Genomic DNA, 57,671 nt, shown 5'->3' with positions numbered 1-57,671 from the left:
TCTTTAAGCAGAATCAGAGCACAGAAGCTTTAAGGGAATGGATGAGGGAAGTTATTGAAGACCGAATAGATATCATCTGCCTAATAGTAACTTCCAGCCTCCAGCTTCAAAAATCTTTCCTTATAAAATTTATCATTTGTAAAAAAAATCAGAAAAATACAGCTATACATTTGTCACATAATTAATCAAAAAAACAAATATTATGTCACAAAGAATCAATGCATTTGCAATCGGAAACAAGGCCGTAAATTCACTTCACAACATGGGATTTCAGGTACAGAATTCATCACTGGACAATTCATTTCTTGAACTGATGTATTTCAGGGTTTCACAAATGAACGGATGTGCTTTCTGCCTGGATATGCATTCCAAAGAATTAAGAGCAAAAGGTGAAACTGAACAGAGAATATTTCTGGTAAGCGCCTGGAGAGAATGTTCGTTTTATACGGATAAAGAAAAGGCAGGGCTACTATGGGCTGAAACTTTAACAGCCTTAAATGGTAAAGAAGTGAATGATGAAATTTATGCTAAGGTAAGTCATTACTTTTCTGAAACTGAAATAGTAGATTTAACAATGGCTGTTATTGCTATCAACAGCTACAACAGAATTAATATTGCTTTCGGAGCAGATGTAGGTACTTATCAGGTTCCTGAAAAAGCGCATTAAACAATTATTATGAAGATAAAAAACTCAGCCGTCCGCTGAGTTTTTTTATTTAATTTTCTTTAAAAGTATTCACTAGTTTATCGAGATTCAGACTGCGGGCTGATGCGTCAAAGATCTCCCGGTAAGTGCCCTCTTTATTATAAAGTTCATCATGAGTTCCATTTTCTACTACTCTTCCTTTTTTCATCACATAGATGATATCAGAATCCAGAATCTGCGACAGGGAATGGGAAATGATGACAACCGTCCTTCCTTCTTTTATGGCATCCAGAGAATTCTTGATCTGTTCTGTGGCAATGGCATCAAGACTGGCTGTAGGTTCATCCAAAAAGATGATCGGAGGGTTTTTCAGAAACAGTCTGGCAATGGCAATTCTCTGCTGCTGTCCTCCGGAGAGCTGAGTGGCATCATGCTGATATTGATCCGGAAGATCTATAATCTGTTCATGCAGATAAGCTTTTTTGGCGGCTTCCTGAATTTTTTCAAAACTTGCATTCATATCTCCATAGCGGATATTATCTTCAATACTTCCCTGAAAGATATGGTTTCTCTGAAGCACCAGTCCAAGATCACTTCTCAGAAAAGTATTGTCAAATTCATTAAGATTTACTCCATCCAGAAGAATCTCTCCGGAATCCGGAAAATAAAATTTACACAAGAGATTAATAACCGTTGACTTTCCTGCACCGCTCAGCCCTACCAAAGCCGTAGTTTTTCCGTTTTCAATTTTCATGGAAACATCATGTAAAGCCTTTGTACCGTTGGGATAAGTAAAATCAACATTTTTCAATTCAAAATTTCCTTTGATTTCCTTTTCCACAAAACTTCCGTTCGACTCGGTTTCGTTATCTGCATTCAGAATATCAAAATAGCCTTCAGCATAGATCATGGCATCGTTCATATCATCATAGATTCTGTGTAGTTGGCGGATAGGTGCAGAGACATTGTTGAAAAGCATAATATGAAGCATAATTGCACCGATGGTCATTTGCTGGTCAAGAACGAGATAAACGGTTAAAAGAATGATCAGAACAACTCCGAACTGTTCAATAAACGTTTTTAAACCATCATAAATAAAGTTGGTTCTTCTTGTGATCATCTGGCTTTCCATCAGTTCCATCTGAAGATCGTACTGTTTTTTTCCTTCAAATTTTTCGCGGACAAAACTTTTAATCACCATAATGGAATTGATCAGATTCAAAAGTCCGGAGGTCTTTTTTTCTCTCTGATTTCTAAGCTGACGGCGCACTCCCCCGAGTTTTTTGGCCTGCAGAGAACTGATGTAAAAATAAATCGGAACAATGATTGTTGAAACAAGCCCTACATACACATTCTGCATATACATAATGATCAATGCAATAATAGCGTTGGAAAAAAGCGGCAGAATATCAATAAAAAAATTCTGCACCAGTCTGGTTAAGCTTTCTATCCCACGGTCTATTCTGATCTGTAATTTCCCGGATTCATGGTTTTCATCATTAAAATAAGCAACTCTATAGGTCAGAATTTTATCAATCGCGGATTGTGCCAATACAGAACTTACATTAATCCTGATTTTTTCTCCATAAAATTTCTGTCCAAAGTTGATAAAGATATTCAGAAGTTCTTTTCCAAGTAAAATAATGGAAATAATGATGAGAATATGTATTCCTTCTGACATTGGATGCGGAAGATGGGTAAGCTTGGTAACCTCATCTACGGTGTATTTTAAAACAATCGGGTTTACCTGTGCTGCGAGGGCTCCCAGAAAAGTAAGAAACAATGTTCCGTAAATCATTAGCCGGTAAGGTCTGATAAAGGGGACAAGCTGTTTATAAATTCCGAACAAGGTGACTGTTCTGTTAAAAGGTTTGGCCATAGAAATCATTTTTAAATGAAAAACGTACCGCTTTCAAAAGAAAAAGGTACGAATTATTATTAAACTGGTCATCTAAGATATATTTAAGAATCTTTCAATGTACCATCGTCATTGATGTATTTGAATTGATAGTTTGGATCAATTATCTTTCCGCCCATTTGTACAAAAGAGCCCCACATTCCTGACCAATCTTCAAAATCATTTTCAACCGATGTATCCCAACGGACTACTGTTGAACTTTTATGAAACTTTAAATTCACTATAATACCGTATTCATCATCCAAAAAAATTTTGGTTCCTACTTGAAAATCTTCATATTTATAGGGATCATCCATTTATCCTTCAAACAGATAAGTCGTAAGGTAATGCAGTTCTTTTCTGCTGGCTTCTTTAGACTCTGCTTCTGCCTGCTCCATAGAGTATTGTGAATTGATTTCCTTTTTCTGGAAAACAAATGAGTTGTTTGCATTTTTATCTACCACATCATTAAAGATATGTTCAATTTCAGAGTTTGCTAATGAAGCAAAGCTGATATCTTCAAAACCATACATCAGTCTCAGATCATCAAACTGCTTGAAGTTTTCATCTGCAAAACCTTGAAGCTGCGCTTTTGAATCAAAATTACCCGCCCAGATATTGTAAGCGTATTTTTTCTTTTTAGGTTTGTCTAAAATGCTCTGATAGACAAAGTTTTCACCAAGATAGGCTTCTCTTACCTGCGGATCATTCGCAAGGTCTTCCGGAAGTCCTTCTTTCAGGATCTTTCCTTCAAACATAATATAAGTTTTGTTGGTAATCGCCAACGTCTGTTGTACGTTGTGGTCGGTAATCAGAATTCCGATATTTTTATCAACAAGGCTTCGTACAATTTTCTGAATATCTTCTACAGCAATTGGGTCAACCCCTGCGAAAGGTTCATCCAAAAGAATAAAATTCGGGCTTGTAGCAAGGCAGCGTGCAATTTCGGTTCTACGTCTCTCTCCTCCGGAAAGAAGATCTCCTCTGTTTTTACGGACGTGCTGTAAAGAAAATTCTTCAATCAGTTCATCACATTTGATCTGCTGCTCACGCTTTGAAAGCTTGGTCAGCTGCAATACTCCCATAATGTTTTCTTCCACGGAAAGTTTTCTGAAAACGGAAGCTTCCTGAGCCAGGTATCCGATTCCTTTTTGGGCTCTTCGGTACATTGCATCAGTAGTAATCTCCTGTTTATCCAGGAAAATTTTTCCTGAAGTGGGCTTAACCAACCCTACGATCATATAAAACGATGTGGTTTTTCCTGCTCCGTTCGGACCCAGCAAACCAACAATTTCTCCCTGTTGAACCTGTACAGAAACGCCTTTTACAACTTTTTTAGGACCGTATTCCTTGATTAAGTTTTCTCCTCGTAAAATCATAGGGCAAATATATCAAAAATATAAACTTCACTTATATGTTAATATCAACTTGTTGATTTAATTGTAAACTTATTCACTTCCAAATCATTGTAACTTTTTATCATTTTAAACTACTTATCGTAAAACATCTCAATCAATTACAATCATTAAGAAATGGAAAATTACGGTTACACAAAAACAGAAAATGCAGAAAACCAGCAAAGCAACGTTCCTTACCGTTCGGAAAAGAAAATTCCTGCAGCTTTATTGGGAATTCTTGTAGGCTGGCTCGCGTTAAATAAATTTTATCTGGGATATACGAAAGAGGGAATCATCCAGCTGGTTCTGAATGTTGTTACTTTAGGAGCAGCTTCTGTTATCCCTTTTATTGAAGGTATTTTATATCTTTTCATGAGTGATAAGCAGTTTGATGATACTTACGTTTACGGTAAAAAAGGTTGGTTATAAAATAATAAACCACCTGTCCGTTTGAAAATAAAACAGGCTGTTCGGTGAGAACAGCCTGTTTATTTTATACTGAAATGATTAGTCCGGTGGACAAGCTAAATGATTAATTGTACATGGATGCCAGATTCCTTTGCACCATGTTCCGCAATTCGGATCATCAATAATCACTTCTCCTCCTTTGATTTCCTTCAATTGATTTCTTTCAATCTTTTTAAGATTTCTCATAAATAAATTCTTTTGATGTTTTAATTATTTTCGTTTCTCGAAATTAGCTTTACTCAAAAGTAACTTTTTTATTTACTCGGAAGTCATCCATTCAGACCATTAACATAACATTAACGTTGGTGTCCGGATCAAGATTGTTTACCTTTATTTATTTAAAAGGATAGCAGCTTCTTTTGCAAAATAAGTAAAGATCATGTCTGCTCCCGCTCTTTTGAAGCAAGTAAGGCTTTCAATTATCGTTTTGTCATTATCCAGCCAACCGTTCTGAGCCGCCGCTTTTACCATAGCATATTCTCCACTTACGTTGTATACTGCAATCGGAAGGTCAATGGCTTCACGTACTTTAGAAACGATATCCAGATAAGGAAGTCCCGGTTTGATCATGATAACATCGGCCCCTTCGTCAATATCTTTAAATACTTCATTCAATGCTTCACGGGTGTTGTGGAAGTCCATCTGATATGTTTTTTTATCTTTCGGAATTTCCATATTATCTTTCGGAGCGCTGTCTAAAGCACTTCTGAAAGGTCCGTAGAAAGAACTCGCATATTTAGCAGCATAACTTACAATTCCTACGTCTGTAAAACCGCTTTCTTCCAACGCTTCACGAATGACTTGTACCCTTCCGTCCATCATATCACTTGGTGCCACAAGATCTGCTCCTGCTTCAGCATGAGATACTGACATTCTTGCCAGAGCATCGTTGGTAGCATCATTTATCACTTTTCCGTTCTCAATGATCCCGTCATGTCCGTAAATTGAATAAGGATCTAAAGCTACATCAGGCATAACAATCATTCCCGGAACGGCATCTTTAATTGCTTTGATTGTACGCTGCATCAGTCCGTCTTTATTCCAGGCTTCTTTTCCTGTATTGTCTTTCAGATCTTCTGACACTTTCATGTACAAATTGACAGCTTTTACTCCCAAAGAAAATAATTCCTTACATTCCTTCACGGTTAAATCTATACTCCGCCTAAAAATTCCCGGCATAGATGGGATTGCCTCCTGCTTGTTTTCGCCCTCCATTACGAAGATCGGCATTACAAAATCATCAGTTGTAAGCACATTTTCTCTTACCAAACTTCTGATAGATTCATTAACTCTAAGTCTTCTATTTCTTGAATGTATCATTTTGGAATACTTTTTGAATAAGTTTCTACAAATTTAATATAAGTTCTACAAAAAACTATTGTATGAAATTGTAGAATGTATTACATTTGTTATATATATTCGAGAAATTATAAATTTGATGAAAAAACTTTTACTTTTATTTCTATTTGTAGGCACTTTTGTTGGATTTTCCAACAATTTAAAAGCTCAGCTTAGAGAGCCGAGTTCCATCACTCAGAAAGCAGATGATGGGGTATTGCTTGCTTATCCAAATCCTGCAAAGGATTTCCTTATCATTAAGGCAAAAGATTCTTCTTTAAGAATCAAAAGTGTGACTTTTTATTCTATTTTGGGTATGCAGGTCGCTAATTATACAGTAAATATGAATTCCGGTGAGATTAATATTGAAAAATTGAAACCCGGAAAGTATATGATCCGTTATATTTTAAGTGACAACACGCAGAAAGTTACTCAAATCGTGAAACAATAAATTACAATCCTGATAATCATCAGGATTTTTTCTTTTACATTAATTCTGTTTTAATATTTCCGTAACTTTCGGGATCTTTTTATACTAATTGTAAAAAGAATAATTTTAATGCTAAAAGCCGAACATATTAAAAAGACCTACAATGCCGGAAAAAAGGTCGCCCTGGATGATTTCAGCATCCATGTTCCCAAAGGTAGTATTTACGGCCTTTTAGGACCCAACGGAGCCGGAAAAACTTCTTTTATCCGCATCATTAATCAAATTACTCAGGCAGATTCCGGAGATATCTTTATCAACGGACAAAAACTGAACCCGGATCATATTAAAGACATTGGCTACATGCCCGAAGAAAGAGGATTGTACAAAAACATGAGTGTTGGCGATCAGATTTTATATTTCGGGGAACTAAAGGGAATGAGTAAAAGCGATGCCCTGAATGAAGCCAAAAAATGGTTTGAAAAACTGAATATCGACCAATGGTGGAAGAAAAAACTCTCTGAACTATCTAAAGGGATGGCACAAAAGATCCAGTTTGTAGTAACGGTTCTTCACAGACCTCATCTTTTGATTCTTGATGAACCTTTTTCGGGTTTTGACCCTGTAAATGCCAACTTAATCAAAGATCAGATCATTGATCTTAAAAATAACGGAACAACCATCATCCTTTCTACCCACAGAATGGAAAGTGTGGAAGAAATGTGTGATTATGTTGCTTTGATCAACAATTCTAAAAAAATCATTGACGGAAGGGTTTTTGATGTAAGGGAAAAATTTAAGAAAAATATTTTTGGAGTTACACTTTCTGATGTCAGCAGCGATCAGTTTGATTATTTCAAGAATAAGTATGACATCTTCAATTTATCGAATGAAAATAATCTTGTTTCTTTTGACCTGAAAAATGAAGAGAGTCAGAATAATGTTCTTCTAGATCTTGTACAAGTGGGTAAAGTGAGATCATTCGATGAAAGAATTCCTAGCATGAATGAAGTATTTATTAATGCTGTAAGTAACCATCCTTAAATTTTATGAATAATATTTTTTTAATTACCAAGAGAGAATTTCTTACACAGGTTAAGAAAAAATCCTTTATCATATTAACACTGCTGGCGCCCATAATGATTATTGCTTTTGGGGCTGTGGTTGGATTAATGTTTAAGGCGAATGAGTCACACAGTATTATAGAAGTGGTTGATAAAAGCGGATTGTTTATGAATCAGCTGAAATCTAATGATAAATTAAATTACGTTTTTGTTTCGGCTGCAGATGAAAAATCCAAGATCAACAATTTAAAAGGAAATGAATCCCTGGATGGTATTTTGATTCTTCCGGAATTGAAAAATCAGAATTTCGATGCGCTTGAAAAAGAGGCAAGGCTGGTGATCAACAGCAAAATAGGATTCGATACAAAGCAGCAAATTGTTTCTGACATCAGCAATGTTGTTAAAAAAGAAAAAATTAAACAACTGGGCATTCAGGAGACTCAGTTAATTGATCTTGATAAAAGCTTTACATTAAAGACCATTAATGTTACGGATAATAATAAAGAGGATTCTGATCTTGCTTTTGGGGTTAAATCAGGGCTGAGTATGATCCTGATGTATGTCACCTTTATGTTTATCATTATATATGGTGTAAGGGTAATGCGAAGTGTACTTGAGGAAAAGAACAACCGTGTTGTGGAGATCATTATTTCTTCTGTAAAACCTTTTGAACTGATGATGGGTAAGATTCTGGGGGTAACTATGGTTGCACTGACACAGTTTCTGATCTGGATCACGATGTCTGTCATCGGAGCATTAGTTCTGAATACAGGCTTCTCACCTCTTCAGAAAAATATTCCGGGTGGAAATGATGAGATTGCAAGTAAACTGGATGTGGGACAGCTCGCTACCCAGATCTCTCACAGTTTGCTGGAATTGAATTTTCCACTGATCATTTTTGTATTCATCGTTTTCTTCCTTTTAGGATATATTTTTTACAGTTCTATTTATGCAGCAATTGGTTCTGCAGTAGATAACGAAACAGAAACCCAACAATTTACTTTATTTGCCATTTTGCCATTGACATTGGGGATGTATGGAAGTTTTACCCTGATGAACAATCCGGACGGGCCATTAGGCTTCTGGCTGTCCATCATTCCGTTTACTTCACCGGTTGCGATGATTGCAAGAATCCCATTTGGAGTTCCTGCCTGGCAGATTGCACTGTCTATTGCATTATTGCTGGCGACAACTATTTTTATGATCTTCCTGGCCGGAAAAATCTATCGTGTAGGTATCTTGATGTACGGTAATAAAGCTACTTTAAAAGAGCTTTGGAAGTGGATTAAAGGATAATAAACGAAAGGGCTGAAGAGTATAAAGCTCTTTTACAATTAAAAATAAAAAATCCCGGAAACTTAGTTTCCGAGATTTTTTATATTGAGAGCTATTCTATTTGAATATATAGCTTAAGGTAAGTGCAATTACCTGTTCTGATTTTTTCTTATCACTACCGCCTTTTTCTTTTGCAAGACCAGGGTAAGTATCAGAAAGTCCTAAATCATATTTTAAAGCTACTTCAAGTTGTCTCTTATAGCTATATCCTACGCCTAGTCCAAGTCCCCAGTTAAAGCTTTTTGCTTTTCCGTCTACTCCTGGTTGTGTAGGATCAGTAACGTCCGGATCATAATAAGGTCTGCTTATAGGAGCATTCTTTACGTCCTGACTTACTAAAAAGTTAAATCTAGGTCCAATCAATCCAAAGAATTCCGATTCAGCTTCTGAAAAGTATCCTTTGAAATAAAGTGGTACACTCAGATAGTTGTTTGCATATACTGCATCATAACCATCTTTTCCTTTAGCGTCTTTATCTTTCCCGGTTTCTCCTGCACCATAGTACAAAACTTCGGGTTGTATAAAGAATTGGTTTGCCTTCCCTACGGGGATCAAAGCCAAAGCTCCACCTTGGAAGGTAAATCTTGGGCCAGAGGGATTGTGGGCATTTGCTACTCTTGAGTAGTTTAAACCTGCTGTAAGACCAAATCTTGTATTATTCCATTGCACCTGTGCAAAAGATAATGCAGAAAGCGTCAAAGCTGAGGCTAATAAAAGTTTTTTCATATGATGTGGTTTTATATTATCCTAGAATTTTTGCTACAGTAGCACCAATATCAGCAGGAGAGTCTACAACGTTGATACCGTTTTCTCTCATGATTTCCATTTTTGCCTGAGCTGTATCTTCAGCACCACCTACGATAGCACCTGCGTGTCCCATTGTTCTTCCTTTTGGAGCTGTTTGCCCAGCGATGAACCCTACAACTGGTTTATTAGAACCACTTGCTTTGTACCATCTTGCAGCTTCAGCTTCAAGACCTCCACCAATTTCACCGATCATTACAACAGCTTCAGTTTCAGGGTCATTGATAAATAATTCTAATGCTTCTCTTGTAGTTGTTCCAATGATTGGGTCACCACCAATACCGATAGCGGTAGAAATACCGTAACCTGCTCTTACTACCTGGTCAGCAGCTTCGTAAGTAAGGGTACCTGATTTTGAAACGATACCTACTTTACCTTTTTTGAAAACGAAACCTGGCATAATACCAATTTTAGCTTCTTCAGAAGTAATGATTCCAGGGCAGTTTGGTCCGATTAATCTGCAGTCTCTGTCAGCAATATAAGATTTTACTTTTACCATATCAGCTACAGGAATACCTTCCGTAATACATACAATCACTTTGATACCTGCTTCAGCAGCTTCCATGATAGCGTCTGCTGCAAATGCCGGTGGTACGAAAATGATACTTACGTTTGCTCCTGCTTTTTCAACAGCATCAGCCACTGTATTAAATACCGGTTTTCCTAAGTGCTCGCTACCTCCTTTTCCTGGAGTAACACCACCTACTACATTTGTTCCGTATTCAATCATCTGACCAGCGTGGAAAGTTCCTTCGTTCCCTGTAAATCCTTGTACAATTACTTTAGAATCTTTGTTTACTAAAATTGACATTTTATTGTTGTTTTAATTTATTTATTATTTTATTAATGCTCACAAATTTACTTAAATTTCTTTGATTTTAGATAAAACCTTTGGAATAGTTTATTTGAGATTTCTCAGCTTTACTTCTTTTTTGAGATAAGTTTTGAAATCTTCGGCAAACATCCCGATATAGATACCTTTTTCCAGATCTCTGTTTACTCCTGTTTTTCCCAAAATTACAGATCCTGCCTCAATTTTATTACCGGAAGCGATTCCTACCTGTCCCCATAATGTCACCTCATCTCCAATGATGCAGCATCCTGCAATTCCTACCTGAGAAGCAATAAGACATTTTTTCCCGATAACGGTATCATGTCCCACCTGAATCTGGTTATCCAAAACAGAACCTTCTCCAATGATGGTAGAATCTGTAACACCTCTGTCTATGGTGCAGCCATTTCCGATCTCCACATTGTTTTCAATAACAACATTTCCTACAGAAATCAGGCGGTCAAAGTTTCCATTTAATTTTCTGTAATAAAATGCGTCACCTCCTAAAACGGTGTTGGATTGAATAATAACATTATCTCCGATTTCCGTACGATCACCGATCACTACATTAGGGAAGATAAGGGTATTTTTTCCGATTTTCACATTGTTTCCGATTACTGCTGAAGAGTGAATCCTTGTACCCTCTCCTATTTCAACATCGTGAAGTTCTTCTGTGAAATTATATATTCTGGTAAAATGAGTATTGATTTTATTAAAGTCTCTGAAAGGATCATCAGAAACTAAAAGCGCTTTGCCTTCCGGGCACTCTACTTCTTTATCAATTAAAATAATAGTCGCTGCAGAGTTTAATGCTTTGTCATAATATTTAGGGTGGTTCACAAAAACGATATCACCTGGCTTTACCATATGAATTTCATTAGTTCCCAATACTTCAAAGTCTTCCGGACCAACAAATGCTGAGCCTATTAAATCTGCAATCGTTTTAAGCTTTTGCGGAGAATGGAATCTCATAACAATAGATTTTCTTATAAAACAAAATTCGGACTGCTAATGCAAACCGAATTTATGTAAATTTTATTTATTATTTCACTCTTTCTAAGTAGCTGCCGTCTTCAGTGCTTACTTTAATTCTGTCTCCCGGTTCAATGAACAAAGGAACCATTACTCTTGCTCCTGTTTCAACGATTGCGTTTTTAAGAGCGTTAGTTGCCGTGTTTCCTTTTACACCCGGATCAGCTTCGATAACATCCAGATATACTGACTGTGGAAGTTCAGCAGAAAGCGGAGTCTCATCAGCTTCTTTCAGAATGATTGTTACTTCTTCACCAGCTTTCATGAACTGAGCGTTTTCAATCATTTCTTTATTGATGTATAATTGAGAGAAGTCATCATTGTTCATGAAGTGGAATCCGTTCTCATCATCATACAGATACTGGAACTTTCTAGTGATTACTTTTACTTCATCAATTTTGTGTCCTGCAGAGAAAGTATTATCAATTACTTTACCGTTAGTCACTGATTTTAATTTTGTTCTTACGAAAGCAGGTCCTTTTCCTGGTTTTACGTGAAGGAACTCGATTACTTTAAAAATATCATTGCTATATTCGATGCAAAGACCTTTTCTGATATCGTTACTTGTTGCCATTAATTTTGTAAATATTTATTTTCTTTTATTAAACTGTATTCCTTGCCCTTGCGGCATCATTCTGTTAAATGTATTATTATTGAACGTATTCACATTATTATTCAATCTGTTTACATTCATCTGAAGATCAGTTTTATATTGATCGGTTGTTCCTAAAATTGAACTTCCGGTATTTTTCTGTTTCAGAATACTATTTACGTTATTCTTTGCAATACTATCATTAGATACTTCGGAAAGTTTTCTTTCTATGGTAAAGGGGTTTTCCTTTTTTCCAGTTTCAGGCTTTTCCGTCTGCTGTGCAAACAAAAAAGAAGTTGCAGAAAGCGCCGTAAGTACAATTAAACTTTTCATTGTCTGATAGTATTTATCATTAATTACTCTCTTTCCTTTCCGGTACCATATCCTTTTACGATACCTCTAGGTGAGTTTTGAATAAACTGTAAGATTTCATCTCTTTCAGCCGTTGGAAGCATTTCTTTTTCAATATGGGAAATAGCCTGAGAAACGTTCATTTTCATCTGGAATATTGCTCTGTAGATTTTCTGGATTTCAAAGATTTTCTCATTGGTAAATCCTCTTCTTCTTAATCCAACAGAATTGATACCTGCATAAGACATAGGCTCTCTTGCAACCTTTACGTAAGGTGGAATATCTTTTCTTACCAAAGTACCTCCGGAAATCATGACATGTTTTCCGATTTTACCAAATTGGTGAACAGCAGATAAGCCTCCCATTACCGTATAATCTCCAATCTCCACATGTCCTGCAATACCACAACCGTTTACAATGATAACGTGATCTCCGATAACGCAATCATGGGCAATATGTGAAGTAGCCATAATAAGGCAGTTCGCTCCTATTTTAGTATATCCTAGAGCTTTTGTACCTCTGTTTACTGTAACACATTCTCTGATTGTTGTATCATCACCGATAATTACCTGAGTATCTTCACCATCAAATTTCAGATCCTGGGGAATTGCAGAGATTACAGTCCCAGGAAAAATCCTACAGTTTTTTCCTATTCTTGCACCATCCATAATGGTAACGTTAGGACCAATCCAGGTTCCTTCTCCAATTTCTACGTCCCCTGCAATAGTAGTAAATGGTTCTACGATTACATTTTTGCTGATTTTCGCGCGTTTATCTACGGCTGCTAATTGATGAATCATTTAATCAACTTTATTTTTTGCAACTTGAGCCATAAGCTCTGCTTCTACTGCTACTGTATCTCCTACGTATCCATACCCCTGCATATGAACAATTCCTCTTCTGATAGGCTCTATCAATTCAATTTTGAATATTAGCGTATCTCCAGGAATTACTTTTCTCTTGAATTTCACCTTATCAATTTTGATGAAATAAGTAGAATAGTTCTCAGGATCCGGAACGCTAGCCAGTACCAGGATACCTCCTGTCTGTGCTAATGCTTCTACCTGAAGTACTCCAGGCATTACAGGTTCTTTAGGGAAGTGTCCAACGAAGAATGGTTCGTTCATCGTCACGTTTTTCAAACCTACTACATGAGAGTCTGAAAGCTCAAGAACTTTATCAATCAATAAGAACGGGGGTCTGTGAGGCATAAGCTTCATTATTCCGTTGATATCGAATACTGGTTCTTTTGTCAGGTCAAAATCCGGAACGTTTTTCTTTTTCTGCAATTTCCACTGGCGGTTTAGTTTTTTCGCAAACTGAGTATTCACAAAGTGTCCCGGTTTGTTGGCAATAACTTTACCTTTTATTTTTACACCTGCCAAAGCCAGGTCACCGATTACATCCAGTAATTTGTGTCTTGCGGCTTCGTTAGGATAGTTTAAATTAAGATTATCAAGAATACCGTTTGGTCTGATGGATACATTATCTTTACCAAAAGCTTTCTTTAATTTTTCTGTAGTTTCAGGAGTAAGATCTTTATCTACATATACAATGGCATTGGAAATATCTCCACCTTTGATCAAACCGTGATCTAAAAGCATTTCCAATTCATGCAGGAAGCTAAATGTTCTTGCTGATGAGATTTCGTCTTTAAATTCTGAAATATTTTTAAGAGTGGCATTCTGAGTACCTAATACTTTAGTCCCAAAATCTACCATTGTTGTTACTTCGTAAGTATCTGAAGGAATAATTGTGATTTCCGAACCTGTTGCCGGATCACTGTAAGTAAGAACTTCTTTTACAACCAGATATTCTCTCGCTACCCCCTGTTCTGCAACACCAACGCTTTCAATAGCTTCAACAAAATATTTTGAAGATCCATCCAGAATAGGTGGCTCAGAGGCATCCATTTCTAAGACCGCGTTATCAATATCACAACCCACAAGAGCTGCCAAAAGGTGTTCGCAAGTGGTAATTTTTACCCCTAATTTTTCTAATGTAGTTCCTCTTTCTGTTGCTACAACATAATTTACATCTGCTTCTACCTGAGGATGTCCCTCCAAGTCTGTTCTTACAAATACAAAACCTGTATTTTCTTTAGCAGGTTTAATGGTAAGTTTTACTTCTTTACCCGTATGAAGGCCAATTCCAGAAAGAGTTACCTCTTGCTGAAGTGTTTTTTGCATATCACTCATTAGTATTATCTTTTGAGTTATTCTCAAGATTATTTATTCTATTTACGATTCCAGGCAGATTCCTGAAATGAACATAACTCCTCAAATAGTCATTATAGCTGATGGCTGGTGAGCCATACAATGTTTCTCTATCATTAACGCTGGAATTCACACCACTCTGAGCCTGAATTTTCACCTGATTTCCTATTTTGATATGTCCTACGACGCCTACCTGGCCTCCAATCTGATTCCAGTCTCCAATTGTAGTAGAACCTGCAATTCCCGCTTGTGCTGCAATTACGTTGTTCTGACCTATTTTCACATTATGGGCAATCTGAATCAGGTTATCAATTTTGGTTCCCTTTCCTATAATGGTAGAGCCTATTGTTGCTCTGTCAATACTACAGTTTGAGCCGATCTCAACATCGTCTTCAATAATTACATTTCCAAGCTGCGGTATCTTTTTGAAACCTTCGGCTGTTGGCTGGAAACCAAAACCGTCACCTCCAATTACCGTATTGGAATGAATCACACAGTTATCCCCAATAATACAATAGTCGTAAATTCTGGCTCCACTGTCTATCTTACAGTTTTTACCAATTTTCACTCCTTTTCCTATATATACATGCGGATAGATCTGTGACCCTTCCCCAATTTTAGCTTTCTCAGAAACATAAGTAAATGCTCCGATATAGGCTTTATCTCCTATGACAGCCGTATCATGAATGGAAGAACCATTTTCTATACCTTCTTTTCTTCCCTGCATTTCCTGATATAAATTCATCAGAATCTGAAAAGAAAGATAGGCATCTTTTACAACGATTAAGGTAGGGTTATAATTATTTTTCTCCAGAAGTTTTTCCGAAATGATGATAACAGAGCATCGTGAGGTATCCAAGAAATGAGAAAATCTATCTTGTGCTATAAAAGAAAGATGTCCTGATTCCCCATTTTCAATTGGTGAAACCCCTGTAATAAGTGCATTCTCGTCACCTATTATTTTTCCGTCAATAAAACTTGCAATTTGCGAAGCTGTAAATTCCATATTCTGCAAAGATAAGAAATTCTAGAATTTGCAAACATTTTTTGGTTTCAGATCGTAAATTTTAATATTATTTAAGAGTCTAGCCCGGAGATATCTCTTGGAAACATAAGGATATAGCGGGTTGTCTTATTTACAATTAACCCCGATAAAAGCTGATCTTCTGACTCATGAAGCCTCGTTCTTTTACCATTTTTATGCAATAAATAGATTGGCTGCTTCTCCGCATGATAGGGTAAAAGTTTTCTTTTTATTTCATGAACCAATTCTTTTCCATTGTTGATTTTGAAAAATTCATTGGTGTTTTTTATTTTTTCATCAATTATTTCCTTTCCAAATTGATGCGATGAAATAATTGTTTTAGGTAAATTTCTCTGAATTACACATTTACACCAATATGACAACACAAAATCATCCGTATTCTGCCACTCTTTCATCGCCTGGATCACATCATTATCATCAAGGCTTGTAAATCTCTCTATATCTTCATCCGTTGCTGCACTCTTTTCGCGGTATAAAAAATATTTCAGATTCTCGGCTGCAGGAAGCTCTGTTCCCTGGGAAATCAGATATTTTGCTCTTTCAAGGATCTTAACCAAAAGAAATTCTGCCAATGCTGAAGTTTTATGGTAATACACCTGCCAGTACATGAACATTCTGGCTGTCAGAAAATTTTCAATAGAATAAATTCCTTTTGCATCAATTACCAGTTCACCTTCTTCACAGACATTCATCATGGAAATAATTCTCTGGGTATTAATATTTCCTTCCGATACACCGGTAAAAAAGCTGTCTCTTTTCAGATAATCCAGACGGTCAACATCCAGCTGGGAAGAGATCAATTGGTTGAAAAATTTTCTATGATATTTCCCCTGAAACATTTCAATAGCCATAGATAACTGCCCATCAAACTCCTCATTTAGCTTATTCATAAGAAGTAAAGAAAGGTTTTCATGATGCCAGTCATCCATCAGCATACTTTCAAGCGCATGAGAAAACGGACCATGACCAATATCATGCATCAGAATAGCCAGCATCGCTCCTTTTTCCTCTTCTTCAGAAATTTTTACTCCTTTCTGCTTTAATGTTTCCAATGCAGTAAACATCAGATGCATTGCTCCCAAAGCATGATGAAATCTTGTATGAGTAGCTCCTGGAAATATCAGGTTCAGAAGTCCGGTCTGCCCGATTCTTCTTAATCTCTGAAAGTAAGGATGCTCAATGATATCAAATAAAATTTCGTGGGGAATTTTGATGAATCCATGAACAGGATCGTTGATGATTTTTAGCTTATTCTGCATTGAAACGTCAATATTAGCAAACAAAGTTAGGCATTTTAAAGTTTAGGCTTTTATTAAATTACTATTAAAATATACGGCTTAAAAACGGATAACACTCATGTTTTTAACAAATAATACCTTTTTAATACTATTGAAAATCTCTCTGACTCATTTTTATTTTTAATTCATATTTTTTTGAAAACCTTTTGCAGTTGTTGCAGCAAAGGACTACCTTTGAGAGAAAACACGATAACCCTTAATGAGAAAATATTCTCTTTTCCTCTTATTACTTTTAAGTTTAAATTTTTCTGCACAAATTCTATCCGAGACCCAAAAACTGGAATCTCTCTGTCGGATTTGGGGATTCTTAAAATATTACCATCCTCATGTAGCAAAAGGAAATCTGAACTGGGACAAACAGCTTTTTCAGAAGATTGATGAACTTGACTCTATTAATGATATACAGGCGTTAAATAATTTTTATTCTGACTGGATCGGGAGTCTCGGAGAAGTTACCCCTTGCAAAGAATGTTCAGTAAAGGAAGATAAAGTATATTTTCTTAAGAATTTTGATCTGAGCTGGATAGACAATCGTCAAATTTTCACCAGAGATCTGTCTCAAGAACTTCATTATATTGAAAATAACCGGAATCTTGGAGATAATCATTATTTCGGAAAAGGCGGAAGAAAAATATATTTCAGAAATGAAAGGTCCTACGGTTCAAAATTCACATCAAAAACCGTCAGTTTATTGGAGCTATTCAGATATTGGAATTATGTAGAGTACTTTTTTCCTTATAAATATGAAACTGATCAGAACTGGAATGATGTTCTTACAGAAATGATTCCCAAGTTCCTTATGATTGATCGTGATGAAAGTTATCATTTAGCATTGGCAGAACTGGTTGCCAAAACGGATGATTCCCATGCCTATCTTTCATCAAAGGAAATCCTGTTTCATCAATACGGAAACCGAAGAGTGCCTGCGGAGTATTCCTATGCGGAAGGAAAACTTGTGGTTACAAAGATCAATGCTACAAGATTCAGGGATAAAAGCCCGCTTCATGTAGGGGATGTTATTTATGATATTGAAGGTAAAACGATTCCGCAAATAGTGAACAGCTTTGGAAAATATATTCCAGCTTCTAATTCCTGGGGTAAATTCAACAAAGCAAAAAGCAAACTTCTTTTCAGCAACAGTGATTCTATTACTGTAAAAATTGAAAGAGAAGGCCAAAATCTGGAAATAAAAACCAAAACTTATTTTGCGAAAGATATTATTCAGGAAAAAATGACGCCTCCCAAGAAATGGAAATTCATTGATCATGAAAAGAAAACCGGCTATGTCAATATGGGAATTATAGAGAAGGAAGATCTGAATGAAATGTACAGCAGCTTACAATCTGCCAAGTCAATTATCTTTGATCTTAGAAATTATCCTAAGCAGACTATCAGACCTTTAAGTTATCTTCTTCTTCCGGAGTCTTCAGTTTATTATCAGTTTACTTTTCCGGACACCAGCTATCCCGGAAAATTTTACAGCAGGAAAAATAGTATAGGCAGGAAGAATCCCGGATACTATAAAGGGAATGTAATCGTTTTAGTAGATGAGAATACACAAAGCCAGGCCGAGACAACCACAATAATGTTCAGGCAGCATCCTAAGTCTAAAATCATTGGAAGCAATACTTCGGGAGCCAACGGAGATGTCATTATGTTTAAAATTGCAGATCTTGACACCCGGTTTTCAGGTCTGGGTGCTTATTATCCGGACGGAAGGGAGACACAGAGAATCGGCATCACTCCAGACATTCTTGTGAAACCGACTGTGGAAGGCCTTAAAAACAGAAAAGATGAAGTTCTGGAAAAAGCTTTAGAATATATAAAAACCACTGATTAAAGTAAACAAAAATGTGAAATATCAAGCGGTATTTTCATTTAACTAATATTTAACTTTTAATATTTCTATTTTGTGAGATTTTAAAAGGATTTGGTCAACATTTTGATAGAATAACCGTGTAAAAAATAAATTATGTCAGAAAAGATATTATGGATAGATGATGAAATAGATTTACTTAAACCTCATATCGTATTTTTAGAAAAGAAGGGTTATCAGGTAACCCCTGTAAATAATGTGAACGAGGCTTTGGAACTTATGGATTCAGAGAAATTTGCTTTAACGTTAATTGACGAAAACATGCCGGGTATCTCCGGACTGGAAGCCATCCCAATGATTAAGGAAAAAGATAATTCCCTAAAAATTGTAATGGTTACCAAAAGCGAAGAAGAACACATTATGGAAGAGGCTATCGGATCTCAGATTGCCGATTATATATTAAAGCCCGTAAATCCTAATCAGATATTACTTTCCCTCAAAAAAAACCTTCAGGAAGATAACCTGGTGGAACAAAAAACCATTCTACAGTACCAACAGGAATTCAGAAACCTTTCTATGGAACTTTCATACCTGAGAACGTATCAGGAATGGGCGGAATATTATAAAAAAATTCTTAGTTGGGAGATCAAATTTGATAAGGTTGCAGATAATGAATTTGCAGACCTTCTGCAGTCTCAGAAAGAAGAAGCCAACATTCAGTTTGCCAAGTTTATTGAAAAAAATTACACAGACTGGCTGGTTGATTCTGACAAACCTTTAATGAGCCATACACTTTTCAAAGAAAAAGTAAAACCTGAAGTTGAAAAAGAAAAAGTTCTTTTACTGATGGTAGATAACCTTCGTTATGACCAATGGAAAGTGATTGAACCTTTATTTACAAAATACTACAACAAGATTTCAGAAGACTATTACTACAGTATCCTTCCTACCGCTACTCAGTATGCGAGAAATTCTTTCTTTGCGGGATTAATGCCGTCTGAAATTGAAAAACGTTTTCCGGATAAATGGTTTAATGATAATGAAGAAGGAAACAAAAATGAATTTGAGCGTGACTTCCTGGAAGACCAAATGAAGAGAATAGGTTTGGGCTCAAAATCTATGAAGTATCTTAAAGTACTGAATGCCGATTTTGAAAGAAAGATCTATGATGATTTCAATCAGCATAAAAATAATGATCTGCTGGTTATCGTATACAACTTCATTGATATTCTTTCCCACGCAAAAACAGACAACCACATCGTAGATCAGCTGATCCGTGATGATAAAACCTTCCGCTCTCTTACCTTCAACTGGTTTGAAAACTCTTCTTTGCTGAAGATTATAAAAACAGCGGCAGAAAACGGCTATAAACTGGTCATCACTACGGACCACGGAACGGTATATGTGAAAAAGCCAAGCAAAGTGGTAGGAGACAGAGAAACTTCTACTAATATCCGATATAAAACAGGTAAAAGTTTAACGTATGACGACAGTGATGTATGGGCGATTACGAATCCTGAAAAACTTTTCCTTCCAAAAGGAAACTTAAGCTCGAAATATATTTTTGCTAAAAACAATATATTCCTGGCTTATCCTAAAAATTACAATCATTTCGTTAATTACTATAAAGAAACCTACCAGCATGGAGGAATTTCACTGGAAGAGTGTATCATTCCTATCAGCATTTTAGAACCCAAGTAGTTTTTTTCATAGTTTATTTAATTTTGGGTTTAAAGCGGAAAAAATCGAATGATTTTTTCCGCTTCTTTTTTATAGTTCATATCTTCGTAAAAAAATAAATCATGTTTATTATTTCGCTTACCTATAAGAGTTCTTTTGAAAATGTAGAACGTCTTATTCCCCAGCATAATATTTTCCTTAATAAGCATTATGAATCCGGGAAGTTTATTGCTTCGGGAAGAAAAGAACCCAGAACGGGAGGTATCATCATAGCTAATGCAGAATCTAAACATGAAATTGAGCAGATCATTTCTGAAGATCCTTTTTATATTCATCAAATCGCAGATTATGACATCACGGAGTTTATCCCTTCGAAATACAATGAAAATTTTAAACTTTTTATAGAAGACTAATGAAATTAATCACATACAACGTCAATGGAATCAGAGCCGCTTTTACAAAAGATTTCCTGGGTTGGCTAAAAACTGCTGATCCGGATATCATCTGTATTCAGGAGAGTAAAGCCGGAAACGATCAGATAGACATCGAAAGCCTTGAAAAATTAGGTTATCACAGTTACTGGCACTCAGCAGTAAGAAAAGGATACAGCGGGGTCGGAATTGCCTCAAAAATCAAACCCAATCATGTAGAGTATGGATGTGGCATTGAAAGCTATGATAATGAGGGGAGAATCATTCGTGCAGATTTTGATGGCTTTTCAGCTATTTCTGTATATGTTCCTTCTGCATCTAATATTGAGAGACTGGATTTTAAAATGCAGTTCTGTCATGACTTCCTGGAGTATATCAAAAATTTAAAGAAAGAAATTCCTAACCTGATTATATCCGGTGACTTTAATATTTGCCACGAAGCGATCGATATTCACAATCCTGAAGGTTTAAAGAATGTTTCAGGGTTTCTTCCTATGGAAAGGGAATGGATGACCAATTTCATCAATGAATGTGAACTGATAGATAGTTTCAGGTTTTTCAATAATGATCCGGACAATTATACATGGTGGAGCTACAGACAAAATTCCAGAGCCAGAAACAAAGGATGGAGACTGGATTACAACTTCACCTCTTACAGTTTAAAGGACAAGCTCTCCAGAGCCGTTATTTTAAAAGAAGCAGTGCATTCTGACCATTGTCCTGCTTTATTGGAATTGGATGTATAGACGTTTGATATGTATCCATACAAAAAGCCAGCTGAATCAGCTGGCTTTTTTTTAATTTAAATCATAAAATTAATCGACAATTTCATATTCGACCGGAATTGTACCATGACTGATATCTCCAATCTCATCGAACGCAGCTTTAGACATATCTAAAGATCTTGATGAATGGTAAGGCCCTCTGTCATTAATTCTCACTATTACCTCTTTACCATTTTTAAGGTTAGTAACCTTAACGTTTGTTCCAAATGGAAGCGTTCTGTTTGCCGCAGTAAACTTTGAGTTATCAAAGATTTCTCCGCTAGCAGTTTTTCTACCGTTAAATTTATCGTGGTAGTACGATGCATAACTTGTTTTTTTCGCATCTAAGGCATTACTCGTAAAAGAATAAACACCTAAGGTTGAAATCATCATTATGATTACGAGAATGAATCTTTTCATCATTTTGAACTTTTATTGGTTTTGACGGGACAAAAGTATCAGGAATCTTTATAAAACCCTATCCCATATGTTAAAAACAGTTAACAAAACCTTAAATAAATCTTAATCAACCTTGCAACACCCTATGAATAGGGGTTTTAAACCACACTGTTAAAAAGTGTTAAAAAAAAGCTTTAAAAGTTAACATAATTAACTAATTTATGCATAATTTTAAAAAAACAATTTTAAAAATAACTGATAATCAATCAATTAAGTTTCACACAATGTTAAGATCTGAATTAATAATTGATCTTTAAAAATTAAAAATCTTAAAATCAGATTCTGGAAAAAACTGCTTATAGAAGGTCCTTCCCCTTATAATATCATCTTCCCTGATCAGATTTTAACAGCTTTATATTCTGTTAAAATTTATAACTTGATTCCTTATTCATTAAATATCAACACCAATTGCTTAAAATATTGTTTTTAATATCTAATAAATTCATAAATCTCTTCTCTTTTAAAAGTAAAAAAACCAATGATCTCTCATTGGTTTTTATTTATGTAATTAAATTAATTCTCTATTTTAAATATTCTAATACATAATCGTATGTACCGTTAGGATAAACTACAGACATGCTAGGAGAACCTGTAATTGCATTTCCTGGAGTTGTAACCGGATTATAAGAATATAAACTTCTATCATAAACAGTGTTTGTACCTGCTTTATAGATTGTAATACCATACATAGTAGTCATTCCTGTAGGAGCTGGGATATTAACTGCTGTAGAAGTACCATTTGCAGTGAAAGTTCCTTTGATAGCATAAAGCTGCTTATCAACACCCGGGCTTACATTGATAATAGTATTTGTAGTTGTTTCTGCTGTTCCTACAGTTACTTTTGGTGAAGTAGAAAGTGAAACCCATGTACCTGTAGCCGTAGCGAATCCATTTGCAGTTCCTCCGGTAGGATTTGAGAAATAGTAATATCCAGGAGTAACATTGGTAGCAACACCAGAAACTGTAGTTCCTGAAGCGGTGTTGTAAACTATCATCCCATCATAAGCCGTTGGGAAGTTATCTTCGTCAGTAACAGGAGTAGCAAATGTAAAGGTTGTTAGATTTGTTCTTGGGAAAACAAGTCCTTTTCCGTCATTAGCACTGTCTGTAAAACCTCCGGCACTTCCTGATGCATCTAAGAATGCACCTTGCCCGTTTATATTTCCACTGGCGAAACCGTTTGTTCTAACCTGTGCATTTGTATATTGAAACATTGCCAAAGAAGAGGCAAGAACTAATAATATTTTTTTATTCATGACTAAATCTGTGTAAAAAATTAATAATTATTGAGCTGAATAAGATTGCCAAGCAGTTCCATCATAGATAAATCCAAGACCTCTACCATTAAGAGACATTGAATTAACTGAAGCTGCACTTGCTCCATTTACAGTAAGTGTACCTCCACCTACTTTAACAAGGGTAATACTTTTTCCTTTTGTTGCTGCACTTACTGGGATTGTAGATAAATCAGCGTTGGTTGTAAGAAATACATAGCCATTTAAATCTGCTGCAGATAAATCTGTACCAGTAGCTGAAGTTCTTACAGTAGGAGCTACAGGAGCAACTACACCACCTCCACCTACAGTAATCCACGTATTCGTAGTTTGGCCATCATAGTAATAAAAGCCTACTGCTGTAACGTTTGTAGTTTTAGGAGTTGCTGTACCGTCAATCGTCGTAACGAAAGCAAGCGCGCCATTTTGAGCTGCGGTATAAGCTGCATCTTTAGCTAATAATTGTGCTCTTGTCATACGAGGGACTAATAAGGCATCAGGTCTAGCGTTGTCAGTAGTATTTGCTACTACATCTAGTGTTGCGGCAGGTGTGGTTGTGTTAATCCCCACTCGCCCCTGCTGAGCCTTAGAAAGGGCCGAAAGGCCAACAAGCATAATTGCTGTTAATAAAAATTTTTTCATAAGTTTTTAAAGATTTTTAATTACATTTTTTTTCATCAATATTCCCAAAATGGAAGATGCATCTCAACTTGTGAATATCATAGTGAAGCCATCTTATTAAAATACCATTTTAATTGCATTTTAGCTTCATTTAAACGATTTAACTCATTGAAAGCATATTATTTAAAAATATTGCTTATTGCGCAAATTTAAGACATAATTTTTGAATTTATATACTTTATAAAAGAAATTTGATAAATCTTAATTATGTAAAATATTAACAAATTGATTATCAATAAAATAAAAACAAACCACCGAGAAAATTCTATGTTAATTTTCGTTAATAGCTTAATTTTATAAATCTTATTTTAAACTGATTAGTAAGCATTTAGCTAGACTAATTCTCCGTATAAATCAAACTCTTCAGCCGAAGTAATTTTAACATCTGCAAACTCGCCTATAGAGATATAGGTATCTTCTGCAGAAACCAAAACTGTATTGTCCACATCTGGTGAATCATACTCTGTTCTTCCGATAAAATAATTCCCTTCTTTACGGTCAAAAATACATCTGAATATTTTCCCTACTTTTTCCTGATTCTTTTCCCACGAAATCTGAGACTGCAATTCCATGATTTCTTCTACTCTTGCCTCTTTTACCTCCTGTGGAATATCATCTTCCAATACATAAGCTGTAGTATTCTCTTCATGAGAATAAGTAAAGCATCCTAATCTGTCAAACTTCTGTTCTCTCACCCAGTCTTTAAGCTCTTGAAATCTTTCTTCTGTTTCACCAGGATATCCAACAATAAGCGTTGTTCTGATCGCCATATCCGGAACTTTTTCTCTGAACTTGCCTAAAAGAGCATCTGTTTTTTCATGGGTAGTTCCTCTCTTCATTGATTTCAACAAATCGGAATTGATATGCTGAAGAGGGATATCTATATAGTTACATACTTTAGGTTCTTCACGGATAATATCGAGAACATCTTCCGGGAAACCGCTTGGGAAAGCATAATGAAGACGAATCCATTCTACACCTTCTACCTTCACCAATTCTTTTAAAAGATCTCCTAACGCTCTTTTCTTATAAAGATCAAGACCATAGTAAGTAAGATCCTGTGCAATAAGGATTAATTCTTTTGTCCCTTTTTTTGCCAGTTTCTGAGCTTCTAAAACCAGTTTTTCAATAGGAGTTGATAGGTGACCTCCTCTCATCAATGGGATCGCACAGAAAGAACATGGTCTGTCACAACCTTCAGAGATTTTAAGGTAGGCATAATGTTTTGGAGTAGTTGTAAGTCTCTCTCCTACCAGTTCGTGTTTATAATCTGCCCCAAGATGTTTTAAAAGCATCGGCAGGTCTCTTGTTCCGAAATATTGGTCTACATCCGGAATTTCTTTTATCAAATCCGGCTTGTATCTTTCTGATAAACATCCTGTAACGAATACTTTTTCAACCTCTCCTCTATTCTTAGCCTCAACATAATCAAGGATGGTATTAATAGATTCTTCTTTAGCATTATCAATAAATCCGCAGGTATTGATAACAACAATGTCGCCACGGTCTTCATGAACCACTTCTTTGCCATTAGCTTTCAGCTGGCTCATTAATACTTCAGAATCATATACATTCTTGGAACATCCAAGAGTGACTACATTGATTTTCTTCTTCCCTACAGATTTTGTACGCATCGTTTTGATTTTGAGTCTGCAAAGATACAAAATATTGAAGAGTTAAGAATTAAAAAAATGAAAACCACTTTTATAAAGTGGTTTTCAGGGATATAATTTAAAAGTTTTTGTCTTTAAATCCAGGGGCGTTCTGGTCTTTTTCCGAAAGTATGGCGTCTTTTTCATCAAGTTTCCAATCAATATCAAGATCCGGATCATTGAACTTTACGCTGCCTTCTGATTCTTTGTTATAAAAGTTGTCACATTTATAGGAAAATACAGCATGGGTACTTAATACGGCAAATCCGTGTCCAAAACCTCTTGGTACATAAAGCTGTAGTTTATTTTCTGCGGTAAGCTCTATTCCGAACCATTCTCCAAAAGTAGGAGAATCTTCTCTAAGATCTACAGCAACATCCCACACACTGCCTTCAAGGCATGAAACGAGTTTTGCCTGTGCATGCTCTCCTTTCTGAAGGTGCAGTCCTCTTAATACTCCATAAGATGATCTGGAAACATTATCCTGTACAAAGTGGCCGTTCATCCCTGTCAATTCTTCGAATTTTTTTTCGTTGAACTTTTCAAAGAAGTAGCCTCTCTCATCTTCAAATATGGTAGGCTCTATGATATAGCAATCTTTAAGCGGGGTTTCTTTAATTTTCATAATAGTAAAAAAACTCTATTTCAATATGGTTATTATTGTTTTAAATAAAATCTTTGTATCATTTTTGAAAGACATATTTTCAAAATAGTCAAGATTCATTTTTACTTTATTCGGAAATAATATTTCATCATTATATACCAAAGGATTCTCCTGGCTGTTCAGAAGATTTTCTTCGTCTCTGTATTTTATACTTGCTTCAGAGGTTAACCCTGGCTTTAATTCCAGAACTTTTCTATCTGCTCCGGCCAATTTATCGTAATATCCTTCGATATCAGGTCTGGGACCCACAAAACTCATATCACCTTTTAAAATATTAAACAATTGGGGAAATTCATCAAATTTAAATTTCCTGAGGGTCTGCCCGATTTTGGAGCATACTCTTTTGTTATCGTGAATTGTTTTAAATTTAAATATGGTAAATGGCTTTCCATACTGGCCTATCCGGGTCTGAAAAAAAATCCCGTTAGAAGATGTGTCGAGACTTGCAATCAAAAATAAAATAATCAGTACCGGCATAAGAAAGAGGATCAGTATTACCGCTAAGATAAAGTCAAAAACCACTTTCCAATATTTGTACTGATTCATTAAATTCAATGATATTAAACTCCGAAATAGTTACGGATTACGTTTGCTATTCTTTCTCTGTCATCATCTGACAAGTTGGACCCTGACGGAAGACACAGTCCGTTATCAAAAAGATTTTCGGAAATTTTTCCTCCGTAATAAGGAGAAGATTCAAAAACCGGCTGTAGGTGCATAGGCTTCCAAAGTGGTCTTGATTCAATATTATCTTCTAAAAATGCAAGTCTTAAGTCTTCTCTGTTTTTCCCTGTAACCTGTGGATCAACAATGATAGCTGATAGCCAGTGATTGGAATAAAAATCATTTCCAGGCTCTGAAAATACAGTTACTCCTTCAATATTTTTGAAGATCTCAAAATAGAAATCATGCATTGCTCTGCGGGCTGCCACTCTGTCTTTAAGGACTTCCATCTGTCCTCTTCCTATTCCTGCAACAATATTGCTCATTCTGTAGTTGAAACCAATATGTGAATGCTGATAGTGAGGTGCATTATCTCTTGCCTGAGTAGAAAGGAAAACAGTTTTGTTTTTATCTTCCTGAGTATGGCAAACCAAAGCTCCACCTCCTGATGTGGTAATAATTTTGTTACCGTTAAAACTTAATACTCCAAAACGTCCGAATGTTCCGCACGCCTGTCCTTTGTAAGTAGAACCAAGAGCTTCTGCAGCATCTTCTATAACAGGAATCTGGAATTCCTGAGCGATAGCTGTAATTTCGTCCATCTTTGCCGGCATCCCATACAGATGAACAACAATAATTGCTTTAGGCTTCGTTCCTTTTTGAATTCTGTCTTCAACGGCTTCTCTTAAAGCTTTTGGACACATATTCCAGGTGTCCGGCTCGCTGTCTACAAAAACAGGAATTCCTCCACAGTAAGCAATAGGATTGGCTGATGCTGAGAAAGTCATTGACTGGCAAATAACCTCATCACCATGTTCTACTCCACATTCAATAAGTGCAAGATGTAATGCTGCAGTACCCGCAGAAAGGACGGCAACTTTTGCATTTTCACCTAAAAACAGCTCCAGATCATTTTCAAGTCCATCAACGTTAGGCCCCAATGGTGCGACCCAGTTTTCTTCAAATGCTTCGTTGATATATTTTTGTTCATTACCTCCCATATGGGGTGAGGACAACCAGATTTTAGTATTCATATTATTCATGGAATTTTATTGGTTTGGCTGGTATTCCGACTGCTGTACAATTTGCAGGAAGACTTTTATAGACTACTGCTCCTGCTCCAACAATAGTATTTTCACCGATTTCTAAAAGATTTATAATTTTTGCACCTGTACCTACGTACACAGCTTCATTTACAACTACTTCTCCTGAAATATTAACTGTCGGCATGAATGAACAATAATTTTTTATCACAGTATCGTGCCCTACAGTGCAAGAAAGATTAAGGATCACAAAATCTTCGATTTGAATATCAACAGTAATAATAACTCCTGCACAGATAATATTTCCCTTTCCTATTTTGGTATTATCCAGGCCAATAATTACCGATGGATGTATTAATGTTGGAAATTCAATATTAGGATTACTTATTCCCTGTATAATCTTTTTCTTTGTTTTAGGGTCTCCTATTGCTACGGCAATACACAAAGGATGATCTACTTCATTTATTTTTTCAATCTTTCCTAAGTAAGGAACTCCATTAATATTATGATCATAATGTTTATCATCATAAAAACCTAAAATTTCAAATTGTTCATCTTTCTGGTTGATATGATCGATCAGCATCTTCACCTCACGTCCAAATCCTCCTGCTCCAATAATTGCTATTTTTTTCATATTTTAAATATTTCCTTTAAAAGGTTCCATTGTTGCTTGTCCTTCTTGTGAAATTCCTTCTCTTATAAAAACTTTTTTGGCTGTTAAAAAGAAAATTTTCACGTCTAAGGTAAATGATATATTTTCTACATACCATACATCATAATCAAATTTTTGATTCCATGATATTGCATTTCTACCATTTACTTGTGCCCACCCTGTAATTCCTGGTCTTACCTCATGTCTGCGCGCCTGATTTTCATTATACAGCGGCAGATACTGAACCAAAAGAGGTCTAGGCCCAATAAGAGACATATCCCCTTTAAGTACATTAAGTAATTGTGGAATTTCGTCCAGAGATGTTTTACGGACAAATGCTCCCAGAGCTGTTAATCTTTCTGCATCTGATAAAAGGTTTCCTGTAGAATCCTTTTTATCATTCATTGTTTTAAACTTTATAATTTTAAATACCTTACCGTTTTTACCAGGTCTCCGTTGAAAGAAAAAGGGTTTACCATTGTTGGAAAGAAATAATCCAACCATCACGATAAGAAAAATTGGAAGTAGAAAAGTAATTCCAATGAGAGCAACTACAAAGTCGAAAATCCTCTTTAAATAATTTTTGTACATTTTTAGAAATTAGGTGTATCAATCATCATATGCTTTTATCAATATCTTTTTTAAACTTCCTGTGTTTTGCTGTATAACCAATACCTATAATCATTGAGCTAAAGTACAAAAATTCCGGTATATTGAAAAGATTGCAGGAAGTCTGTACCAAAGTAAAGTATTGCAAAAATAACGCAAAAATCAGTTTATAGTATATATTTCCCTTTTGAATATTCCAAAATAAGGCAGCATTTTTTACTACGGGGACAAACTTTAAGAAATAAATAAATAATCCTAAAATTCCGGTTCCCATTAAAAGCTCTAAAAAAATGTTATGTGGATGAGCACCGTCCTCAAACAATATCCTTCCTCCCAATAACCGATTTGAATTAAATATTTCGATAGCTCTACTGAATAATGGCCCTCTGCTTGAGGTATCGCCATGTGCTATCCACTTATACATCCTGTTAAAGCTTGTTATTGCTCCATTCCCATATTGCTCATGCAAAATAACCAACCCTATAAACAACAGCATCGAAATAAGAGCATAGATAATATATTTTTTATTCCCTTTCAGAATAATCATATACAAAGAGCATACAGAAATCGCTACAATTGGACTTCTCGCCATAGACTGGATAACATTAAAAAGACCTAAAAAAAGACAAAAGAACAGAAAATAGGATTTATAATCGTCTCTGCAAAACAGCAGTAAAAATAATGATATGATAAACAATGAAGCACCTATATGGCCATACATAATGTAGTAGGTACTAAAAATATGGTCTAATTTTATATAACCATATATGTAATTTACAACGAGAAGTCCACAGAGAATAGTAACACTATATTTTGCTATGCTTTTAAAATCTATTTTACTATAATTGATACATAATAGTGCGATACTTGGTAAAAGCACCAAAAATAGGATTCTGAAAATATATTCATTCTCAGATTGCATTATCTCCTGATTAAACGAATAATTATTAAACGAATATATAAGCTTGATGATATAAAAAACCCAAAATCCGACAAGACTAATAATTGGAATATTTTTAAAACTAATATTTTTTCTTTCCCTATATATTATAAATAAAGAAAATACAATGACAAAAATTCGATATGGTATGGAAAAATTCCTGGGATTCATTTCAAGTGGCTTTGCAAAAGCAATGGCAATAGTATTTCCCACCATAACAGATAACAGGAATAGTTTATAAATGAAATTATTATTAATAGTAATTTTCAAAATAAAGCCTATTTTTTATTTCAACCAATGCAAAGCTACTTCTTTTGCTTTACGGAATGAGATAAAATAGCGTCCAGATATTTTTTCCCCAACACCGGATACGTTCTGTTTTCAAAAATCCATTTTCTGCCTTTATTTCCTATCTCAATTCTTTCTTCCGTACTCATATTGGCGTAATATAAAATGGCATCTTTAATATCCTCTGCAGATGTACTGTTGATAAACCTACCGCAATCAGCTTCATTAATCATAGAAGGATATCCGGTATAAGAAGCAATAATTGGTTTGGCGGCAAGCATATATTCTACCACTTTGTTCATAGATTGCCCATAATCCCATACTTTTGAATCTTTGGTAGATAAGTATAGAATATCACAAACCTGAAGAAAATATTTAACTTCATTTTGCTGAATTCTTTGTAAAAAAGTTATATTCGTACAATCTTTTAACTGTTCTTCATAAGATGCTCTAAGATCACCGCTTCCAACCAATACAAAATGGATATTGGTGTTCTCTTTCATTATTTGTATTGTTTCAATGAAAGGTTCCAATGCATTCGTAACCCCCATACTTCCCGCATAGCCAATAATTACTTTACCTGATGGTACTATTTCTAAAAACGGATTTTTTTCTTTCAGGAAGTCTTCAGAATAATTTTCAGGATCAAATCCTAATGGTGAACAATGAAAAGGTTTTTTATATCCCAGTAATTCTTCTACGTGTAAATCCAGCCTTGGCATTGTTCCTGCAACCAAATCAGCGTTCCTGTATCCAAACTTTTCTATAAATCCTATCAGTAAAACAAGAGGATGCCATTTCGAAAAACCAGCTTCCTCTGTCATCGTTAAAGGCCAGATATCACGAATTTCAAAAACTAAAAAGCTCCCAAACTTTTTTTTCAGATAATAACCATATATGATCGTAAAAATGGAAAGTGACGAAATAATAACTGCATCAGGCTTTTCCATATTGGAAAGTTTCATTAAAAATAGCTTTCTTTCAAAATCAAGCCAAGACAAAATTCTGTCTATAGATGCGGTTTTAGTATATTTTTTGGTTTTAATCCATCTAATAGCAACCCCATCCTGTTCCTCATCATTATATATTTTATCCGTTTCAGGACAATTCGTAAAATGATTGGCATCCGATGTTATTAATAAAGCTTCATTTCCCATTTTTTTAAACTCTCTCGCCAGATAAAATAAGCGCGATGGAGCTTTTGCATACTGTGGTGGTGAGGCATATTTGGAAATTAACCAGATATTTTTTTTCATTTTTTACTGCAGGGTTGGTTTTTTAATTGGATCAATCAGGAAATCAAGCATTATTGCTTCATTCAGAATATTACTGTTATTAAGATTCTCAATGGTGAGACTGTTTTCAAGTTGGCCGAAGTCTGATACAAAATCTTTTGCTTTAGATTTATTTTCTAAAATATTTAATTTTATTCTTTCTCCCACACCATCATTCACCCAATTCTGTGTGACATCAAAGCCTCTTTTCAGACGGTTTTTAAGGATATATCCTGGCACGTCTTTTTTCATCATTTCACGTAATATCCATTTTCCGTAACCATTTTTAATTTTAAGCAAATCCGGCAATGCTAAAGCAAATTCTACCAATCTATAGTCCATAAAAGGCAGTCTGCTCTCAATAGAAAAATACATTGAATTTCTGTCTTCATATCTTAAAAGGGAAGGGATACTGTATTTTTGGATATCTGAAATCTGCCTGCTTGATAAAGATGAATTTTCAAACAGATTTAAAGAAATTTCAGGCAAGCAATCCAGGAATGCTGTATCTTTCCCTGTTGTCTTCAGATATCTGTTTTTCTCATTCCAATATGTCTTTATTTGTTTTGCTTCAAATACCAACATCAGAGCTAATGAGTGAAAATATTGTAAACCTGGCAAAACTTCTTTGTTTTCTATTGCCTTTCGCAATGCTACTACGAAAAATTTTCTGTATCCGGCAAAAATTTCATCACCTCCCTGACCGCCTAGTAACACTTTGATGTTTCTTTCTTTTACCTGCTTGTATACTTCATGCTGTGCTATGATACTGAGTCCCAGAAATGGAGATTCCTGTGCCTCCATGGTTTGGTCATAGATATTCCCCATCTCTTGTGCTGTGTAAGAATGGTGAATATATTCAACGTTAATATTTTTATCTTTTGCAAACTTATTAATAACGGGGCCTTCTGATTTCGGGTGATCGGGAGCTCCATAGCTGAAAGCCTCCAGATGATCTACTTCTTTTGATGCAATTGCTGCTATAGAGGAAGAATCTACTCCTCCACTCAAAGAAATAGCCAGAGGAACATCACTTCTCAGACGTATTTTGGTTGAATTTTCCAACAGTGACTTCCCTTTGGAAATGAGTTCTTCCGAACTTAATGACTCTAGCTCTTTTCTTTTTTTTGCAACCTGCTCTTCCAGAGAATACCAGGTTTTAGTCTCTGTTTTCAGTTCTCCTTCCAGTTTACATTTCATTAATGATCCTGGTAAAAGATATTTTACATTTTTGAAGGGAGTTCTGTCTTCATATCCCTCGAAAAAACCGAATCTTATCCCACTGGAACAATATTCCAGATCTATATCCTGATTTGTTTGTTTAGCTACAGAGGCTATGGATGAAGAGAATAGTAACTGACCATCAAAAAAGGTATAAATTAACGGTTTAATTCCAAATCTGTCTCTTACCAGATAGAACTCTCCTTTTATCTTGTCAAATAATCCGAAAACAAACATTCCATTCAGCTTATTCAAACAAGCCTCTCCCCAGCATTCCCAGGCTCTTAAAAGAACTTCAGTATCTCCTTTGGTTCTGAAGTCAAAACCATTAGATATTAATTCTTCTCTGATTTCCTGGTAGTTGTATATTTCACCATTATAAGTGAGACTATATCTTTCGTCATCGGAAATCATAGGTTGATTAGATGCTCCTGACAGGTCTATAATTGCCAGCCTTGAGTGAGCCAAAGTTACTGACCAGTCAGCGTATTCTGCTTTTTCAACCCCATAGTAATCCGGTCCTCTTCTTCGTATATAATTATGTAAATCACTTCCTTCTTTAAAGTCAAGATTTTGTGATCTTTTAAATTCTATTGCTCCTGTTATTCCGCACATATTAGTTGGATAAAACTTTTTGATAAAACGTTAATAATTTTTCGGACTGGCTTTCCCATGAAAAATTTTCAAAGACTAATTTTCGTCCCGCTTCACCCATTTGCTTTGCTGTTTCCTTATGAAGCATCAAGTAATCAATAGCATCAGCAATTTCTTTAGGTTTTTGAGGGTTTACAAAAATACAACATTCACACCCTTTCAATAAACTTCTCCAATATGGAAAATCTGAGGCAATAAAAGGAATCCCTGCAACCATGTATTCAAACATTTTTATAGGCAGACTCACTAAAAATGTCGGAATAGGATGTAAAGTAACCACGCCTGCTAATGAGCGGTTATAAATATTTTCTACTTCTTCCGAATTAACATATCCGAAATCATTGACAAGGTGGTAATCTTTATGTTCTTTTATCTCTTTTTCCAAAGTGATAGAAGAATACATACCCGCAAGATTCAGTCTTGCCTGTGATTTTGTGAGCTCCAATGAATTCATCAGATCTTTAATTCCTCTTGTATCATCAATAGATCCCACATAGCATACTTCATTCTGCTTTTGATCCCAGAAAATCTGTTCCTGTTTCTTATCAGATAAGATAGGATAGTTATTGATATTTTCAGTTTGTTTGGCAAACTTTTTAAAATAATTTTCAATATGAGGCGTAGCACCAATCACTCCATCTATCTTTTTACAGGTATAGCGTTCAAAATTCTCATATAATATGGAGATCATATTTGAAACAGGAGATTTTAAATAGGGTGAAACTAAAATAGTGTTTACTGTGTCTTCGTGGGAATCAAAGATTACTTTTTTATTTAATTTTTTCAGCTTCTTTGCTATTAAAAGCAGTTCAGGATCATGAAGGTGAAACACATCTGCGTTGAGTTCTTTAGCTTTATTAAAGATTTCAGAGGTAGTTTGTGTAATTCTTTTCAATCTACCAGCCGGGGCTCCAATATCTATAATTTCTACATTGTCCACCGTCTCATTACCTTTCCCATCAGCTACTACCAAAGTTACCCTTACATCATTAGATGCCAGACTTTTACACATCTTATGGAATATTCTAGAATCATTTCTTGGATGAACACTCGTGAGATGGCAGACGTGAAATCCGTATTTTTTATTCATTAATTGGCTTTTGGAAAGTTTTCAATTCTCCTGTTAAACATGGGTAATGTTTTATTTCTTATTTTTTGATTTTCCTACTGAATCTGACAGGCTTTGTACCTAACTTACAATTCAACAGTGCTCTATCAAATCATTTCAGATTTACAATTTCCTGAAAGAAACCTTTATCATGAGCGATATAGGCACTCTGTTCAGAATAATATGGAAAATTTTTTGCTATTTTTTCATACATGGTATCAATTTCATTGGTATTCAACATTTTCCACCATCCAATAAAAATATGTTCAAAATTCTTAGATGGCTGTATACCTTTTTTCCCATCTTTAATATCACTTCTAAAGTTACTGTTATTACCGTCTATATAATTATTGAAAATATAAATACTATTACTGGAATCATAGCTTGCAATATTAGTAATGAGCTGGTTTGAAAGTAATGTAGTAAGTTTTTCCAGATAGCTATATTTTGGTTTATCATCCTGAAAATTAAGTTTCAGCAGATGCAGATAAGCAGACATTCTTGAAAAATGAGAGGCATCCCAATTAACACTTTGACTTTTTTCCAGAGCCACATCCTTAAAATCCGGATGATCACGCCATATATTGGGCTGCAGATACCATGCTTTATTATCTTTAATCTTTACTTCTTTCTTCAACACCTGATAGAATCTATCTTTAATAGAGACTAAATCAGGGGTTATGGTTTGCTTTGCATCTTTCTCAATGAGTAAAAGACTTACACCTGTTCCCATAACGTAGAGTTCAAAATCAGTAATTGCTCTGTAGTAACTTAAATTGCCATTAAAATCTCCACTTAAGATATAATCTATCCTTTGTTTTGCACCATAGAATTTATTTGATTCTGATTCCCAAATATTTGCGGGATTATTATTCCAGTAATATAAAATTTCACTTTTTATGAAATTATACATTTTGGTGTTTTCAGCATTGTTTTTAATTCCACTTCTTCTTAAATATTCTGAAGCAGTAAAGTAAAATGTCCTTTTAGCCAGATCATCGGCCTGAGTATTCTTTTTAACAATAACCAGGGTATTATAAGTATACAGTTTCTGCAGCTTGTTTATTAATTCCTGATTTTGGGTATCATAAGCATATTGTATGGGAATATACAAAAGTGCAGAACTATCATAGACGGCGCTGTACCACTTGGCCAGCTGAGTTTCTGAACTGAACACATCAGTATAAAAATCCAGGAGCTTAGAAATTTCCTTAACACTTAAGTTTTTGTCAGTAAATATGGGCTTATCTGATGTAAATGTCTTTTTATTTTGTGTCTGCATTACACTCTTAAAAGTAGGCATAGCCAAACAAAAAGAACTACTATAAATCCAATAGGTAAATAGTAATGTAACTTTAAAAATCACTGTAGAGCTTTTCATTTACGAACAAAAATTTAATTTATTTTTCAGTATACAATTTCGGAATTTTATTCACGATTTTAATGACTCTTTCAAAATCTAATCCCAACGTATCTAAATACCATCTGATATTCTGATATCGTGGAGTATTTTCTAGCTCAACAAGTTCTAAAGCTTTTTCTCTTGTCATTTGCCCTTCTCTGATCTGATTACTTCTGAACGTGTCATGTTCTGTAAAGCCGGCTACCGTGTAATATACATAATTGTAAAAAGCCGCTGTACCATCACCAATCCTCCAGGTAGTGGTAGTGTCTATTGCTTTTTCCCAGTTATAATCATTTAAAAGGGTGTTATCAACCTGCTCCTCATCCCATCTCCAATAATCGAAAATATGGTAGTAATCCTGCTTTTCAGTGAAGCTGCGATAATATTCTCCTGAGAGAGTATCCCAAAGTGAGCTATTGAAATACCCAGGGCTCTCCATCATCGCTCTGAATCTTTTAGAGTGATATCTCAGCTGTTTCATAGCACCATGGCTGTACACTCTCTTTTCTTCAAAATCTGGTTCAATATCTAAAAACCCTGTTTTAAAGTGAGTTACTTCTAATGGATTTACTCCCCACAGATTAAGATTGATTCCTGTCTGCTTCTTGATATCTTCTACATGTCTGAAGAAGTGTTTATCTCCTGCCGTAAGCATTGCCATCATTCCTAAGTGAGGTGATTTCAGCCATGCTTCAAGATTCATTCTGATATTCTTCCTTTTCAATGAAATATCTGCAGCCACAATAATATTTTCTACTCCGAGATCAGCACACATACGGCTGATATTTCTTCTGCCAAGATCTGTTACCATCCCCCAATCATAAGTATAGGTAACGGGTTTCATTTCCAGTTCTTTTACAATAAGATGTAACCCGTAACAGCTGTCTCTACCTCCTGAAAAAGGAACAATACAATCCAGCTCCTTACCTTTTCTTCTGTAGGGTTCTACCAGCTTAAATATTTCTTCTTTCGGTTTCGGGTTATTTCTTGGTTTGTAGTTTTTACAGTAATTACATACCCCAGCTTCATCAAATTTTATGAAAGGCATTGTCTCCGGAAGAATACATTTGGTACATCTTTTGATATTTAATTTCTTGTATTCAAGCAGGCCTTCTTCAATAGTATTAAATTTAAACTCAGGGATAAGATCTTCCACCCTGCTTTTTTCATCGGTTACTGAAAGGTTTTCCTTGGAAACAGGAATATCCAGAATCAAAGACTCTTCTTTGATCTGAGTAATGTTTTCGCATCCTATAATTCTAAGCCCATAGCTTTCTGATGCAAAATAAGTTTTGTCCTCGTTATATCCCACATATAAGCTGCCATTATTAGAAAAAAGAAGCAGTTTTCCTTTTTCCGGCAGAGCAAGAGCACAAGCAATAACTCCCTGACATAAAGAAAGTATCTTTTGGGGAAGATCTTCTATTTTATTGTCATTATTTTGAAGAAATTCTTCTGCGATAGCAACAATAGCTTCAGAATCAATTTTCAATTGTCTGCTTACTGATAACTTGCTCCAGACTTCTTCTTCGTTTACAATAATACCATTGTGTATTGCACATATATTTCCTCTGATTACTGGCTGGTTATCTCCCAGTCCGTTTGTAATCAACCTGCTATGTCCTAAAACAATATTGTTATTATATGGTTTTACCTTGTTCAGTAATTTTTCAATGCTGTAATCAGCTCTGTTTATCTTATATTGGTTATTTTGATAATAAATCAAACCACTAGAGTCTACGCCTCTTTGTTCGGAATGCTTTACCAGAGTTTGAAACTTCTGTTTATTAATACTGGTGTTCGATACGACACCAAAAATTCCACACATTTGTTTTTTTCTTTTTTAAATTAAATAATATTTATAGGAACCTATATAAGTATAATCTAGTTTTATAAAATTAATATTATACATTATTTCAAGTGAATTTTTAATTAGTTATTCCAACTTTATATCTCTTCTCAGATATAAAAAACATAATCCATATAATACTGCATCTCCAGGAATCAAAAGAGTTACTTTTATTATCTTCCAGGTAAAATAGCAAAACAATAATAAATAAAATCAGCATATCCTTATTGCTTTTGGAAGTAGAATAATTTCTAAGAAAGAATAATACATATGCAGACAGGTATAATCCTCCTCCTACTATTCCCAATTCCATCATTGATTCAACAAATAAATTGTGCGGATAATTACTCACATCAGCACCCTCCAGTATAAACCCTGAGCTTCCAATCCCTAGTCCAAAAAAAGGATGATCTAGGATTGATTCCAATCCAATCTCAAGAAAATTCCCTCTTATAGATAAACTTGCATCTTCATTATAAGATTTAAATATGTTAAATCGTTCAAAATCTACATTTTGAAATGCAAAAGTATAAATATTCTCTCCAAAAATAAGTATGGTAAAAAATAAAGCACCTATTGCAAACCCTGTTTTATAATTTATTTTATAATTTTTAAGATTCAAAGTAAAGAAAACAATTAAGGATAGTATCAAATTGATGATAGGTCCTCTTCCCCCAAGTTGAAATAGTAAAAATAATATTGATAATCTGTAAGCCGCAACATACCATGTTAATTTGCTTGCCAGAGAGAAAATAAAACATGCACACAGCATGATTCCAATAACTAAATATGTAGGAACTTTATCCACCAGCAATTCAGAATCATGAAATATAATAAACATATTATTAAAATACAGATAAAACAATCCTGCAATCATTAATCCACCAATAAGATACATCAATAATTTCAATTCAGAAAAAATAGATTTTTTAAATACAATAATGGGGTATATGACTGTAAAAATATTTAAAATAATCGCTAGTGATTTAGATTCGGCATAAATACTAGATATTGAATAAACATTAGAAACAAGGAAAACAAGACTCAATATTAAAATCAAAATGACAATATGACGATCCTTTACTTTTAGTGGAACTATTGTACGCAATTCAGAGATCATTACCACAAAACAAAGTAAAAGAGACAATAGGGTCAAATCTATTGGAATAGGTAACCACTTTAGAGACCCCGAAAAAACAAAAATAAAATAAATGAATACTTTAAAAAATGTAAACTTGTCTGTAGATAACGACATATTTTTCAATTATATTTGTTTTTATTAAAATTAAGGAAGCTTTTCATTTATTACAATCAATCAGATATGTTGGATGAATTTTTTTGTTATTACTGTAAGTTTCTATTTTTCATATTATATTGTGAAATAAATCTTAAATACACTTTCTTATACCACTTTTGATCTCTGAAAACTCTATCATTATGCCAAAGTATGATGAAATCACCTTCAACTCTTTTTGTTATTTTGAAAAGATTTTCCAATACCTCAAAAGCTTTATCCATAGAATATTTTTGGTAATGCGTCAGGGTACCATCCATAACAATTAGAGGGATCTCAAGAATGTTGTAAGGTTGGTCTTTTTCAAAATTGTATGGGTGAAATTGGTGTGCTGTACCACATTTAAATCCTTCATGGTCTGCAAATCCCATAGTATAATCGACCTTTATACCACATTTCTCAAGATTTTCAAAAGTTATTCTACGGTCAAATCTAAGATAATGCTGTCTTGCCAGTATAATATCTCTTTCTGATGTATTTCTGAGTCTCTCTATTTCATCGTTCATAACAGCAATATTCCTGAACGTATTAAAACCGGGATGAATACCCAGCAGCATATCTGCATCTTCAATTTTGGACATCAAATTCAAGACATTTTGGTCTATAACCTGACCCTTGTCAAATTGAGATGGCTTCGCAGTCATAAAGAAAAAAACTGATCTTAAATTGTATTTTTTTGAATCTTTATACAATTGCTCTATTCCTTTAAGGTACTGATCTTCTTTTTTAAAAACAATAGTTTTTAACATGTTCAGTATTGAACTGCATAATTGTAAAGGCCTTCTTTCTCTAATTGCTTCTGCAGCTAAAGTCTTAATCGATGTAAAAAAACCGTCAAATCTATAAAGGTTATCTATATCATGAGTAGGAACAATTATTGTTGGCTTTAATGAGGGAGTAAAACTTTGTACTTCATTTTTAAGAATTTTTCTGATCAGAAATGCGTATTCATCAACAACGGGTATATTAATCAGATTATATTTACAGACTAAACTATCTTTATATCTGAATCTGTCAAATTCATCTCGTGCTTCTGAGGTCAATTCATCATAGCATGATAATAAAACAAAAGATAAAGTAATAATATCATAATTGATTTGAATATGTCCATTATTACATTCATAAAAATCACTTACATTTTCATCAATAATCGGAATGTAATAATAACCATCATATGAAGGTATAGACTTCATATGACCTTTGCCTTCTATCAAATCAAGCAATTTATCGTGTGAACATAATTTAAATTTAATTCTTATTCCCTCAACCTGAATCGTTACATTATCTTCCGATAAAAATTCTAAAGTTGGAGAAACGGTATAGCCAAATGCAATTTTCAGTAAAAACTTAATTGTATATAATATGGCATTTTCTGTTCGCAATTTTTTTAACATTACTTTCATGGCAACAAAAAAATCAAGATTTATTAAATAGTAAAGAAAGTAATAAATATCTAAATAAAATTACTCCCACATAAATCCATATAAAGAAATCTATTGTGGAGCTCTTTCCTAAAAAAAATGAAACAAACAAAACCAAAGTGGTAATTACCTCCCAAACGAGGAAAATTTTATTCTTCCTTTTAACCAATACACCACTTGAATAATGAGAAAAAGACGATGAAATAACAGTCGTGAAAATTATTATTTTACTCATATCAAATGCCTTTCTCCATTTATTAATATCAAAAAATAAAGAGAAAAAATATTCCCCAAAAATTAAATATACAATAGCAAATAGTAGGGAAACCAAAAATAATAACCCAACATAGGTATTCATTTTCTTATTGAGTTTCGCTTTATTGGTTTCTGACAAATCCTTGTATATCAACCCATTTAAACTTTCAGATATTAAACTTAGTGGTTTATTCACAATTTTGGAAGCCATAAAATAATTCCCCAAAATAGCTTCTCCAAAATAATGTTTTATAAAGAAACTAGGTAGCTCTGCATTAAAAGTATTAATAAAATAAGCAGGCATCTGATGCAACGGAAAGGATTTATATTTAATTATAATATTGTAGAACTCTTTGTAAACAAAATTTCTTCTTTGTATTTTGAGATAAAACAATATAAATATAGTCGCCAAAAAATTAGGTATCACATAAGATAATATCAAAACCCAGTATGATAATTTTATATAATAACCAGAAAGTATAATGATAACTGCAAACACAGAGTTTAGTATCATTGATTTACTGACAATATTCAACAACCCTTTTTTTATAAGAATATCTTTTGATGCACTATATAAAGATTGACTAAATGCTACCAATGGTACAATTAAAAAATAGGAATCTATATCAAAAAATAACATTGAAATAAGTATAACGAAAAAGGAAATTAATGAGATGGTTATACTTAAAAAAATGGAAACAGCATATAGCATACTATATTCTTCGTTCTTTGCTGGTAACATAATTGCTTTGTTGTAGGACAAAGTATAAAAGTACGCTAATGGGGCTGAAATTGATAAAATAAAGGAAAGTACTCCAATTTCGTAATCAGAATAAATTCTTCCGGTTAATGGAACTGCAATCAGTAATATTAATTGAGATAATATATTGCTACCTAAAAAAGATATTATTTTTCTTTTCATAAATTTAAATAATCTTCTTTAGTTCTCTTAAAAAGATTTTTATATACAGTATATATAAACAATTTAAAATTTTTGTTCACATACGCTTTTTTAAGTTGTGATAAAAAAATATCTGATACTGAACTTTTTTTAAGAAATAATGGGGCAATTTCGCCATTCGTTAATGCTTCATGAAATTTCAAATCTTTTTTTTCATATCCTACCACTACATTTAAAAGAGTTTGAGGAATATGAGAATCAGAGCTCCAGATTACGGGTTTTTTATATTTTAGAGACAACAGATAAGACTTGTAGTTATTAATGACTGATGATCTGGCGTTAAATACTTCTATCACATCAACAGCTTGTGCCAGTTCTTCTATTTGGGTGTGCCCATCATATGGATGAGGTAAAATCAAGATGGCATTTTGTTCTTTTGCACTTTTATAAAACTCCTGCCATGTCATATCTGTAATTTCATTCTTTACATTTAATGCTATAACATCTCCCCGATCAGTTTTATATTCCGCAGCAGTAGGAATCTCTACATTCAGATTTAGTTCTTTTACTTTTCTTTGAAGTTCTAAACTCCCTTCTATGGTCTCATGATCAGTTAAAACAACAAAATCAAGTTTTTTATCTCTTATTGTTTTAACTATTTTTTCAATCGTATTTATTCCATCATAGGAATAGGTACTGTGAAAATGGAAAATTCCCTTTTTCATTTTATTTACTTTGAGAAAATTTTCTTTATGGTCCATATTAATTTGATTGAATCAACGAAAAAGTTTTCAAACAAGTTCGTATAAGAGTCCTTATAAAAATATTCTTTTATTTTATGCAGTTTTCCTGTTTTAAGTAAAACCAAAAGATCTCCGTCTAAAACCCAAAAGAATTTTTTTTCTACTTCATATTTTTTTTCAGTTTGTTCTTCTATGTTATTTGAATAAGCTTCAATCAAAGTTTTTCCAAAATTGAGTCCTACTGCATAAGATAAATCTAATGAACCCCAAAATTTGGGATTTAGCTCTATTAAATAATATTGTTGTTTCGTCTCATCATATTTATACTCAATCATTAATGGGCCGGACCAATTTAAATATTCTATAATTTGTTTAGATATGTTAAACATTTTTTCACAAAAAATAGACTTGGCAGCTGTACTAGATCCCCCGGTAATTGGTATTTCTCTAATACGCTGGTGCATATAATAGCTAATGATTTTACCTTCTTTAGCAATACAAAAAAAACCTCTGCCTACTCCTGATACCTGCTCCTGCATTAATAGTTTTACTCCCCCTGACAAGTATTTTTCTATTTTTTTAAATTCGGATTCAGAACCTAATTTTACATATAACGGATCAAATTTGGCTAAGCTTTCATTGCTTGATTTAACAACACAATTCTTATCTCTACTATATAGCCTTAATTCCTCCAGATTTGAAAATAATTTACATTCAGGATAATTTACATCGCTAAGAGAATTCAAAATTAGCATTTTATCTTTATTTAGTGCTATTTCAAGACTCTCTTTTGTAGGTATTAAACATAATTCTCTATATTTTTCAGAGCATATCTTTACAGCATCGCTCCCTACAGGAATTATAAATTCGGGGTTAATCTGTTTGACTGATTTTTCCAAATCCCCGACAATATAATCTTTACAATAACCAAATCTTTTAGCAAAAAAAACAGATTCTTTATCCATAGCAAAAACTTGGTGCCTATTTTCTCTATGTAATTCCCTCTGTAGCGCTATAGAGTTTTTATAATTTGCTTCCGTTATTAAAATTCTCATATTTGCTTTTCATTATTCAGAATTGAACAAAATTCAAGGATCTGACAGTATAGTTCTTTCTTTTTTCATTCTCAAATTCATCATTATGCCAAAGTAATGAAAACTTCCTACTTTCTATCATATATTCTCTCAATAATATCCACCACTTTCAATCCTTCCAAAGCATTTGTAGTAATAGTATTTCTTCCTTTTAATACATCTACAACGTTTTCAATGATAAAATGGTGATTGGCTGCAGATCCTTTATAAGCACCATAATCATTTCCAGGGTTTGTTGGAGCTAATTCCGGCATTACATAGTCTTTTATATTACAAACTTCCACTTTGTCCATGTATTGTCCGCCAATCTTCACAGATCCATTTTCTGCGATAATTGTCATAGAACTTTCAAGGTTCTGATTCCAGACTGAAGTAGAATAATTTAAGGAACCCATTCCTCCGTCTACAAAATCAAAACTAACGAAACCTGAATCTTCAAAATCTGTAAGAGTTTCATGATTAAAATCTGCAAATTTTGCCTGAATATTGGTAATATCACCGAACAGCCAGTACATGATATCTATAAAGTGAGAAAACTGTGTAAATAAGGTTCCTCCATCCAGATCTTTCTTTCCATGCCAAGATTCCGGTTTATAATATCGGTCATCACGATTCCAGTAGCAATTAAGCTGAACCATAAATATTTTCCCAAGTTTTCCGCTCTCTACCATTTCTTTTACCCATGCAGAAGGTGGTGAGTATCTGTTTTGCATCACTGCAAAAACTTGTTTATGCTTGTGCAGCGCCTGAAAAATAAGCTTTTCAGCATGTTGTTTTTTCAGAGCCATGGGTTTTTCTACCACAACGTGCTTTCCTGCATCTATCACTTTATAAGACTGTTCAAAATGGAATCCGTTTGGAGAAGCGATATTAATAACATCCACTTCAATTCCTGAAGCCAGAAACTCATCTAATGAAGCAAAAAAAGGAACTTTATAATTTTCAATGCCCAGTACAGATTTATCTTTAACATCAATTAATCCTACCAGTTCACATTCCTCATTTCTTGAGATCATTTCGGCATGTCTTTTTCCGATATGCCCGCAGCCAACTACTGCAAATTTTATTTTTTCAGTCATTTGTATGTTTTTAAATTTTAAAAACCTTATTATTTTCTAATTTGTATTTTTCTCCACTTTCTTCACAAACAGCAATATTTTCTGCATCAAACTGAAGTCTTTGCCCAAATTCGCTCATCCATCCCATTTGTCTGGCAGGGTTTCCTACCACCAATGCATAATCCGGTACTTCTTTTGTGACCACAGCTCCTGCTCCGATAAAAGCAAACTCGCCTATATTATGTCCACAGACAATAGTTGCATTAGCCCCTATAGATGCACCTTTCCCAACATGGGTCTTAAGGTATTCATTTTTTCTGTTTACAGCACTTCTTGGGTTTATTACGTTGGTAAAAACCATTGAAGGACCTAAAAAGACATCATCATCACATGTTACCCCTTCATAGATAGAAACATTATTCTGAACTTTCACATTCTTTCCTAAAACTACTTTTGGAGAAATAACAACGTTTTGTCCGATATTACATTTTTCTCCCAAAACGCAGCCGGTCATAAGGTGTGAAAAGTGCCAAATTTTGGTTCCGGTCCCTATCTGGCAACCTTCATCAATAACAGCTGTTTCGTGTGCAAAAAAATCTGACATATCTGCTTTATATTAATTAAAAAAATTCTTGATTTCTGTAACAATAACATCCAATACTTCCTGATCAAATTCTGTATGTACAGGAATGGAAATCACTTCAGTACAAAGTTGTTCCGTAACAGGAAGACTAAATCCTTCTTCTACATATTGAAGAAAAGCCTCTTGTCTGTAAAGGGGTAAAGGATAATATATCATACTTGGAATATTCTTTTCTGCCAAGTATTTTTGTAGCTCATCTCTTTTCCCATTTTTCACTCTAAGGGTATACTGATGAAATACATGGGTAGAGTTTTCAGCTCTTTTGGGAGTCTGAACTTCGGCAATATCCGCGAGATTTTCATCATAATAATCTGCCATTCTATTTCTGGCAGCTGAGTATTCGTCCAGATGTTTTAGCTTAACTTTTAAAACGGCTGCCTGAATTGTATCTAATCTGGAATTACAGCCTAAAACTTTGTGGTAATATTTCTTTTCCTGACCATGATTGGCTATCATTCTGATTTTTGAAGCCAGGTCATCATCATTCGTTATCAGCGCACCTCCATCACCATAACATCCAAGGTTTTTGGAAGGAAAAAATGAAGTACATCCGATATGACCGATAGTACCTGTTTTTTTTACAGTTCCATCAGAAAAAGTATAATCAGAGCCAATTGCCTGAGCATTATCTTCTATTACAAAGAGATTGTGTGTTTTTGCAAATTCAAGAATCTTCTCCATATTGGCACTTTGTCCATATAAATGAACAGGAACAATCGCTTTGGTATTGGGTGTCAGGAATTTATGTAAATCTTCCAGCTCAATATCAAAAGTATCTTCGTTTACATCTACCATTATTGGTTTTAATCCTAAAAGACCAATAACTTCAGCCGTAGCTACATAAGTGAAAGCCGGGCAGATGATTTCGTCACCAGGCTGCAGATCAAGTGCCATCATGGCAATTTGAAGAGCATCCGTTCCGTTAGCACAAGGAATCACATGTTTTACACCCAAATATTTTTCAAAATCCTGTTGAAATTCTTTTACAGCAGGACCGTTAATAAATGTTGTATTGTTTATACATTCCTGAATACCGGCATCTACGTCTTCTTTTATTTTCAGGTATTGACCTTTAAGATCAACCATTTGAATTTTCATATCTTTAGTTTTTTGAGTGCACGTAGAGGTGCATATTTTAATTCACGATAAGCTCACTGATTTTGTTTCCTATAGAAAGGCAGGAAGTGGCTGCCGGAGAGGGTGCATTTCTAACGTGAATGATGTTTCCGTTTTTCACGATATCAAAATCATCAATCAATCCTCCGTTTCTGTCACAAGCCTGAGCTCTTACCCCTGAACCTCCTGCTACAAGATCATTTTCCTGTATTTCCGGTAAAAGTTTTTGCAGGGCTTTTGTAAACGCGGATTTGGAAAGTGAACGATGCATTTCCCCCATTCCTGTTTTTCCATATTTCGCTACAATTTTTCTAAATCCAGGCCACAGCATGGTCTGCATTGTTTCGTTGAAATTGAAATCAAAAAAATGGTATCCTTCCTTTTTGAAGGCCAGCACCGCATTGGGGCCAGCTTCTATATTACCATCAATCATTCTGGTAAAATGTACTCCAAGGAACGGAAAACTAGGGTCAGGAACCGGATAAATAAGATGTTTTACCAAATATTTTTTTTCATCCTTAATTTTATAATATTCTCCTCTAAAAGGAATAATGACCACATCGTTTTTTTCGTTGGTCATTTTGGTGATCTTATCAGAATAGAGTCCTGCGCAGGAAATAAGCTTTTTGGTTTTAAATTCGGAGATATTGGTCTTTACAATAATTTCAGATCCTTTATCAATAATGTTTTTTACTTCACTATTAAATTTTACTTCTCCTCCTGATTCTTCAAAAAGTTCTTTTATTTTTTTGGCTATTCCCGGATAGTCAATAATTCCGGTCTGTGGAACTTTGATTGCTTTTACGCCCTCACAATGGGGTTCTATTTCACGGAATTCTTCTCTTGAAAGGTATTTTAAATTCTGTAAGCCGTTTTCAACTCCTCTTTTATAAATATTATCCAAGAGAGGTAATTCTTCCTGTGAAGTAGCTACGATTATTTTGCCGCAAAGGTCATATCTTATTCCGTATTTCTCGGCAAAATTAATTACTGAGTTATAACCTTCGATACAGTTTTTTGCTTTAAGGCTGCCTGGTTTATAATAAATCCCACTATGGATTACTCCACTGTTATGTCCCGATTGGTGCAATGCCACATCGTTTTCTTTTTCCAAAATTAAAATTTTAGAATCAGGATTTTTCAGTTTAGTCTGATAGGCCGTAGCCAATCCTACCAAACCTGCACCAATGATTATAATATCATAGTTCATGATCTGTTACAGTCTTGCATCAACCAGATTTCTGTCTAAACATGCTTTGGTATCAAAAACCACAGCATTTTCTTTTTTAAGCTGATCCAGATCCATTTCCAGGAACTCATTATGAGATACCGCAATCACTAAAGAATCATACTTTTTCCCTTCCTGAAGCGCATCCAGAATATCAATTCCATATTCATGTTTTACTTCCTCTTTGCTAGCCCATGGATCGTAAATATCTACATTTACTCCGTAATCAGCAAGTTCTCTATAAATATCAACAACTTTAGTATTTCTGACATCCGGGCAGTTTTCTTTGAATGTAACTCCTAAAATTAAGGCATTAGAATTTTTGATCACTCCACCTTTTGCAATAAGAAGCTTTACTACTTTAGCTGCAACGAACTTTGCAATAGAATCATTTACACGTCTTCCTGATAAAATAACATCCGGATGGTATCCTAACTGCTCTGCCTTGTGTGCAAGGTAATAAGGATCTACGGAGATACAATGTCCTCCTACTAATCCTGGTTTATATTTAAGAAAGTTATATTTTGTACCGGCAGCTTCCAGTACATCATTGGTATCGATTCCTACTCTATCAAAAATTAAAGCTAATTCGTTTACAAAAGAAATATTAACATCTCTTTGTGCATTTTCAATAGCTTTTGAGGCTTCTGCTACTTTAATGCTGGGTGCTTTATGAGTTCCAGCTGTAATAATTTTCTTATATAGGCTATCTACTTCTTCGGCAATTTCTTCCGTAGAGCCTGAAGTTACTTTTTTAACACTGGTAAGAGTATTTATTTTATCTCCCGGATTAATTCTTTCCGGAGAGTATCCTACAAAAAAGTCTTCATTAAACTGAAGCCCCGAATATTTTTCAAGAACAGGTACACATTCTTCTTCTGTACATCCAGGAAAAACGGTAGATTCATAAATAATGATATCTCCTTTTTTGATAATTTCTCCCAACATTTTTGAGGCAGAAATCAATGGATTCAGATCCGGAGCGTTATATTTATCAATAGGAGTAGGAACTGTTACAATGAATACATTAGCTTCAGAAATATCAGATAACTGGCTTGTTGCTTTATAGCCTAAGGAGCCATTAGATTCATTATATTTTTTCAGTCCGTTATTTAATTTATCAACATCTGCTTCAAGCGTTATATCCTTTCCCTCATTAAGCTGATCAACACGCTGTGTATTAATATCAAATCCAAAGACAGGATAGTGATCTGCAAATTCAAGAGATAAGGGAAGACCTACATAACCTTGGCCTATAACCGCTATTTTATATGTTGTTGTCATTAACTAAGTTTATTTTTTATTTTTTGAAACCAAGAGTGTTCTGTATGCTGGTTATAACCATAACCATATTTATTGCTATATCCTAAATTTTCTCTGCTTACATCATTAAGTACGAATCCAACATTTTTGATTTTTTTCTGATCGATATTGCTATTTGCAAATTCTAGTAATGCCTTTTCAGTGTATTTAGATCTGGATACATAAATTGTGACATCAGAAAGTTCAGCAATAAGGAATGTGTCTGTAACAAGAAGCAATGGTGCAGTATCTAAGATAATATATTCATATTTATCTTTCAATTCGCTTAGAAGGATTTCATAACGACCGTTGGATAATAATTCTGTTGGGTTCGGAGGAATCATTCCTGAATAAATTACATCCAGGTAAGGATTAAAAGATGATACATGAACGATATCCTCAAGTTTAGTATCGTCATTATAAAGATATTCTGTAAGTCCGGTAAGTCCTTTTCTTGCAGGATTATATCTTTGAAGTTGAGGATTTCTGATATCGGATCCTATGATAATTGCTTTTTTCTTAGGATTAGCCAATGTTAAAGCTAAATTGACAGAAGTAAAGGTTTTTCCTTCTCCTTTTACTGTTGAAGTGACAAATACAACTTTCCCTTTTTTCTCTTTTGAAAGCATAAAATTCATATTGGTAATAAGAATTCTAAATGCTTCCGCCATAGGAGTAATATCATTCATTTTTACTATTTCAGAATCTCCACTTTCAAGGCTTGGTAATTCTGCAATAATAGGAGCATGTACAAGCTTTTCAAGATCATGTTTAGTAATCACTTTATTATTAAATAATTGTAACATATAAATAATAATAAAAGGAACTAACAATCCTAGAAATAGTGAAGCAAATAAGATAGCCTGAGTCTTTGGTGCAATAGGATTTGCAAAAGCATAAGCCTCATCAATCACCCTCGCCTTCGGTGCTGTAATAGACTGTGCAACAGCAGTTTCTTCTCTTTTTTGTAATAATAGTAAGTATAAATTTTCTTTAATTTGCTGTTGTCTTTCTATTCCCCTAAATATTTTTTCCATAGAAGGAATTCTCGCGATTTTCCCAGTTACTTTATTTTGCTCTCCTACATATTCATTTCTGGCAAGTTCTAATCCTGTCTTATTTCTTTGCAGAGTTTGAACAACTGAACCACGCATTGCATTTATCTGTTTACTGGTCTCAACAACTATAGGGTTTTCTGGAGTTGCAGATTCCAGCAATCTTGCTCTTTGTAGTATTAATTGGTTATAGGATGTAATCCCTGAAACAGCCTCTGGATTATTTAATCCAATATTGATTGGTAAAACCTGGTATTGTCCTTGCTTCGACATGAAAGAAAGCAATGAGTTTGTCAATTCTATTTGAGCATCAAGTTCCAGCTGCTTACCACGAGCCGTCGCCGAACTTTCAAGATCTATTTTAGCTTCCGTTTCAAGATCGGTAAGGTTATTTTTTGATTTAAAACTTTCTTTTTCATTCTCAACCTGTCCTAGTTCTACTGAAAGTTTTCTTACCCTGTCTTCAATAAAATCCAATGTCTTTTTAGACTCTTGGTTTTTATCCAGGATAGCATCATTATTATAAGCAACAACTAATGAATTAAGAATGTCTTCTGCTTTTGAAATTACAGGGTAATTCATTGAAAGTTTAAGAACAGTAGCTTCTTTGTTTGCTAAATTTACACTAAGAGCTCCTCTTAACGAATTAACCTTTGCTTCCACTGATGATATGATTAATTCTAAGTTCTTTTTATCAACAGTTGGTGAGGCTTTAGGGTTATATCCTGTATTTTTAGTAATGATAATATTAGCAAAAGGAAGACTTATCATTCTTCCATAGCCAGAAACAATATCTTTTTTTAGTCCTTCATAATGTATTGAAATTTCTTCTCCTTTTAATTCTACATTAATCAGGTTATTAGCACTTTTAAATACTTTTTCATTTACAACTTTTACTTCAATAGGAGAAGATTCTTTATAAAGCTCAGCACGACTTACTTTTCCTTTAACAATGATATTGGTCTGAAGATTTTTATTGATCACTACATCCCTCATCAGTTTTTTTGATTTCAGGACTTCAATCTCATTGGAAATACTATTAGTTTTCATTCCTCCCAATCCTGATAAATCAGAAAGAACCCCTAAATCATTATTTGAAGAAGAATTTTTAGAATCTTTAATAAGTAAGGTTGTTTCTACATAATAGACCGGAGTCATAAATTTTATTGCAAAATAGCCTATAGTTAAAGCTATCATAGCACAAAAAATAAACCATGGCCATCTCCTTAAATATGGTTTGATTATTTCACTAAAATTAATTTTGCTTGAATTTTTTTCTTCTTCTGAAAATTGTGACGTTCGCTGGTTATCCATCAATTTTATTTCTTATTAAATAAACTTACTACTACGGCAACTGCTGTAACCGCAATAGAAATGGCGGTCAGATAAAGTCCAGTGTTAGGATTCTGTTTTGCTATAACATCTTTTGTATTGTTTGAAGAAACAATAATAGCATCTCCTTGCTTCAGGTTATAATATGGAGAATTAATTAAATTAGCATCCTGAAGATTAATACGGCCGTGAGAAACAACCCCATTTTCTGTTCTGACAACCAATATATCTTCTCTTTTTCCATATTGAGTTAAATCGCCAGCTAGCCCTAAAGCATTTAAAATAGTTGCCTGCCCATTTGCAATAGTATAGTCACCTTGTCTATTTACTTCTCCTAATACAGTAACCTTAAAATTCGAGAGTCTCACATTAACTGTTGGATTAATAACATATTTTGTCATTTTTTCCCTTACATCATCTTTAAAAGCTGTCAAGCTTTTATTCGATGTATTCAGTTTTCCCAATATTGGAAAATCAATGTCTCCATTGGCATCTACAATATATGTTGGACCTGACAGTATTGTTGCCCCTTGATTAGGAGTATTTCCTCCTGCTATAGCATTTGTCTGGATAAGTTCTGATGAAGAATAATTCTGATTAAAAGGCTTTACAACATCCATATCCTTAGCCGTGATCAAAATAATCAGCTGATCACCTGCTTGGATTGTATTTGCTGAATTTTTAGCAGAGGCATTGATTGCAACCTGTTCTATATTCTGCATATAATTTAAATCATTCTTAGCATTGGGATTGACTTTACAGGAAACCACTAAAGAAGACACCAAAATTACTGCTAATATTTTTCCTTTCATTATATTGTTAAATTGTACAAATATACATTTATTTTTTTCCTATTTATCTAAGGCCTCATAGATTGAATTATTGCTTCGGAATTCCGGCACTATTGTTTTAAGAATTCTTACTACTTCCACTTTATCTCTTCTAAGGGAAGCTTTAGTAATTTGTGTGGTAAGTGTATCTATTTCTTCAAATCCCGTAGAAGGGTCTTTAGAAATCATAATTTTGTCATTATGAGTAGGAAGTGTTTTAGCATCATCACTCAAAAGCTCTTCATAAAGCTTTTCCCCGGGTCTTAACCCTGTATAAATAATCTTAATATCAATATTAGGTTCAAATCCTGATAATTTGATCATTCTTTTCGCAAGATCAAGAATTTTCACAGGTTCACCCATATCAAAGACAAAAATTTCACCCCCTTCTCCCATTGTTCCAGCCTGAAGTACCAATTCACATGCCTCCGGAATAGTCATGAAGTATCTTACAATTTCCGGATGAGTGATGGTTACCGGACCTCCTGCTTCAATCTGTTTTTTAAAATGAGGAATCACTGAACCGTTGGATCCTAATACGTTTCCAAATCTTGTAGTAATAAACTTGGTAACATTACCTTCTACATTTTGAAGCGACTGTACAAAAAGCTCAGCAGCTCGTTTTGAAGCCCCCATAACATTGGTGGGATTTACAGCTTTATCTGTAGATACCATTACGAACCTGTTTACTTTATACTTGCTGGATAATTTTGCAACAATCTTTGAACCTAATATATTAACAAAAATTGCTTCATGTGGATTTTCTTCTACCAAAGGTACATGCTTATAAGCAGCAGCATGATACACCATTGAGAAGTTATATGTTTGGAACAAAGATTCCATTCTGTGATGATTAGAAACATCTCCTAAAACAAATTTGAAAGCAATATGAGGAAACTTGTCTCTCATTTCGAGTTCAATTTCATAAAGAGGAGTTTCTGCCTGATCCAGAACTACAATTAAAGAAGGATTAAAGTTAGCAACCTGTCTTACAATTTCACTTCCTATAGATCCAGCTCCTCCAGTTACTAATACTGTTCTATCAAAATGCCTGCTCTTGACTTTTTCGTTCTGAATTTTGATAGGTTTTCTATTTAACAAGTCTTCAATCTGAAGATTTCTGATAGATCCTCCTAAATCACTGTCTCTCAGTTTTTGTACTGACGGTGCTTTGAAGACATTAAGATCTTTCTCTAAAAATAAATTCACCCACGTATTCATCTCATCTCTGGCCATCATCTCTTTCACAATGAGAATTCCATCAATAATAAGATCTTCTTTCGTGTTTTCTTCTATTTTTTGTTTTCCGTAGATAGGCTTTCCTAGTAGAGATGCCCTTTTAGAATCTGTTCTTTGAGTTAAAAAGCCTACTACCTGATAAGGCAGGCTCGGATTATCCAGAATAGCACGTGCAATTGCAATTGATTGTTCATCAATTCCCAACACCAAAATTCTTTTTTTCAATGCACTTCTTCTGTATTCCCTTACAATATGGAAAAACTCTTTCACATATAATCTGAAAAGGAATAATCCCATAAATGAAATTACAAAATAAAGCATCAGATAAGGAGTAAGTATAAACTTAGCTCCTGTAGTCCAGAAATAAAGAATATTGATTGTTCCAATAGCCAGCATTGTGCAGAAGCAGGATATCAGAAGTTTAAATAAATCTATAAATGTTGAATGGCGAATAATTCCGGCATAAGTCTTAAAGAGATACATGAAAACAGTATTTACCAGAATAATAAAAGCAAAGATTAAGCTTTTATCTTCATGGTATATAAACTCCTGCTTGGTAATTTTTTCGATAATGTAAGTGGAAAGAAATAAAGATATAACCAGAATAATAATGTCTATTACAAGAATTATCCATCTAGGAAGATATCTTACGTCTGAGAGATTGACAACATTATCCCCTCCAAATATTGTTTTTCTAAGAGAATCGTACATTGTCTATATTGGTCTTCATATTTAATTAAGGTGTAATATCTGATCATCTGATCAAAGATAATTCCGATACAATCATGCAAAAATAAAATAAATTTATTTCAATATGTTGAAATCAAAAATAAATTTGATGTTATATTTATGAAATCTAATAATTTCATTACGATACAGCTAAACTCACAGACAAAAATCATACCATATAAAGTCTTATAAAGGCGATATTTATCTATAAAAATTCTTTATTCCAGCTGTTTTATCTTTGAAATAATTATTAAATCTTTATGTATCAACCTCTTTCAATGAATTGATTGTTTTTTGGTAAAAAGTCATATTTCAAGTTTTTTTAAATTCATTAATATATTATTCAAAAATATCAATTATTTTCTCATATTCAAAACCTTTACTCATCAAATATTTTATAGTTTTGGTTTTTTTTTGATATTCTTTCAAACCATTTTGTTTAGAATAATACCCTTCAAAAATTTTTCTGATAGTCTTTTCATAATCAGAATCATCTATCTCATCAAAGCATGAATTGATCAATCTTTCTGAAATCTGTTTTTGCTTCAGATTCATTTTTATTTTGGTCTTTCCCCAGTGTTTGATGTAGAATTTACCTCTGATATAGCTTCGTGTAAACCTTTCTTCATTCAGATAGTTTTCTTTCAGGAGATATAAAATAATTTCTTCTTTGGCCTCATCAATAAGCAGAAACTCTCTCATCTTCTGTTCCACTTCTGCATGGCAGCGGTCCTGGTAAACACAGTAATTGACCAGTTTCTGTTTGATTTCCTCAAAAGTATAAGATTTCTTTTCCATTTGAATAAAAAAAGAATGAGCAGTTTGCCCATTCTTTATATGATATTGAAATGCCTGCTAGTAATTAAACAAAGCTTTTCCTTCCATTAATTCGTTAACTTTCTTTCTTACGGATGTAAGAACTTCTTCATTTTTAATATTGTCTACCACTTCAGAAATCAATCCTGCAATAGTATCCATATCATTTTCTTTCAATCCTCTTGTTGTAATTGCTGCCGTTCCTAATCTGATACCAGATGTTGTAAATGGAGATTTATCATCAAAAGGAACCATATTTTTGTTACAGGTAATATCAGCAAGCACTAATGCTTTTTCTGTTTCTTTACCATTCACTCCTTTATTTCTAAGATCTACCAGCATTAAGTGGTTATCTGTACCTCCGCTTACGATATCAAATCCTCTGTCGATCATAGCTTTTGATAGCGCCTGAGCATTGGATTTAACTTGTTTTGCGTATGTTTCGAACTGTCCGTCCAAAGCTTCACCGAAAGCTACTGCTTTACCAGCAATCACATGCTCAAGCGGCCCTCCCTGAATACCAGGGAATACAGCTCCGTCTAATACCTGGCTCATCATTTTGATTTCTCCTTTTGGAGTTTTGTGGCCATATGTATTTTCAAAATCTTTCCCCATCATGATCATCCCTCCTCTTGGCCCTCTTAGGGTTTTGTGAGTAGTGGTAGTTACTACATGACAGTGTTCAAATGGTGAGTTTAATAATCCTTTTGCTACTAAACCAGCCGGGTGAGCGATATCTGCCCAAAGTGTTGCCCCAACTTCGTCCGCCACTTCTCTGAATTTAGCATAATCTAAATCTCTTGAATACGCAGAGAAACCAGCAATAAGCATTTTTGGTTTTTCTCTCAAGGCTACTTCTCTCATTTGATCATAATCAATAAGACCTGTTTCCTGCTGAACTCCGTAAGAAACCACATTATACTGGATACCAGAAAAATTCACTGCAGAACCGTGGGTAAGGTGTCCTCCCATGGAAAGATCCATTCCCATGATTTTATCACCAGGTTTCAAAACTGCAAGATAAATGGCTGCATTCGCCTGAGAACCGGAATGTGGCTGAACATTCACATAGTCTACTCCGAAAAGTTCTTTTGCTCTGTTGATAGCCAATGTTTCAACCTCATCTACAACTTCACATCCTCCGTAATATCTTTTTCCGGGATATCCTTCAGCATATTTATTTGTCAGTACACTTCCCATTGCTTTCATCACGTTTTCAGAAACAAAATTTTCTGATGCGATAAGCTCTAATCCATGAGTTTGTCTTTGTCTTTCCTTTTCAATCAGGTCGAAAATAATATCCATTTTACTTTTAGTTTTTGAAATTTCCACCCCAAATGTACGGAATTTTCATTGAGATTTCTCTATTGAAAAAATGATTTTAAACACTAAAAAATGAAAAAACAGACGTTTTATTTCTCAAAAAAGCTTTTAAAATTCTTCATCCACAAGTTCTTTATTTACTACAGCACCAGCAAAATTCCCCTGTGCTATTGCATTGGCTACAGAACGCATCATCGTTACATTGTCTCCACAGGCAAAAACTCCGGGAACGTTTGTTTTCTGCATCATGTCTACTTTAATAAATCCCTGTTCTGTCAGTTCACATCCCAGATCATCGGATACATTGAGATTTTGTTCAAAAGGAATTTTAGCATATAAAGCCTGTAAAGGAACTTCATTCCCATTTTTGAAAATAATTTTTTGAATAGATCCATTTTCATGTTTGATCTCTTCAATCTTATCTTCATTAAGAATGATTTTATTCTGCTTTAGTTTTTCAATCTGTTCATCAGTAAGAACAGCTTTTCCATTGGTAAACAGGGTAAGATTTTTAGTCAGATTAAAAATCAGTTTTGAAAATTCGTAAGCCATATCTCCATTGGAAAGAATTCCGGTACTCTCATTTTTCACTTCATAGCCATGACAGTATGGACAATGTATAACAGAAATCCCCCAGCACTCTGCAAATCCTGGAATATCCGGCATCATATCCTTTACTCCGGAAGCAAGGATGAGTTTTTTAGCATAGAATTTTTCACCAGATGAAATTTCAATCTCGAAACCTCCGGTTGTTTTTACTGTTTTTACAACTGTTCCGCTATAAAACCGGACAGTATTATATTTTTCTACATCTTCTTTTGCCAGCCTTGCAATTTCTGCCGGTGTTTTGCCGTCATGAGTAACAAAATTATGGGAATGAGGAGTCTGCCTGTTACAAGGTTTTCCGTTATCTATAATAAGGACATTTCTTAAAGATCTTCCTAATGACATGCCTGCTGATAATCCTGAATAGCTTCCTCCTATTATAATGACATCAAAGTTTTTGTTTTCCATAGTTCAGTTGATAGTTGATAGTTGATAGTTGATAGTTGATAGTGCAAAGATAGCCTAAAACCAACTAATGCAATAAGGTTGCGATAATATTTGTCTATTAACTTTATCTTGTCTACAAATCATCATTTCCAACTTTATTGAAAACTATTTCCATTCATTTTTAACTTCAATAATTTCGTCCTGAATTCTTTTATTAACATCTATTTTTGCTCCCTGCAAACTGAAAATTGCGGTTCCTCTTTCTCTTGCGTATGGATTGGTAATAGAATCATATAATTTTGCAAATTCAAAAAAAGAACCGGATTCTTTAAGTTCTTTCCCTGCTTCCGGAGCATCTTTGACCCTGATAACATTTTTATATTTTTTGCTTAAATCTATCCAATTGATATAATCTGCATGAAATGACATT

Annotated in this window: 55 protein-coding genes and 1 pseudogene (2 of these 56 only partly in view); 10 read left to right on the top strand and 46 right to left on the bottom strand. The window is 34.3% G+C overall.

What is annotated here, in order from left to right; all coding sequences use genetic code 11:
• Positions 1 to 33, top strand: partial view of a Crp/Fnr family transcriptional regulator gene (locus OL225_RS02470; RefSeq protein WP_264517153.1) — the 3' portion only. It extends 540 nt beyond the left edge of the window; 33 of the gene's 573 nt are visible here — the last part of the coding sequence; its start codon lies beyond the left edge, outside the window; its stop codon occupies positions 31 to 33.
• A gap of 169 nt (positions 34 to 202) precedes the next feature.
• Positions 203 to 667: a carboxymuconolactone decarboxylase family protein gene (locus OL225_RS02465; protein ID WP_047378728.1), complete on the top strand. Its 465-nt coding sequence runs from the start codon at positions 203 to 205 to the stop codon at positions 665 to 667.
• A gap of 49 nt (positions 668 to 716) precedes the next feature.
• Here OL225_RS02465 and OL225_RS02460 read toward each other — a convergent pair whose 3' ends face one another.
• The 3 genes and pseudogenes from OL225_RS02460 to lptB form a co-directional block, all read right to left on the bottom strand.
• Positions 717 to 2,444, bottom strand: a complete 1,728-nt coding sequence (locus tag OL225_RS02460; protein ID WP_264518681.1) for an ABC transporter ATP-binding protein — start codon at positions 2,442 to 2,444, stop codon at positions 717 to 719.
• 164 nt (positions 2,445 to 2,608) lie between these two features.
• Positions 2,609 to 2,860: a hypothetical protein gene (locus OL225_RS02455; RefSeq protein ID WP_264517152.1), complete on the bottom strand. Its 252-nt coding sequence runs from the start codon at positions 2,858 to 2,860 to the stop codon at positions 2,609 to 2,611.
• Positions 2,861 to 3,196: 336 nt separating this feature from the next.
• A pseudogene (lptB, locus tag OL225_RS02450) lies at positions 3,197 to 3,922 on the bottom strand (LPS export ABC transporter ATP-binding protein); the annotation flags it as partial.
• A 153-nt stretch (positions 3,923 to 4,075) separates the two neighbouring features.
• Here lptB and OL225_RS02445 point away from each other — a divergent pair.
• Positions 4,076 to 4,369, top strand: a complete 294-nt coding sequence (locus OL225_RS02445; RefSeq protein ID WP_213280396.1) for a TM2 domain-containing protein — start codon at positions 4,076 to 4,078, stop codon at positions 4,367 to 4,369.
• A gap of 78 nt (positions 4,370 to 4,447) precedes the next feature.
• Here OL225_RS02445 and OL225_RS02440 read toward each other — a convergent pair whose 3' ends face one another.
• Positions 4,448 to 4,594 (bottom strand): bacteriocin-like protein, encoded by a 147-nt coding sequence (locus tag OL225_RS02440; protein ID WP_156118482.1) that lies wholly within the window; start codon positions 4,592 to 4,594, stop codon positions 4,448 to 4,450.
• Between the two features lie 144 nt (positions 4,595 to 4,738).
• Complete coding sequence (gene hemB / locus OL225_RS02435; RefSeq protein WP_047378730.1) at positions 4,739 to 5,728, bottom strand: porphobilinogen synthase; 990 nt, start codon at positions 5,726 to 5,728, stop codon at positions 4,739 to 4,741.
• 118 nt (positions 5,729 to 5,846) lie between these two features.
• Here hemB and OL225_RS02430 point away from each other — a divergent pair, with 118 nt between their 5' ends.
• From OL225_RS02430 to OL225_RS02420, 3 genes are all read left to right on the top strand, one after another.
• Positions 5,847 to 6,197, top strand: a complete 351-nt coding sequence (locus OL225_RS02430) for a T9SS type A sorting domain-containing protein (RefSeq protein WP_047378731.1) — start codon at positions 5,847 to 5,849, stop codon at positions 6,195 to 6,197.
• Positions 6,198 to 6,305: 108 nt separating this feature from the next.
• Positions 6,306 to 7,217 (top strand): ABC transporter ATP-binding protein, encoded by a 912-nt coding sequence (locus tag OL225_RS02425; RefSeq protein ID WP_264517151.1) that lies wholly within the window; start codon positions 6,306 to 6,308, stop codon positions 7,215 to 7,217.
• Positions 7,218 to 7,222: 5 nt separating this feature from the next.
• Entirely contained in the window at positions 7,223 to 8,533 is a 1,311-nt protein-coding gene (locus OL225_RS02420) for an ABC transporter permease (RefSeq protein WP_047378733.1), read from the top strand.
• Between the two features lie 96 nt (positions 8,534 to 8,629).
• Here the strand turns inward: OL225_RS02420 and OL225_RS02415 are convergent, their stop codons facing one another.
• The 9 genes from OL225_RS02415 to OL225_RS02375 form a co-directional block, all read right to left on the bottom strand.
• Positions 8,630 to 9,298 (bottom strand): porin family protein, encoded by a 669-nt coding sequence (locus tag OL225_RS02415; protein WP_047378734.1) that lies wholly within the window; start codon positions 9,296 to 9,298, stop codon positions 8,630 to 8,632.
• A gap of 16 nt (positions 9,299 to 9,314) precedes the next feature.
• Positions 9,315 to 10,187: a succinate--CoA ligase subunit alpha gene (sucD, locus tag OL225_RS02410; protein ID WP_047378735.1), complete on the bottom strand. Its 873-nt coding sequence runs from the start codon at positions 10,185 to 10,187 to the stop codon at positions 9,315 to 9,317.
• A gap of 90 nt (positions 10,188 to 10,277) precedes the next feature.
• The gene (locus OL225_RS02405; protein ID WP_264517150.1) at positions 10,278 to 11,180 is read right to left on the bottom strand and encodes an LpxD N-terminal domain-containing protein; all 903 of its coding nucleotides are present in this window, start codon (positions 11,178 to 11,180) and stop codon (positions 10,278 to 10,280) included.
• A 70-nt stretch (positions 11,181 to 11,250) separates the two neighbouring features.
• Positions 11,251 to 11,814: an elongation factor P gene (efp, locus tag OL225_RS02400; RefSeq protein WP_047378738.1), complete on the bottom strand. Its 564-nt coding sequence runs from the start codon at positions 11,812 to 11,814 to the stop codon at positions 11,251 to 11,253.
• Between the two features lie 15 nt (positions 11,815 to 11,829).
• On the bottom strand, positions 11,830 to 12,165 hold the full coding sequence (locus tag OL225_RS02395; protein WP_264517149.1) for a hypothetical protein: 336 nt from the start codon (positions 12,163 to 12,165) through the stop codon (positions 11,830 to 11,832).
• 23 nt (positions 12,166 to 12,188) lie between these two features.
• Complete coding sequence (lpxA, locus tag OL225_RS02390; RefSeq protein WP_047378741.1) at positions 12,189 to 12,983, bottom strand: acyl-ACP--UDP-N-acetylglucosamine O-acyltransferase; 795 nt, start codon at positions 12,981 to 12,983, stop codon at positions 12,189 to 12,191.
• On the bottom strand, positions 12,984 to 14,381 hold the full coding sequence (locus tag OL225_RS02385) for a bifunctional UDP-3-O-[3-hydroxymyristoyl] N-acetylglucosamine deacetylase/3-hydroxyacyl-ACP dehydratase (protein WP_047378743.1): 1,398 nt from the start codon (positions 14,379 to 14,381) through the stop codon (positions 12,984 to 12,986).
• The gene (gene lpxD / locus OL225_RS02380; protein WP_047378745.1) at positions 14,374 to 15,405 is read right to left on the bottom strand and encodes a UDP-3-O-(3-hydroxymyristoyl)glucosamine N-acyltransferase; all 1,032 of its coding nucleotides are present in this window, start codon (positions 15,403 to 15,405) and stop codon (positions 14,374 to 14,376) included. The genes OL225_RS02385 and lpxD overlap by 8 nt, the downstream gene beginning before the upstream one ends.
• 71 nt (positions 15,406 to 15,476) lie before the next feature.
• Complete coding sequence (locus OL225_RS02375; protein WP_264517148.1) at positions 15,477 to 16,703, bottom strand: HD domain-containing protein; 1,227 nt, start codon at positions 16,701 to 16,703, stop codon at positions 15,477 to 15,479.
• A gap of 238 nt (positions 16,704 to 16,941) precedes the next feature.
• On the opposite strand from OL225_RS02375, the gene OL225_RS02370 reads away from it, so the two are divergent.
• The 4 genes from OL225_RS02370 (at position 16,942) to OL225_RS02355 (ending at position 21,415) form a co-directional block, all read left to right on the top strand.
• Positions 16,942 to 18,582, top strand: coding sequence for a S41 family peptidase (locus OL225_RS02370; RefSeq protein WP_264517147.1), 1,641 nt, complete (start codon positions 16,942 to 16,944; stop codon positions 18,580 to 18,582).
• A gap of 132 nt (positions 18,583 to 18,714) precedes the next feature.
• Positions 18,715 to 20,259, top strand: coding sequence for a bifunctional response regulator/alkaline phosphatase family protein (locus OL225_RS02365; RefSeq protein WP_047378748.1), 1,545 nt, complete (start codon positions 18,715 to 18,717; stop codon positions 20,257 to 20,259).
• 101 nt (positions 20,260 to 20,360) lie between these two features.
• Positions 20,361 to 20,651 (top strand): YciI family protein, encoded by a 291-nt coding sequence (locus tag OL225_RS02360; protein WP_264517146.1) that lies wholly within the window; start codon positions 20,361 to 20,363, stop codon positions 20,649 to 20,651.
• On the top strand, positions 20,651 to 21,415 hold the full coding sequence (locus OL225_RS02355; protein WP_047378750.1) for an exodeoxyribonuclease III: 765 nt from the start codon (positions 20,651 to 20,653) through the stop codon (positions 21,413 to 21,415). The genes OL225_RS02360 and OL225_RS02355 overlap by 1 nt, the downstream gene beginning before the upstream one ends.
• Positions 21,416 to 21,484: 69 nt before the next feature.
• On the opposite strand, the gene OL225_RS02350 is transcribed toward OL225_RS02355, so the two are convergent.
• The 32 genes from OL225_RS02350 to OL225_RS02195 all read right to left on the bottom strand — a co-directional run.
• Entirely contained in the window at positions 21,485 to 21,856 is a 372-nt protein-coding gene (locus OL225_RS02350) for a septal ring lytic transglycosylase RlpA family protein (RefSeq protein ID WP_034699143.1), read from the bottom strand.
• 557 nt (positions 21,857 to 22,413) lie between these two features.
• Positions 22,414 to 23,148, bottom strand: a complete 735-nt coding sequence (locus OL225_RS02345; RefSeq protein ID WP_047378751.1) for a hypothetical protein — start codon at positions 23,146 to 23,148, stop codon at positions 22,414 to 22,416.
• A gap of 27 nt (positions 23,149 to 23,175) precedes the next feature.
• Positions 23,176 to 23,781, bottom strand: coding sequence for a hypothetical protein (locus OL225_RS02340; protein ID WP_156118483.1), 606 nt, complete (start codon positions 23,779 to 23,781; stop codon positions 23,176 to 23,178).
• A 398-nt stretch (positions 23,782 to 24,179) separates the two neighbouring features.
• Complete coding sequence (gene rimO, locus OL225_RS02335; protein ID WP_047378754.1) at positions 24,180 to 25,481, bottom strand: 30S ribosomal protein S12 methylthiotransferase RimO; 1,302 nt, start codon at positions 25,479 to 25,481, stop codon at positions 24,180 to 24,182.
• 97 nt (positions 25,482 to 25,578) lie between these two features.
• On the bottom strand, positions 25,579 to 26,124 hold the full coding sequence (rfbC, locus tag OL225_RS02330; RefSeq protein ID WP_264517145.1) for a dTDP-4-dehydrorhamnose 3,5-epimerase: 546 nt from the start codon (positions 26,122 to 26,124) through the stop codon (positions 25,579 to 25,581).
• A gap of 15 nt (positions 26,125 to 26,139) precedes the next feature.
• Complete coding sequence (locus tag OL225_RS02325; protein ID WP_047378757.1) at positions 26,140 to 26,709, bottom strand: sugar transferase; 570 nt, start codon at positions 26,707 to 26,709, stop codon at positions 26,140 to 26,142.
• Positions 26,710 to 26,723: 14 nt separating this feature from the next.
• On the bottom strand, positions 26,724 to 27,860 hold the full coding sequence (locus OL225_RS02320; RefSeq protein ID WP_047379536.1) for an aminotransferase class I/II-fold pyridoxal phosphate-dependent enzyme: 1,137 nt from the start codon (positions 27,858 to 27,860) through the stop codon (positions 26,724 to 26,726).
• A gap of 1 nt (position 27,861) precedes the next feature.
• The gene (locus OL225_RS02315; protein WP_047378758.1) at positions 27,862 to 28,503 is read right to left on the bottom strand and encodes an acetyltransferase; all 642 of its coding nucleotides are present in this window, start codon (positions 28,501 to 28,503) and stop codon (positions 27,862 to 27,864) included.
• Positions 28,504 to 28,506: 3 nt separating this feature from the next.
• On the bottom strand, positions 28,507 to 29,112 hold the full coding sequence (locus tag OL225_RS02310) for a sugar transferase (RefSeq protein ID WP_047378759.1): 606 nt from the start codon (positions 29,110 to 29,112) through the stop codon (positions 28,507 to 28,509).
• Positions 29,113 to 29,137: 25 nt separating this feature from the next.
• Positions 29,138 to 30,340, bottom strand: a complete 1,203-nt coding sequence (locus OL225_RS02305; RefSeq protein WP_264517144.1) for an O-antigen ligase family protein — start codon at positions 30,338 to 30,340, stop codon at positions 29,138 to 29,140.
• A 35-nt stretch (positions 30,341 to 30,375) separates the two neighbouring features.
• Positions 30,376 to 31,614, bottom strand: a complete 1,239-nt coding sequence (locus OL225_RS02300; RefSeq protein WP_264517143.1) for a glycosyltransferase family 4 protein — start codon at positions 31,612 to 31,614, stop codon at positions 30,376 to 30,378.
• Between the two features lie 3 nt (positions 31,615 to 31,617).
• The gene (asnB, locus tag OL225_RS02295; RefSeq protein WP_052184844.1) at positions 31,618 to 33,468 is read right to left on the bottom strand and encodes an asparagine synthase (glutamine-hydrolyzing); all 1,851 of its coding nucleotides are present in this window, start codon (positions 33,466 to 33,468) and stop codon (positions 31,618 to 31,620) included.
• Position 33,469: 1 nt separating this feature from the next.
• Complete coding sequence (locus OL225_RS02290; protein WP_264517142.1) at positions 33,470 to 34,597, bottom strand: glycosyltransferase; 1,128 nt, start codon at positions 34,595 to 34,597, stop codon at positions 33,470 to 33,472.
• A gap of 130 nt (positions 34,598 to 34,727) precedes the next feature.
• Positions 34,728 to 35,996 (bottom strand): hypothetical protein, encoded by a 1,269-nt coding sequence (locus tag OL225_RS02285; protein ID WP_264517141.1) that lies wholly within the window; start codon positions 35,994 to 35,996, stop codon positions 34,728 to 34,730.
• A 19-nt stretch (positions 35,997 to 36,015) separates the two neighbouring features.
• A complete protein-coding gene (locus OL225_RS02280) occupies positions 36,016 to 37,848 on the bottom strand; it encodes a hypothetical protein (RefSeq protein WP_264517140.1) in 1,833 nt (610 codons plus the stop codon).
• 100 nt (positions 37,849 to 37,948) lie between these two features.
• A complete protein-coding gene (locus OL225_RS02275) occupies positions 37,949 to 39,124 on the bottom strand; it encodes an O-antigen ligase family protein (protein WP_264517139.1) in 1,176 nt (391 codons plus the stop codon).
• Positions 39,125 to 39,213: 89 nt separating this feature from the next.
• Positions 39,214 to 40,566, bottom strand: a complete 1,353-nt coding sequence (locus OL225_RS02270) for a polysaccharide deacetylase family protein (RefSeq protein WP_264517138.1) — start codon at positions 40,564 to 40,566, stop codon at positions 39,214 to 39,216.
• 13 nt (positions 40,567 to 40,579) lie between these two features.
• Positions 40,580 to 41,761 (bottom strand): lipopolysaccharide biosynthesis protein, encoded by a 1,182-nt coding sequence (locus tag OL225_RS02265; protein WP_264517137.1) that lies wholly within the window; start codon positions 41,759 to 41,761, stop codon positions 40,580 to 40,582.
• Positions 41,758 to 42,501, bottom strand: coding sequence for a PHP domain-containing protein (locus OL225_RS02260; protein ID WP_264517136.1), 744 nt, complete (start codon positions 42,499 to 42,501; stop codon positions 41,758 to 41,760). The genes OL225_RS02265 and OL225_RS02260 overlap by 4 nt, the downstream gene beginning before the upstream one ends.
• Positions 42,471 to 43,538, bottom strand: a complete 1,068-nt coding sequence (locus OL225_RS02255) for an ATP-grasp domain-containing protein (protein ID WP_264517135.1) — start codon at positions 43,536 to 43,538, stop codon at positions 42,471 to 42,473. Before OL225_RS02255 ends, OL225_RS02260 begins: the two co-directional genes overlap by 31 nt.
• 107 nt (positions 43,539 to 43,645) lie before the next feature.
• A complete protein-coding gene (locus OL225_RS02250) occupies positions 43,646 to 44,656 on the bottom strand; it encodes a Gfo/Idh/MocA family protein (RefSeq protein ID WP_264517134.1) in 1,011 nt (336 codons plus the stop codon).
• A 10-nt stretch (positions 44,657 to 44,666) separates the two neighbouring features.
• Positions 44,667 to 45,239: an acyltransferase gene (locus tag OL225_RS02245; RefSeq protein WP_047378769.1), complete on the bottom strand. Its 573-nt coding sequence runs from the start codon at positions 45,237 to 45,239 to the stop codon at positions 44,667 to 44,669.
• A 12-nt stretch (positions 45,240 to 45,251) separates the two neighbouring features.
• Positions 45,252 to 46,376, bottom strand: a complete 1,125-nt coding sequence (locus tag OL225_RS02240) for a DegT/DnrJ/EryC1/StrS family aminotransferase (RefSeq protein ID WP_264517133.1) — start codon at positions 46,374 to 46,376, stop codon at positions 45,252 to 45,254.
• Between the two features lie 37 nt (positions 46,377 to 46,413).
• On the bottom strand, positions 46,414 to 47,604 hold the full coding sequence (gene lhgO, locus OL225_RS02235; protein ID WP_047378771.1) for an L-2-hydroxyglutarate oxidase: 1,191 nt from the start codon (positions 47,602 to 47,604) through the stop codon (positions 46,414 to 46,416).
• 6 nt (positions 47,605 to 47,610) lie between these two features.
• Positions 47,611 to 48,906, bottom strand: coding sequence for a nucleotide sugar dehydrogenase (locus OL225_RS02230; protein WP_047378772.1), 1,296 nt, complete (start codon positions 48,904 to 48,906; stop codon positions 47,611 to 47,613).
• A complete protein-coding gene (locus OL225_RS02225; RefSeq protein ID WP_047378773.1) occupies positions 48,906 to 51,293 on the bottom strand; it encodes a GumC family protein in 2,388 nt (795 codons plus the stop codon). The genes OL225_RS02230 and OL225_RS02225 overlap by 1 nt, the downstream gene beginning before the upstream one ends.
• Positions 51,294 to 51,298: 5 nt before the next feature.
• Positions 51,299 to 52,123, bottom strand: a complete 825-nt coding sequence (locus OL225_RS02220) for a polysaccharide biosynthesis/export family protein (RefSeq protein ID WP_264517132.1) — start codon at positions 52,121 to 52,123, stop codon at positions 51,299 to 51,301.
• A 39-nt stretch (positions 52,124 to 52,162) separates the two neighbouring features.
• Positions 52,163 to 54,091, bottom strand: a complete 1,929-nt coding sequence (locus tag OL225_RS02215) for a polysaccharide biosynthesis protein (RefSeq protein WP_264517131.1) — start codon at positions 54,089 to 54,091, stop codon at positions 52,163 to 52,165.
• A gap of 357 nt (positions 54,092 to 54,448) precedes the next feature.
• Positions 54,449 to 54,907, bottom strand: a complete 459-nt coding sequence (locus tag OL225_RS02210) for a regulatory protein RecX (RefSeq protein ID WP_081995536.1) — start codon at positions 54,905 to 54,907, stop codon at positions 54,449 to 54,451.
• A gap of 57 nt (positions 54,908 to 54,964) precedes the next feature.
• Positions 54,965 to 56,230, bottom strand: coding sequence for a serine hydroxymethyltransferase (gene glyA, locus OL225_RS02205; RefSeq protein ID WP_047378780.1), 1,266 nt, complete (start codon positions 56,228 to 56,230; stop codon positions 54,965 to 54,967).
• Positions 56,231 to 56,356: 126 nt separating this feature from the next.
• Positions 56,357 to 57,262 carry an NAD(P)/FAD-dependent oxidoreductase gene (locus tag OL225_RS02200; protein WP_264517130.1) on the bottom strand — a complete coding sequence of 302 codons (906 nt, stop codon included), beginning with the start codon at positions 57,260 to 57,262 and terminating at the stop codon, positions 56,357 to 56,359.
• A gap of 144 nt (positions 57,263 to 57,406) precedes the next feature.
• Positions 57,407 to 57,671, bottom strand: partial view of a glycosyltransferase family 39 protein gene (locus OL225_RS02195; protein ID WP_264517129.1) — the 3' portion only. The gene runs 1,262 nt beyond the window's last position; only the last 265 of its 1,527 coding nucleotides appear in the window; its start codon lies off the right edge, out of view; the stop codon is at positions 57,407 to 57,409.

The organism is Chryseobacterium viscerum (assembly GCF_025949665.1).
In the GTDB taxonomy this organism is placed as follows: Bacteria; Bacteroidota; Bacteroidia; order Flavobacteriales; family Weeksellaceae; genus Chryseobacterium; species Chryseobacterium viscerum_A.
This window is presented reverse-complemented; position numbering and strand designations above follow the sequence as displayed.

Coding starts and splice junctions, on each gene's coding strand:
- OL225_RS02465 (WP_047378728.1), top strand. CDS start 203: ATGTCACAAAGAATCAATGCATTTGCAATCGGAAACAAGGCCGTAAAT.
- OL225_RS02460 (WP_264518681.1), bottom strand. CDS start 2,444: ATGATTTACGGAACATTGTTTCTTACTTTTCTGGGAGCCCTCGCAGCA.
- OL225_RS02455 (WP_264517152.1), bottom strand. CDS start 2,860: ATGGATGATCCCTATAAATATGAAGATTTTCAAGTAGGAACCAAAATT.
- OL225_RS02445 (WP_213280396.1), top strand. CDS start 4,076: ATGGAAAATTACGGTTACACAAAAACAGAAAATGCAGAAAACCAGCAA.
- OL225_RS02440 (WP_156118482.1), bottom strand. CDS start 4,594: ATGAGAAATCTTAAAAAGATTGAAAGAAATCAATTGAAGGAAATCAAA.
- hemB (WP_047378730.1), bottom strand. CDS start 5,728: ATGATACATTCAAGAAATAGAAGACTTAGAGTTAATGAATCTATCAGA.
- OL225_RS02430 (WP_047378731.1), top strand. CDS start 5,847: ATGAAAAAACTTTTACTTTTATTTCTATTTGTAGGCACTTTTGTTGGA.
- OL225_RS02425 (WP_264517151.1), top strand. CDS start 6,306: ATGCTAAAAGCCGAACATATTAAAAAGACCTACAATGCCGGAAAAAAG.
- OL225_RS02420 (WP_047378733.1), top strand. CDS start 7,223: ATGAATAATATTTTTTTAATTACCAAGAGAGAATTTCTTACACAGGTT.
- OL225_RS02415 (WP_047378734.1), bottom strand. CDS start 9,298: ATGAAAAAACTTTTATTAGCCTCAGCTTTGACGCTTTCTGCATTATCT.
- sucD (WP_047378735.1), bottom strand. CDS start 10,187: ATGTCAATTTTAGTAAACAAAGATTCTAAAGTAATTGTACAAGGATTT.
- OL225_RS02405 (WP_264517150.1), bottom strand. CDS start 11,180: ATGAGATTCCATTCTCCGCAAAAGCTTAAAACGATTGCAGATTTAATA.
- efp (WP_047378738.1), bottom strand. CDS start 11,814: ATGGCAACAAGTAACGATATCAGAAAAGGTCTTTGCATCGAATATAGC.
- OL225_RS02395 (WP_264517149.1), bottom strand. CDS start 12,165: ATGAAAAGTTTAATTGTACTTACGGCGCTTTCTGCAACTTCTTTTTTG.
- lpxA (WP_047378741.1), bottom strand. CDS start 12,983: ATGATTCATCAATTAGCAGCCGTAGATAAACGCGCGAAAATCAGCAAA.
- OL225_RS02385 (WP_047378743.1), bottom strand. CDS start 14,381: ATGAGTGATATGCAAAAAACACTTCAGCAAGAGGTAACTCTTTCTGGA.
- lpxD (WP_047378745.1), bottom strand. CDS start 15,405: ATGGAATTTACAGCTTCGCAAATTGCAAGTTTTATTGACGGAAAAATA.
- OL225_RS02375 (WP_264517148.1), bottom strand. CDS start 16,703: ATGCAGAATAAGCTAAAAATCATCAACGATCCTGTTCATGGATTCATC.
- OL225_RS02370 (WP_264517147.1), top strand. CDS start 16,942: ATGAGAAAATATTCTCTTTTCCTCTTATTACTTTTAAGTTTAAATTTT.
- OL225_RS02365 (WP_047378748.1), top strand. CDS start 18,715: ATGTCAGAAAAGATATTATGGATAGATGATGAAATAGATTTACTTAAA.
- OL225_RS02360 (WP_264517146.1), top strand. CDS start 20,361: ATGTTTATTATTTCGCTTACCTATAAGAGTTCTTTTGAAAATGTAGAA.
- OL225_RS02355 (WP_047378750.1), top strand. CDS start 20,651: ATGAAATTAATCACATACAACGTCAATGGAATCAGAGCCGCTTTTACA.
- OL225_RS02350 (WP_034699143.1), bottom strand. CDS start 21,856: ATGATGAAAAGATTCATTCTCGTAATCATAATGATGATTTCAACCTTA.
- OL225_RS02345 (WP_047378751.1), bottom strand. CDS start 23,148: ATGAATAAAAAAATATTATTAGTTCTTGCCTCTTCTTTGGCAATGTTT.
- OL225_RS02340 (WP_156118483.1), bottom strand. CDS start 23,781: ATGCTTGTTGGCCTTTCGGCCCTTTCTAAGGCTCAGCAGGGGCGAGTG.
- rimO (WP_047378754.1), bottom strand. CDS start 25,481: ATGCGTACAAAATCTGTAGGGAAGAAGAAAATCAATGTAGTCACTCTT.
- rfbC (WP_264517145.1), bottom strand. CDS start 26,124: ATGAAAATTAAAGAAACCCCGCTTAAAGATTGCTATATCATAGAGCCT.
- OL225_RS02325 (WP_047378757.1), bottom strand. CDS start 26,709: ATGAATCAGTACAAATATTGGAAAGTGGTTTTTGACTTTATCTTAGCG.
- OL225_RS02320 (WP_047379536.1), bottom strand. CDS start 27,860: ATGAATACTAAAATCTGGTTGTCCTCACCCCATATGGGAGGTAATGAA.
- OL225_RS02315 (WP_047378758.1), bottom strand. CDS start 28,503: ATGAAAAAAATAGCAATTATTGGAGCAGGAGGATTTGGACGTGAGGTG.
- OL225_RS02310 (WP_047378759.1), bottom strand. CDS start 29,112: ATGTACAAAAATTATTTAAAGAGGATTTTCGACTTTGTAGTTGCTCTC.
- OL225_RS02300 (WP_264517143.1), bottom strand. CDS start 31,614: ATGAAAAAAAATATCTGGTTAATTTCCAAATATGCCTCACCACCACAG.
- asnB (WP_052184844.1), bottom strand. CDS start 33,468: ATGTGCGGAATAACAGGAGCAATAGAATTTAAAAGATCACAAAATCTT.
- OL225_RS02290 (WP_264517142.1), bottom strand. CDS start 34,597: ATGAATAAAAAATACGGATTTCACGTCTGCCATCTCACGAGTGTTCAT.
- OL225_RS02285 (WP_264517141.1), bottom strand. CDS start 35,996: ATGAAAAGCTCTACAGTGATTTTTAAAGTTACATTACTATTTACCTAT.
- OL225_RS02280 (WP_264517140.1), bottom strand. CDS start 37,848: ATGTGTGGAATTTTTGGTGTCGTATCGAACACCAGTATTAATAAACAG.
- OL225_RS02275 (WP_264517139.1), bottom strand. CDS start 39,124: ATGTCGTTATCTACAGACAAGTTTACATTTTTTAAAGTATTCATTTAT.
- OL225_RS02270 (WP_264517138.1), bottom strand. CDS start 40,566: ATGAAAGTAATGTTAAAAAAATTGCGAACAGAAAATGCCATATTATAT.
- OL225_RS02265 (WP_264517137.1), bottom strand. CDS start 41,761: ATGAAAAGAAAAATAATATCTTTTTTAGGTAGCAATATATTATCTCAA.
- OL225_RS02260 (WP_264517136.1), bottom strand. CDS start 42,501: ATGGACCATAAAGAAAATTTTCTCAAAGTAAATAAAATGAAAAAGGGA.
- OL225_RS02255 (WP_264517135.1), bottom strand. CDS start 43,538: ATGAGAATTTTAATAACGGAAGCAAATTATAAAAACTCTATAGCGCTA.
- OL225_RS02250 (WP_264517134.1), bottom strand. CDS start 44,656: ATGACTGAAAAAATAAAATTTGCAGTAGTTGGCTGCGGGCATATCGGA.
- OL225_RS02245 (WP_047378769.1), bottom strand. CDS start 45,239: ATGTCAGATTTTTTTGCACACGAAACAGCTGTTATTGATGAAGGTTGC.
- OL225_RS02240 (WP_264517133.1), bottom strand. CDS start 46,376: ATGAAAATTCAAATGGTTGATCTTAAAGGTCAATACCTGAAAATAAAA.
- lhgO (WP_047378771.1), bottom strand. CDS start 47,604: ATGAACTATGATATTATAATCATTGGTGCAGGTTTGGTAGGATTGGCT.
- OL225_RS02230 (WP_047378772.1), bottom strand. CDS start 48,906: ATGACAACAACATATAAAATAGCGGTTATAGGCCAAGGTTATGTAGGT.
- OL225_RS02225 (WP_047378773.1), bottom strand. CDS start 51,293: ATGGATAACCAGCGAACGTCACAATTTTCAGAAGAAGAAAAAAATTCA.
- OL225_RS02220 (WP_264517132.1), bottom strand. CDS start 52,123: ATGAAAGGAAAAATATTAGCAGTAATTTTGGTGTCTTCTTTAGTGGTT.
- OL225_RS02215 (WP_264517131.1), bottom strand. CDS start 54,091: ATGTACGATTCTCTTAGAAAAACAATATTTGGAGGGGATAATGTTGTC.
- OL225_RS02210 (WP_081995536.1), bottom strand. CDS start 54,907: ATGGAAAAGAAATCTTATACTTTTGAGGAAATCAAACAGAAACTGGTC.
- glyA (WP_047378780.1), bottom strand. CDS start 56,230: ATGGATATTATTTTCGACCTGATTGAAAAGGAAAGACAAAGACAAACT.
- OL225_RS02200 (WP_264517130.1), bottom strand. CDS start 57,262: ATGGAAAACAAAAACTTTGATGTCATTATAATAGGAGGAAGCTATTCA.